Raw genomic sequence first — 54,702 nt, forward strand, 5'->3', positions numbered from 1 at the left:
CACTGAAGTCACCAAAGAAGAGTTAGAGTCTCAATTTGGTACTACGGTTGCGGAGCTCGTGGATGGCGTTTCTAAGCTTGATAAGCTCAAGTTTCGCGATCGCAAGGAAGCTCAGGCTGAAAACTTCCGCAAGATGGTGCTTGCCATGGTGCAAGACATTCGCGTTATTCTCATCAAACTCGCTGACCGCACACACAATATGCGCACTTTGGGCGCACTTCGCCCAGACAAAAAGCGCCGCATCGCTCGTGAAACTCTAGAAATCTACTCACCTCTGGCACACCGCCTTGGTATCCACAACATCAAAACTGAACTCGAAGAACTTGGTTTTGAAGCCCTCTACCCTAATCGCTATCGCGTACTAAAAGAGGTAGTAAAATCGGCTCGTGGTAACCGTAAAGAGATGATTCAGCGCATCCACGATGAGATTGAAGGTCGCCTCGAAGAGGTAGGTCTGAACGCGCGTGTATTTGGTCGAGAGAAAAACCTGTTCTCCATCTACAACAAGATGAAGACCAAAGAACAACGATTCCATACCATTATGGACATCTACGCTTTCCGTGTTGTCGTTGAAGATGCAGATACCTGCTACCGAGTGCTAGGTCAGGTACACAGTCTTTACAAGCCACGTCCAGGGCGTATGAAAGACTACATCGCTGTACCAAAGGCTAATGGCTACCAATCCATTCACACATCAATGGTTGGCCCTCATGGGGTACCCGTAGAAGTGCAGATCCGTACTGACGATATGGACCAGATGGCGGATAAAGGAGTCGCTGCGCACTGGTCTTACAAAGGCAATGGTGAACGTACTGGCACAACCGCACAGGTCAAAGCACAACGATGGATGCAAAGCCTATTAGAACTCCAGCAAAGTGCGGGTAACTCTTTCGAATTTATCGAAAATGTAAAATCAGACCTTTTCCCTGACGAGATTTACGTCTTTACACCGAAAGGCCGTATTGTCGAACTTCCTGCCGGCGCAACTGCGGTAGACTTTGCTTATGCTGTACACACTGATGTGGGTAATACTTGTGTTGGTGCACGTGTCGATCGCAATCCATACCCGCTTAGTAAATCGCTGAAAAACGGTCAAACGATTGAAATCATTAGCGCTCCAGGTGCTCGTCCGAATGCTGCATGGCTAAACTATGTGGTAACTTCTCGCGCAAGAACTAAGATCCGTCAGGCTCTAAAAACCATGCGCCGTGAAGAGTCGATTACGCTTGGTCGTCGTTTACTAAACCACGCTCTTGGTGAACGCTCTCTATCGGATGTAAGCGAAGAGAACATCGCTCATGTTCTCGGTGACCTAAAAATCGCAACAATTGAAGATTTACTTGCTGATATTGGTCTGGGTGAACTGATGAGTATCGTTATTGCCCGTCGACTGTTAGGCGATGCCGATGAACTTACTGAAGTTGATAATGGTAATAATGGCAACAAGAAAAAGCTGCCAATCCGTGGCGCTGAAGGCATCTTGCTCACCTTTGCCAACTGTTGTCACCCTATCCCAGATGATCATATTATTGCTCACGTATCACCTGGTCGCGGCCTCGTGGTTCACCGTGAAATGTGTCCTAACGTACGTGGATATCAAAAAGAGCCAGACAAGTACATGGCTGTTGAGTGGTCGAAAGATTACGATAAAGAGTTCATTACGGAAGTGACGGTAGACGTACAAAATCGTCAAGGCGCATTGGCAGAGCTGACCAACGTTATCTCTAAGACCGGCTCAAACATTCATGGTCTGTCGACCGAAGAACGAGATGGTCGCTTGTATACAGTCACGGTATTGCTCACGACCAAAGATCGCGTCCATCTTGCAGGAATTATGCGTAAGATAAAAGCGATGCCGCAGACGCTTAAAGTTCGTCGACGTAAGAACTAAGACTCCGATTTGATTATCCACTGCCCTTGAAATCACCGTTTCAAGGGCTTTTGTTTTGTATAAGATTATGAATTTAGAACGCTACAACCGCATCCAACAAGTACTTAAAGCTCGTCAGTCTGACCTGACTCTGTGCCTTGAAGAAGTCCATAAGCCCAATAACGTCTCAGCGATTATTCGAACCGCAGATGCGACGGGCATTCATAAGATACATGCTGTCTGGCCAAACAAAATGCGAACACTTAGCCATACTTCAGCAGGTGCACGTAACTGGGTAGATGTCGAAACCCATGATTCAATCGAGCAAGCAATCAGCAAGCTTAAATCTCAAGGAATGCAGGTTCTGGTGACCAATCTGTCCGAATCAGCGGTCGACTTCCGTGACATTGATTACACCAAGCCAACCGCTATCATTCTGGGCAGTGAGAAAGTAGGTGCTTCTGAGCAAGCTAAGAAAATGGCCGACCAAGACATCATCATCCCTATGGTTGGTATGGTTCAGTCACTCAACGTATCTGTCGCTAGTGCCGTGATTCTCTATGAAGCACAACGCCAACGCCAAGCAGCGGGTATGTATGGCAATGAAATCAGTTCCGTTCCTGAAGAAACCATCAACCGCCTGCTGTTTGAACGCGGCCACCCTGTGCTCGCGAAAGTAGCCAAACGAAAGAAATTGCCTTACCCACCTCTTGATGACCAAGGGCAAATTGTCGCAGATGACGAGTGGTGGAAGGAAATGCAGAAGAAGTAGCGAGTAGCGAGTAGCGAGTAGCGAGTAGCGAGTAGCGAGTAGCGAGAAAACCTTGGGAGGGTTGACATTGCATGTCAGCCCTTTTCCTTTAAATTCATATAATTAGACTAAAGGATTAGCCAGCGCTGCCTGCAATTTTCGACTCACTCACCACAAGCTCCTTTCGAAGGACGAAGTCCGATCTCGATTCTCGGAGCGAAGCGTTCTAGATTCTCTCAGGGCGCAGCCCGATCTTCGCCCTTCATTTTTTCCTGTACAAAAACACAGTCCAATGGTTAACTATTAATGCTGATAGCCTTACTAACCGATTGAATAACTTAGCGAGCTTAGTTATGTCCCAACTCTTATCTGCCATTCCCCTGACTTCACTGACTGGTGTCGGTGCCAAAGTCGCAGAAAAGCTTGCTAAAATAGGGCTCAACTCCGTCCAAGATCTGCTTTTTCATTTACCTTTGCGTTATGAAGATCGCACCCGGATCTATCCCATCGTTAAATTGCATGCAGGCCTATGGGCAGCAGTGCAAGGAACCGTGATGAGTGTTGATACACTGTTTGGGAAACGGAAAATGTTAACGGTCAAAATAAGTGATGGAAACGGCACAATCACCCTGCGCTTCTTTAATTTCACTGCGGCGATGAAGAACAACTTTAGCCAAGGCAAGATGGTTCACGCCTATGGAGAAATTAAGCGTGGAGGTTACGGTCTAGAGATTGTTCACCCAGACTACAAATTCTATGCACCCAATCAAACGGCTGAAGTTGAGCAGACTCTGACCCCTGTCTACCCGACTACAGATGGCCTTAGACAAATCACACTACGTAACCTAGCGGATCAGGCGTTAGAGCTACTCGATAAAAGCGCCGTTCAAGAGCTGCTTCCTAGCGGACTCTATGACCATCAAACAACGCTAGCTCAAGCACTTCACACCATTCATCGACCACCTCCAAGTATCGATCTGGAGCAATTTGACCAAGGTAAACACCCTGCACAAATTCGCCTCATTATGGAAGAGTTATTGGCACAGAATCTCTCTATGCTATCTGTGCGTAGTAAAGGACAGCAGGATGCGGCACTACCTTTACCTGCCAGCAATAAGTTCAAACAGCAATTGCTTGATCAACTGCCTTTTTCACCCACCAATGCTCAAACACGTGTCGTACAAGAAATAGAACAGGACTTAGAAAAAGCACACCCAATGATGCGCTTGGTACAGGGAGATGTCGGGTCAGGTAAAACTTTAGTTGCTGCCCTTGCCGCATTACGCGCACTTGAGCACGGTTATCAGGTTGCGCTAATGGCACCAACCGAACTGCTCGCGGAGCAACACGCGCTCAATTTTGCCAACTGGCTGGAACCGATGGGCATAAAAGTCGGCTGGCTAGCAGGAAAACTAAAAGGCAAAGCCAAAGAAACTGAACTGGCTAAGATCGCCAGTGGAGAAGCACAAATGGTCGTGGGTACCCACGCTCTGTTTCAAGAACATGTGGCATTTGATCACTTAGCGCTTGTGATTATTGATGAGCAACACCGTTTTGGTGTTCACCAGAGGCTTGAACTGCGTGAAAAAGGCGCCAAGCAAGGCGCCTATCCGCATCAGTTGATTATGACGGCTACACCTATTCCACGTACTTTAGCCATGACCGCTTATGCGGATCTAGAAACATCAGTTATCGATGAACTGCCTCCAGGTAGAACGCCGATTCAGACCGTAGCGATACCCGATACGAAACGCGATGACATCGTTAATCGTGTACGAAACGCCTGCCTCAATGAAGGCAAACAAGCATACTGGGTCTGTACCCTGATTGATGAATCTGAGGTCCTTGAAGCACAAGCGGCCGCGGACACCGCGGAAGAGCTACAACGAAAGCTACCTGACGTAAAAATTGGCTTGGTACATGGACGAATGAAACCGGCAGAAAAACAAGCTGTGATGCAGGATTTTAAAGACAATAAGCTCCATCTGTTAGTGGCAACCACAGTCATTGAAGTTGGTGTAGATGTGCCAAACTCAAGCTTGATGATTATCGAAAACCCAGAACGCCTAGGTTTGGCCCAACTTCACCAGTTGAGAGGCCGTGTTGGACGTGGTAGCGTCGCAAGCCACTGTGTTCTGCTCTATCACTCACCACTATCGAAAACCGCTCAAAAACGCTTAGGTGTGCTTAGAGAAAGCAACGATGGGTTTGTGATTGCACAAAAAGATCTGGAAATACGCGGTCCAGGCGAGTTACTCGGGACCAAACAGACAGGAATGGCGAATTTCAAAATTGCCGATTTGGTACGAGATCAACGCTTAATCCCCGAAGTTCAGCGTATCGCACGCCATATTCATGACAACTATCCCGACAATGCCGCCGCAATCATAGAACGCTGGTTAGGAGAGAGGGATGTGTATTCGAAGGCGTAAGAGAAGAGCTAAGAGCTACGAGCTACGGGCTACGAGCTACGGGCTACGAGCTACGAGCTACGAGCTACGAGCTACGAGAAGCTATCGTAGAGAGTAATCATATCAAGCTCTCCTTCTCGAAGCTCGCGGCTAGAAGCTTGAAACTAGCCTTTAACTTGCAAAATCTCATCCCACGGTAGGCTCTCATCACCTAGCACGATAAAATTCGGGTTCTCTAATGTATCTCGTTCGTTGTATGACAAGGGTTCAAGGAGCGTACTTAAAATTCTTCCCCCCGCTTCCTCAACAATACACTGAGTGGCCGCTGTATCCCATTCACCCGTCGGACCTAGACGCAAATAACAATCCACAGCCCCTTCAGCAACTAAACATGCTTTAAGCGCAGCTGAGCCAAGAGGAATCAAATCATAGTTCCAACTACTGCTCATTCGATTGGTAATACGGTTAATATCCTGACGGCGACTAATCGCGATCGCAATTGGACTTGCCTTCCCGTCATGTTGATGAGCCTTAATACGCACACTTTCGCTAAGCTCCGGGATCTTCCACGCGCCTTTGCCTTGATAGGCGTAATAAGTGACACCTGAGACAGGGCCATAAACCACTCCCATTACGGGCTTATGGTTCTCCACCAGCGCAATAATGGTCGCAAAGTCTCCACTACGGGCAATAAACTCTTGTGTACCATCGAGTGGATCCACTAACCAATAGCAATTCCACTGTGAACGCTTCTCCAGACTAATATCTGCCGCCTCTTCTGATAACACTGGGATATCAGGGGTAAGATCAGACAGTTTCTCTACAATCAGCTTATGTGCGGCGATATCTGCGCTGGTAACAGGCGTCTCGTCACTCTTGGTGTACTCTTCGTACTCTTTTTTCTCATAAATATCGAGAATCAATTGCCCTGCTGAACGAGCAATCTCTATCACTGCAGGTAAATGATGCGAATAGTCTTCAGTTATTGGCATAAAAAATCCTTAGCGCTCTACGTATCTGCTTCCCTGTTGTCTAAATTGAGGGGGCGTTGATTATGGTTTTAGTCTTTGTAGAGCCAGCAACAACGCAGTAATACTCCGCGCTTCACTAAAATCGAGGTGCGTTAGCAACTCTTCAGCTTGTGCTAAAGGCCAACGAACCACTTCTAACGGTTCAGGTTCATCACCTTCCAATTGCTCTGAGTATAGATCCTCTGCAATGAATAGGGTCATTTTGCTGGAGAAATAGGATGGGGCAAGCACCACCTCTTTTAAAGGAGTAAGTTTGTGAGCACCAAAACCTATTTCTTCTTTCAATTCACGCACAGCCGCTTGTTGCGGTGATTCGCCAGCATCAATCAGTCCTTTCGGAAAGCCAAGCTCATAACGCTCAGTACCTGCGGCATACTCACGAACAAGTAAAATATCCCCTTGCGCCGTCACAGGTACCATCATCACAGCATTGCGACCACTAGGTTTCATTCGTTCATAAGTGCGCGTTTCACCGTTACTAAAGCGGAGATCTAACGCTTCAATTGCGAATAATCGTGATTGCGCGACCGTATTCTTGGCCAGAATTTCTGGTGGAGTCCTTTTAGCCACAAGCTTGCTCCTATGCAAAAATTGAAGTTCTTAATATATGAGAAATTAGTCCGCTTTGAAAACAAAAAAAAGGGTCAGCTCAACGGCCAACCCTATGTATTTCATTCGGTTTAAATAACGTAATTAGTAGTAAGAATGCTCACCACGATCGTGTTCCGTTGCATCACGTACGGCAGACAATTCACCTTCAAACTGTTGTAGCAGTTCTTTCTCGATGCCTTCTTTAAGTGTTACGTCAACCATTGAACAACCATTACACCCACCGCCAAACGCAACAATTGCAATGCCATCTTCGGTGATCTCAACAAGATTTACGTGACCGCCGTGGCCAGCAAGCTGTGGGTTCACTTGTGTCTGAATGACATACTCGACACGCTCAACGAGCGGTGCATCATCAGAGACTTTGCGCATTTTAGCATTAGGCGCTTTAAGAGTAAGTTGTGAGCCCATTTTGTCGGTGACAAAATCGATCTCTGCATCTTCTAGAAATGGAAGACTTAACTCATCGACATAAGCAGAGAAAGCGTCAAAAGCTAGCTCAGTATCCGTAGCTTCAACGGCTTCAGGTGGGCAGTAAGAAACACCACACTCTGCATTCTGGGTTCCAGGGTTAACAACGAATACACGAATATTAGTGCCGTCAGGTTGCTGTTCCAATAGGTTAGCAAAGTGTTTTTGGGCAGTTTCAGTAATAGTAATTGTATTTGACACGACGAATACCTGAGTAATTTTGTAGGCTATTAGTTGACCATTCTACTCCTGAAAGCTGAGAGATCTAGCGTTTTAGTTAAATTCAGCTAACTTGCGGGTTCAGGAGTCCGACAGATGCAGTAAATATCAACGGTTTTTACTCCGGCTTCAAGCAGTAGTTTGCATAAATGATACACCGTACTACCTGTGGTGAGAACATCATCAACAATTGCCACATGTTGCGTGAGGGCTTGTTGACCTTGCAAAGCAAACGCATTGAGTAAGTTCTCTTTTCGTTCAACTCTACTTAATCCTGCTTGCGGTGGTGTTGCTCTTAATCGCCTAAAAAGAGGTTGATAAGATACGTTGAGTTTGCGGGCTATCGCCTGCGCCAGCAAATCACTTTGGTTGTAGCCGCGCACCCAATAACGTCGCCAGTGCATCGGCACACTGGTCACTAGTTGTGCTGGTTGTTCAATTCTTGCCGCCAGCATAGAAGACAATTGACCACTCAACCAAAATTGCCCTCGGTACTTATAGCGATAAACGTAATTGGATAGGGGAAACTGGTAATCTCCGACGCAATAGACTCGTTGCCAAATGGGTGGATGCTTGAGGCACTCACCACAAGCTAACGCCTCGGTAACCATAGGCAAACCACAACGCAGACAACGTGGTAAAGGCTCAAAATATTGGCTGCAATGTCGGCAGACACCTTTAATCTCTGTCGTCGAGTCCACTTCCAGCGAGCATATACCACAATACACAGGTAACAGGTCCGCGATGTATTTTCCTACCCTTTGCGCTAACATACCCCAACTCCAAACAACGATGACATTCTAATTGTGGCGATAGAGTAAGGATTTTAGGGATGGAAAAAGTGGCAGAGACTGAGAGCAAAACCGAAGCTTTATATTGGCACAGTTGTGGCGAAGGAGCGGATATCGTCCTCATTCATGGCTGGGGAATGAATGGCGCAGTTTGGCAACAAACCGTGACTGAACTCAGCAAGCATTATCGCGTGCACGTCGTTGACCTACCAGGGTTTGGCCATAGCCACCAATCCAGCTTCATCAACATGGACGATCTTGCCCAGCAAGTGCTTGCTAGCGCGCCACAACAAGCGACTTGGATCGGCTGGTCACTAGGTGGCCTCCTGGCAACACATATTGCGCTAAACCACCCCCTACGAGTCACCAAACTGATCACTGTCGCAAGCTCACCGAAATTTGCCGCTGAGCGTCCTTGGCGAGGTATTCAACCAAACGTTCTGAGCGCCTTTACTGAACAGTTGGTCGAGGATTTTCAACTTACTATTGAGCGATTTATGGCATTGCAGGCAATGGGCAGTCCATCTGCAAGACAAGACGTAAAGCAGCTTAAAAAAGCCGTGTTATCGCGCCCTACTCCCAACCCAGATGCGCTGCTGGCTGGGCTCAAGCTCTTAGCGGACATTGACTACCGAGCGGAACTAGAACGACTGACCATTCCCGTACTTCGCCTATATGGGCGGCTAGATGGATTAGTTCCAATCAAAGTCGCCAGTGACGTGGAACGCTTAATGCCACACAGCGACCAATATGTCTTTTCTGACTCCTCTCACGCCCCTTTTATGACCGAGTTGGGCAACTTCTGCCAGCAAGTGCTGCTTTTTGTTTCTCAAGACACCCAAAAATAGGGTTTGTGCAACAAATTGTAAACGTCGCTAAACATCTGACAAAATTGGTCGATAAATAGACTAACCGAACGGAGTAACAACTCTCTAGGTTGGGCGTGAGGAGATAAAATATGCTCGTATCACCTACGAACGTAAGTGTTCCACTCATCGCCCCATCGGTTAATGTGCAAACGGAACAAGCGGCACGCGACAACAAAGTTCGCGAACCTGTTGCTCCTACGATTGCATTGACCAAGAGCAACGCAGAACGAAAGGTAACAGCGGACGATAAACGGCGAAAGCAATCATCATGGGATCCTTCTGAGCACCCAAGCTATGAGGCGGAACAAAGTGGTGAAGCAATTTCGCTCTATCAGGAAGAGCCCAAGGACACACTCGAAAGGCTATTTCAGTTGCTGGCGCTAGACAGTTACAGCGAACATCAAGGTAAAGGCTACGCCATGCGTTTTCGCTTGCCGAAACGCATAATCGATGCGGCGATAACAGAAGGGAAAATGGCTAAACGTAGAACCGTAATTAAATTCCATTACGGCGATTCGGTTGCTCCCAATACACCTTCTGATGTAATTGCGGTGTTGTAGTACTCAATCGAGGTTTACTTCGATTAAGTAATGCCGAAAAAATCCCCGCCAGTATCTCTACTGCGGGGATTTGCTTTTTCTCTTACTTGCGGTGACTCAATTAGCGTTTGGCTTTGGCAAAGGCTGCGGCAAACGCACCACCCATCGCATTGTTCTGTGACTCATCACGGCGACTTTGGCTACCCTGTGTCTGGCGCTGCTGCCCACGCGGCGACGCAGAACGCTGAGCTCGATTGTCTTGTCCCGGCTCATCATTGAGACGCATAGAAAGCGCGATTCGTTTGCGTTGTACATCGACTTCCATGACCTTCACTTTAACAATATCACCGGCCTTGACCACTTCACGCGGGTCAGAGACAAAACGGTCAGTTAAAGCAGAAATATGAACCAAACCATCTTGATGAACACCGATATCGACAAAGGCACCAAAGTTAGCCACGTTGGAAACCACGCCTTCCAAAACCATTCCAATCTCTAAGTCGGATACCTCATTAACGCCATCAGCAAAGGTCGCCGTCTTAAACTCTGGACGAGGGTCACGACCTGGCTTATCAAGCTCTTTAATGATGTCAGTAACCGTTGGCACACCAAAGTTTTCATCGGTGTAATCCACCGCATGCAGACCACGTAGGAACTGAGTGTCACCAATCAGAGCTTTGATATCTTTTTGGTTTTTCTCTGCAATGGCTTTAACGACTGGATACGCTTCTGGGTGAACCGAAGAGGCATCAAGCGGGTTCTTACCATCCATAATACGCAAGAAACCAGCACACTGTTCAAAGGCTTTAGGCCCTAAACGTGCCACTTTTTTAAGGGTCGAGCGCGCTTCAAAACGGCCATTCGCATCACGATAATCAACGATGTTTTGTGCAATAGTGCTTGATAGACCCGCAACTCGAGTAAGAAGTGCCGGCGATGCCGTATTGACATCAACACCCACCGCGTTCACACAGTCTTCAACTACCGCATCAAGTCGTTTAGCCAGCATCGACTGACTCACATCATGCTGATACTGACCAACACCTATAGATTTAGGATCGATTTTCACTAACTCAGCAAGCGGGTCTTGCAGACGACGGGCGATAGACACCGCGCCCCGCAATGAAACATCAAGATTAGGGAATTCATTCGCCGCCAACTCAGATGCAGAGTAAACCGAAGCGCCCGCTTCGCTGACCATGACCTTCTGGACTTTAAGATTGCCACGCTTAATAAGATCAGCCACGAAACTGTCCGTTTCACGTGAAGCAGTACCATTGCCAATCGCAATCAAGTCAACATTGTATTTACGTACCAAAGCAGCAACAATTTGCGCCGATTTATCGTACTGTTTTTGCGGAGGATGAGGATAAATCGTTTCTGTCGCCAAGACTTTACCAGTCGAGTCTACAACCGCAATTTTGGAGCCAGTACGTAAGCCAGGGTCAAGGCCCAATGTCGCACGAGGACCAGCCGGAGCCGCCATTAACAAGTCTTTGAGATTAGTAGCAAACACTTCGATGGCTTCAATCTCTGCGCGCTCTTTCATCGCGCCCATTAACTCGGTTTCCATATGCATAGACACCTTGATGCGCCATGCCCAACTGATCACCTGTTTACGCCAAGCATCAGCTGGAGCGCTACTTAATGAAATACCATAGTGGTCACTAATAATCGTCTCACAATACGATTGACGGACACCTTCATCTTGCGCCGGGTCTGCGTTCATCGCCAAGGTTAAGAAGCCTTCGTTGCGGCCGCGCAACATCGCCAATGCACGATGCGAAGGGACTTTGTTTAGGGCTTCATTGTGCTCAAAGTAGTCTTTAAACTTCTCACCTTCTTGCTCTTTTCCTGCGACAACACGAGATACCAACTCAGCATTGCGGTTAAGGTGGTGACGAATTTTTTCTAGCAAGTTCGCATCTTCTGCAATGCGTTCCATCACGATCGCACGAGCGCCATCCAACGCAGCTTTAGTATCCTCAATGCCGTTCTCGGCAGAGATGTAACCCGCCGCCTCAACTTCGGGATCGGTTTGCGGCTCATTCCACAGTTTATCGGCTAGCGGCTCAAGTCCCGCTTCAATCGCAATCTGTCCCTTAGTGCGACGTTTTGGTTTGTACGGCAGGTAAAGATCTTCTAGGCGAGTTTTACTATCTGCCTGATGTATTTCAGCTTCTAGCTCAGGCGTCATTTTTCCCTGTTCCTGAATCGACTTCAGGATAGTTTGGCGACGTTCGTCTAGCTCACGCAAATAGGATAAGCGACTATCTAGATTTCGCAGCTGAGTATCATCTAAACCACCCGTCACCTCTTTACGATAACGCGCGATAAACGGAACGGTATTACCATCATCAATCAGGTTAACAGCCGCAGTGACTTGCTCAGGGCGAACATTGAGTTCCTGAGCAATCAAATTACAGATAGCTTGGCTCATCCGTTGAATCTCTTTTCTAAGTTAAACGTCTAATATATTGGGGTAACAAAGGTAAAAACCAACACTTTTTGCTACCGCTAGCAAGGTTACGCAATAGTTAGAACGATAGGTTGGCAATTGTGTGAAAGTTATGTCAGAACTATTGCTATCATTCGAACTAAAATTTGAAAATTGGAACTAACTTCGTTCAAGTCTTTGAACGAACAATGAATATATGGAACCACTATGAAAAAAATCTTGCTGGCCTTTTCTGTATTATCCGTTTTCTTTTCGTCACTCTCTATCGCGGATAGTAGCTCTCTCAATTCCGCGCTGAGTGCAACCACACAGCATCCTCTTTACACTCTTGAGGATAAATTGGTGCTGGGTCGAGTAGAAAGTGTCTACCTTAGTGATGTAGAGCCGCTAAAAACGATAGCCTTTGCGGGCAAGATTGATACGGGTGCGGATACCACCTCAATGCATGCCACCAATATTCATGTGTCCAGTCGCCATCCAGATTTTAGTCAATTGCGCGATCAAGAGTTAATGAAAGCACTCATTGCTCATCCAGCAATTGATAACGTTCACTATGATAAGTGGCATGCAGGGCTGTTTGCCCCTTATCAAGTCAGCGTGTCTTTCACCATCACTCACCCATACACTGGTGAGGCTATAGAAATTACTAGACCGATTACTCGTGTCAGCGTGATTCGAAACCGAACTCAGAAGCAGCCAATCTTGCGACCAACGGTCACCCTACCTCTAACCATTGCAGATAAAACGGTAATGACGGAGGTAAACTTAACCGACCGAAGCCAATTTTCCTCTCCGATTCTGATTGGCAAAACCTTCCTTAGCAACAACGCATGGGTTCTTGCTGGATATGACTATCTACAACAGCAAAAACAGGCCCAGCTTCTCGGTCGGGCAGAAACGGTCACCATCGCAGGTATCCAACAAAAGATTAGCTACTCACTCCATAGTAACTACAGCGTTTTGCATGCCAAAGACGTCAACGTAGACTCGAAGACTCAACGGGTGACTTTCACAATTGAAAACCGCCAAGGCGAGAAAAAAGCGCTGACGCTACCTGTCATTAGGCAATTCAGTGTCGGTGGCAAACCGCGTCCAATGGTGTTTGTACCAATAGATACTCCCAATCAACCGACTCAATACTGGCTGGTCTATTTGAGTGACCGAAGTCAATATGGATCTCAACTGCGATTAGGCAAAGAGACGTTGAATCGACACTTTATGGTTGATACCAAACAAAAATCCTTACTGTCTGGCAGCCCTAAGTTCTTCAACCATCGCTCTAAGGCAATGCAAGTTTCAGGCAGCGAATCTATCGATTTAGATGGTGTTATCTTAGAAGCTCAACCATCTTTGACGGTCAAAACACCGCTACTCAAAGTCAGCAGTTTCGAGATGTTCGATAAGAATGGCAAAGACTGGGTGACCTACTATCTGACCAACCATGAAGGGGAAGCCAAGCAGTTTTCAAAGCCTATCAACAAAAAACTCAAGGTCGGCGACTCTATTCGCCCGGTGGTATTCGGTACCTTCATGCTCTACGGAGAACCGGTGGAACTTCCTTATGCGATAGACGTGTTAGATGAAAATGAGTCAGAAGATTACTTTGTCATCGGCCAGAAAATGTCAAAAGATGGTGTCCTCATCAATACGCGCAGTGAACACCTACTTGATGTTTATCCACTGTTTAAAGCCGGGCATATTGAGGAGGCTTTAGTCGAAGGTATGAGTATCCCTGTGAAGTTAGACACTGGAGCCGACGTCAGCTCCATCAATGCGCAAAACATCAAGTTGTTTAAACGCAATGGTCAGCAAATGGTGAGCTTTACCTATGAAAACGATCAGGGTGTCAAACAGGATTTCACTCGTAAAGTGGTCGATAACATGACGATTACAGCCAAAAAGGGCGAAGAGGCGACAACACGGCCTGTTGTCGAAATGCATGTATCGCTTGGCCATCTTGAGAAAAACATTCGCGTCAATTTACAGGATCGGAGTCGTTTCCATTACAGCATGATTTTGGGTAAGAACTTCCTCAAGTATGGGGCCGTAGTTGCCAGCGAAAGTAACTATCTCATCAGCCCATCACCTGAATAACAATAACAACGACAAAGTCCCACCATATGTGGGACTTTGTTTATAAAGAAGAGCAACACTGGTTACCTGCATCACATCTGAACGCTTATTTTTCTGTCGTAACTGCCAGCCTCTAGATCGACCTTGAACGTATTATGCTTACTGGACTACAGTCGCCATCACCTTGCCACTGTATCATTACCTAAATATAGCTTTTATATATTTGATAAATGGTAAAAACTACAACTCCAATAGTACATATCACCATAGTCCATCGATGAGAATAATAGGAACTCATAACAGAATCATGCTCTTCTGAGTCTACATTATTTATTGTCCCATACCTCATCATCCCTTTCCCTTTGCAATAAAGACGGAGACCTAATCCAGAACAAAGAAAAGTAATCATCCAACCGACAGCAATATTTAATACATGCTCACGAAAAAACAGTACGCCTAAAATAAAACAAAAATAAATATTCCATCAGAGATGTTTATGTACAGCCATGTTCGTTTTTTAATGATCACGACTAAGAACCTCGCCAGCAAAGTAACTAATGATATTTCCGCTTTATAGACTTCACTTTACAGCGTTTCTGGATCCATCAGTGAATGAACTAGAAGAATATGTTGGGGTAGCTTTATGATGGGGCAGCAGAAAATGCTTTGACCTAAAATATAACTTCATAAGATCTTTAACTCAATGGCAATAATACTAATCAAAAAATGTTTTGGTACAACTGATAAAGAGTAAATATAACAGCTACTATTGTAGAACCTATCATTGTGTCACGATGTGCACGGTATGACTCCATAATAGTATCTGTATCGTTTTCATCTACGTTGTTTATTGTACCGTACCTCATCATTCCTTTGCCTTTGCAATAAAGGCGAAGTCCTAACCCAGAACAGAGAAAAGTAGCAAGCCAAATACCCATTACCCCAAAAACGCTATCCCAAAAAAACAGTACGCCCAAAATAAAACAAAAAATAAATATTCCATCAGAGATATTCATGTATCGCCAAACTTTTTTTTTATTTATCATCACTTAAAATATTCCCTGAAAAGTAGCTAACTACACTTTCTGATGTATCTTGAACTCGCTTGGGCAGATTGAGTAACCTCAAACGATATGCTGCTCCTATCCCCACAGCATAAGCCCAAAGCGGATCAAAATCTAAACTAGCAGCAGAATAAACAACATCAGCTTGAATAACTCTTTGCAAAGGGGCTAAGTAAGGATTCGCAATCAGAGCGACACCGATCACCTGCATCACATCCGAACGCTTATCTTGCGTGGCGGCCTCAATATAATCTTGAAAAGCCTCATCTTCCATATCGATATTGGCATTTCTCATTAAACATTCAGGTGTGGCACAACTCGCTTTAAACCGAACATTGAACGATTCATTATTCACGACTAGATTACGTTGATAACTGCTATCTTGATAGAGCTCCGCTGCTTTTTCTGTTCGGCGTGATAACCGATTTTCTTCGAGTTTTCTGAGCGCACCGCCCCCCTCAATGAAACCGTTTTTAATCTGATGGATAAGATCATACCCAACATCATAAGTAATTTTCTCTTGGTTATAACCTTTCAAAATGACATCAAACGCTTCACTGAACTCTTTTACCGCTTGACTGTACACAGAATTTTCCAGCTCCAAGGTTGGAAGAAAAGCTAAAAGTGATGTCGTCGCTTTATAAACTTCACTTTCCAGCGATTTTTTGGATTCATCAGTGGATGAATTAGAAGAGTATTCTGGGGTAGTTTCATGATGGGGAGCAGAAGAACTTGCATTAGTCATAGATGATATAATGTGGTCAGGGCTCAGTGCCGTCCCGTCGCCAAAAGTTAAAGATTGCCCCTGTATGAGGCTGACCTGTACCATCCCATTATCAAGACCAATGAAACTAAAGCGTCCCTCGGGAGTGAGGATCCTGTTGCTCCCCAAAGGGCAATCACACTCAACAATAAAATCGCCTAAAGCCACATATTGCTCTTCAGCTTTGATCTCATGTAGCGTTGTACGGCAAATTTTACCCCATCCTTTTTTGCACTTTTTGCACGTAGCCTTACCACCGACTAAAGCCACTGGCTTTTTATCACAAAAAACCGTAGATGCCCCTTCCACAATCTCACCTCCTGTTGTGGTGGGATCACCTAATACCGCTAATGACAACTTTTTCGCCATACAATGAATACCCCTTCATTTGCAGTGGTTATATATTGTGCATCATAAGCAATGGGTTTTCTATCGACAAACCGAAAGACGGAACTCTGAACGAAAGACTCATAAAACCAGATAAGAAAACGAATCCTATGCCTTATCCAAAATCATATATATGCAGGTTTGCAGAGAGATTGAACTGGGGTACTGATAGCAAAAACAATACACATCTCTCACTGCGGAGATCCTCCCTACCCTAGAGAATTCCGCTTACCTCAAGTAAACGGCATTACACCATATGAGGAACTGCTATGTGAATCATTCTGTATCCTAGTCAGCTGAGCAGCGAATTTGATTAATAAACCACTCTGTATAGCTTTGATTTATCCATCGCGTCGATTAAGCTCTCAGAATCGGAGCAAAGCGTACTGGATGACATCATTTCTAGTGCGTTTTTGCGCCGACATCAGTTGGTGCCGGAAAAATTGCAGTATAGTCTCGAGTGATACTCAGAAGTCTTTTTTCCCTGTAGCGACTTTGGATGCAATCAAAAAGACACTACAGAACTTATAGATAACTTGGATTGTAGAAGTGAAAACAAAGCTAATCACCAGAGAAGGTTATAACAAACTCAAAGCAGAACACGATCATTTATGGAATGAAAAGCGCCCAGAAATTACCAAAATCGTTACATGGGCAGCCAGCCTTGGCGATCGCTCTGAAAATGCCGATTACACCTTCAATAAGCGCTTACTTCGTCAAATAGACCGTCGCGTGCGCTTCCTTCGCAAATTTCTACCTGAAGTGACCATTGTTGACTACTCTCCTCAACAAGAAGGAAAGGTATTCTTCGGAGCTTGGGTCGAGATTGAGAATGAAGCCGGAGATGTTAAGACATTCAGAATTGTTGGTCCTGAAGAAATCTATGGAGATGCAAAAGACTACATCTCTATTGATTCACCAATGGCGAGAGCATTGTTGAAAAAGGAAGTGGATGACGAAGTAACGGTTCGTACACCGGAAGGTGACAAAGAATGGTTTATTAACTCAATTAGCTACAACAAACCCTAGTTTTCCTCATAACTACTCAACTTACGGATAAGCTCCTGCCTCTCCTCTTCACTTAGTTTGGCAATCAAGCAAGCTAACTTGGCAGAGCTTTCTTCCTCACAAAAGAAATAGTTCAAAGGGACACCTAATTCATCTGCAATGAGCTTAAGAGTTTGTATATCTGGGGTGTGCTTTCCCTTCTCATACTGGTTCATCCTAGGACTCGCTGAGCTTTCTTCCATACCGATACTCACCCCCAAGGCTTTTTGGGAGAGTTTAGCTTCTTGACGCGCTTCTTTGAGGCGCAATGGGATTGGGCTTTGGAATGACACTTACGGCTCATATCTTGACTCTCGAATTAACTAAGATTTTCTTAGTTTTGCTGATTTCTGTATACTAAGCAATCCTTAGTTTTATATGTAGCATTCAAATGAAAAGTCACAAAAAAATTAACTATCTTATGTATAAACTTTTGATTCAGGAGAATCGCGACGGTTTTGAAGTACTAGAAGCCAGAGATGCATTGATGGGTGCATTTGCAGTGTCAACAGATGAAAACGAAGCCCGCAAACAAATTTACCGTCAGTTGAGGTTCTTCGAAAGAAAAGGATGGCTTAAAACTAATGGCAGTGGCCGAAGTAAAAAGTACTTCCAAACAAGCAAGTTCAAAGAGATGTCAGTAAGCCCTAGATTAAAGGCTCCACTGTTGTACTTAGATAATGCTCCTACTATCGAAAACAATTATTGCACACTTGAAACAGAGCTAAAGCAGAATCAAAAAGAGCTTGAAATTCTAATCGCAGAAGAAAATGAATATCTAACGCTTCAAAGCCGTTTCCCTGAACTAAAGGTTCGCTTATCAGTATTGGTTCAAGGGTCAAAGAAACGCCACGTGTCGCTTTTAGGGAGAATAAATGCTTTAAAAGGAGTCCTTGAGTCAATATCAAAAGGCTCATACGGAAAGTCCTTGAGCTAGAATTATATGAATATCATCAATAATTTCTAGTTGAAAACACATGTTTTGTTGTTTAACTACAATGATTTAAATGCGAGAATATGCTCATTGGTTAACATGAACATTTAAGTTATATGGACTCTAAAATAGCAATAATCAGTGACTTACACTGCGGTAGAGGTAGTATTGCCAAGGACTTTAGTATTGGCGAAACTGCGAATGCGGTAATTCCTGATTTTTTTGAGGATTTTGAAGCTTTTGTCACTCGAGAATCAATAGGCGCGGATTATTTGCTGGTGAGTGGAGATATAACACATGAAGCTGACGAGGAAGAGTTTGAACTTGCAGAAAAAAGGATACTCGAATGTGCTAGAGTACTAGGAGTTCCTCTTGAAAAAGTTCTTGTCATTCCAGGCAATCATGATGGCAACTGGGAGCATGAAAGCAAGGCCATTCAACAACAGCAAGACGAACTAACGACTCTCAGACGAAAATATAAGAATTTTCGTTCCCTTTCATTAAGCATCAAGCAGCAGGGCAATGCTACATTTGGAAATTTAACTGAGCCACCTTGGTTCTCAATTCACGAATTAGACCCATTTACTGTAGTCGCAATTAATTCTGCTGCACATGACTCTTCGGAATCAGACGTACATCACGGCTCTGTATGCGCCAAAACCATAGAAGCACTTGGTTCTTGGCTGGAGAGTAACAAAGATAGCTTGAAACACAAATGTATCGTATTTCTGTTACATCATCATCCAGTACAATACCCTGACTATCCATACGAAACAGCCGACTTAAGTATCCTTAACAATTCAGCACAATTGATGAACTTGGCAACAAACTACGATATAGGGTTCATAGTGCATGGTCATAAGCACATCCCCCAAATAAAACTTCACATAGATGAAGTTATGCATCCTGTTAACATCATCTGTGCTGGTAGTTTCTCTTCCAGATTAGATGACCGATGGTTGCAAGGTCAGGGCAATTTTTTTCATATCATTGATGTATCTTTAGAAGATGTAAAACTTCCTAAAGGCAGGCTCATCAGTTGGGCTAGGTACGCTGGACATGGCTGGATTAACTGGCAACAAAAAAAGCTATCTGGTGTAAATCATATAGAAAACTTCGGGAACAGCTTAGGCTTTAAAGAGCTAAAGGAAAGCCTGAGCAATATTCTAAAGAACCTCTTTTCTAGAAAAGATCATGTGAAGTGGGACGAAGTAATCCAAGCAGAGCGTAGCTTTGGTTTTTGTCATTCAAGGCTGATTGAAAAAGTGGTTCAGAGTTTAGAAAAAGAACTAGGGTTCGAAACATACCCAATTAACGATTCAACGTCGTTTGTGTTTATCAAGGTAGGAGTCTGAGCATGTCTGAAAGAAGCAGCATCTTTGAACATTCAAATGCACGATACCTGAACTCCACTCAACTAGCTGATGAATTCATTTGGACCTATTCATTTGATCGTTTGTTATCAAATAAAAATAACATCGTTCTCGGTTCCAGAGGTTCTGGTAAGACAGCTCTAGTGAAGATGTTATCTCATGAATACTTATCTAAATACAATGGTGACAAAGCCAGAGATATCATTAAAAATAACTTGTTGATAGGGACATATGTACCATTAAAAATTGAATGGGTCAAAACACTAGATAAAGACAACGATTATTTCATCTGGAGTTTAAACTTATCTTCATGCAGTAGATTAATTTCAACAATAAAAAGCCTTACAAAAGCTAATATTCCAGATGAAATTGAACGAGTACTTTGTGAGAGAAGTCTATCAAAAAAAATATCTGAAAAGTGGTTCTCAAAGCCTTTAACTCAGCTTACACATATAGAGCAAGAACTAGAAGATATTGAGTTCAAAAAACACTTGGCAATTAATAAGTCCAAACTCGGGATTACTCTCAGCGATGAAGAGTTATCGAATGGAATTGCATTCTCACTACCTTTGTTTGAACCCTTCATTCAAGCAGTTAAGATCATAAATCGAGAATTAAGCATCTCCGATGATTCAAGTTGGGTGTTGTGTATCGATGAGGCTGAATTTTTAACTGAAGAACAACATATTATTTTGAACTCTCAAATGCGCTCATACAAAGAGCTAGTATTTAAGATTACAACAATGCCATATAAGCACCACTCTCTAAATACTGATAGCAGCGCTCCATTAGCTATTGGGCACGATTTTGAGTATCTGTATGTTGATAATCTGGGGCTAGAAAGCTTCTCTAGTGAACAAAAAAAACGAGAACTTTTCAGCTTCGCTGAGTCTTTGCTTCAAAGCCGACTTCGAAGCGCTGGCTACTCTAAAGAGATATCATTAAAAGATATATTTGGGGAATCCGACTTACTTGACAACCCCAAAGAAACTATTGGCTACGACAATTTCATAGCTCTTGCAAGAGAGAACTTTGATGACGTTACTAAAAATAGATTGAACAATTATTTAGAAAAAGGAAATCAGTCTCTTTTGAATTCCTCAATAATAAATAAGACAAGCGGATTATTATTATTAAGAGAAGCGCATAAAGTATTTACTGGAAATTCCTCTCCTAGAATATATTCTGGCTCATCTCTTGTAGCAAAATGCTCTGATGGAAACCCAAGAAGGCTACTGAGGCTATATAACTTTCTTTTAGCGGATAAGCTAAAGAGCAAAGCAAGCCAGGAGCAACTTAAAGTATCACCGAATGAACAAGGAAGAAGGCTTAGAGACTACTCATCAATAGAGCTCGAAAATCTAAACATCGAAAAAAATGGGACTCAAGCTTTTGATATCATAAGTTCAATCGGACGGTATATCAAAGAACAAACACATAATCATAAAATTGCAACGGAAAATATAAGTTCAGTTACATTTGACTATATGGATGATGATGTTTGGGAGCATATAAAAAGTGCTGTTGATTTGGGACTGCTTTATCCAGATCTAACAAAACGAGAGGATGGAAATAAAATGCCTGTAAAATCTGGTGTTTTCTGCTTGGCTTTCTGCCTATCCCCTCACTTTTTCATAATGCCGAGAAAAGGAAAAACTGTTAGTTTATCTAAAATTCTCAAACAGCCAAAATACAAAGGCTTAGTTAACAAGATTGCTCATGCTAAGCAGCTCAATCAGCAAATGAGCTTATTTAGTTCTAATGGTGATGAAAATGAATAACCTCTATGTAGAAGATATTTCAAATGGCGAACTGGCAAGCACAATATATGACATTGCTTTTTTTTCTGCGGGTTATGAAGAGCGATGCTTAGAAGTACCATCAACTGTCCATAACCAACAAGCGAAGAATGTTGTAATACTCGAGTACAACGAACATAAAGAGGACAACACTAGAAAAGATGTAGATCTTTTTTACAGAACATATTGGAGAGAAGCCAAACGAGTAGAAAAATCTCACTCTGATGCATCTGAAATCTACCACGAGATTCTTCGTGCAGTAGCTATCAAACCCAAAGGTGAGGTATTCAGGGTATTAGTAGACTATACATCCATGTCAAGAGTCTGGTACTCATCGATCATTAGCATACTTTTGCAGCATATAGATATAGCTATATGTATAGATTTTACTTACACCAATGGATACTACCAAGATGTAAACCTCAACGTTGAATTGGGAAGCCTAAAAGTAATTCCTGGATGCGAAGGGTCAGCGCTAACAAAAAAAAATACAGCTGCAATTTTTATGCTAGGGTTTGATCGCAATGGTCCGCATAGGCTGTATAACATAATTAATCCAAGCAAGTCTTACGGAGTCTTAGCATCACCAGCAGCATCTCATGAATATGTGGGAAAATGTATCGATGAGAACAGGCTATTTATTGAACATCAACTAGGTGGTGAAAAGAATGTACTCCACTTGCCTATCAACAGTTTATCTATCTGCTATGAGCAACTACTTCAAGTAGTGAATCCTCTGTTAGATGACTACAATGTAACCATTGTACCTTTTGGTCCAAAACCACATATTTTAGCTTCAGTTCTCTGTGGAATGACCAACAAAAATGTAACATGTATGTACTCCGAATACATTCGTAGAAATACTTCAAGAGTTGAATCTCGCGGAGAAGTCACTATTTCTAGGGTACATAAACTAGCTTGAAATAAGTAACACCACATAGAGCATTGGTTCTATGTGGTTACTTTTTCACCCATTGCCAATCACCACTTTTAACTTCATTCGTTGTTTTAGAGTTACCAATCCACTTACCTTCCATTTTTTTTCCCGATTTAACAATCAGATGAAAAGAACCTGAATACCCTAGAGAATCGTTAAGGTCATGCCACTCACCGACAAGCTGGTCACGATCTAGCTTCCCAAATAACACATATGTATCATCTCCAGAGTGGAACTCACTGTAACAATAGCTCCCTAGTTGTCTCATTATCGCCGCGCTCTGACGCGAGCTATCTGTGTCGAATGTTGTACTACTTTTAACGAACCAGCTTTGTTGCCATTCCCCTTTTATTTCTGGAGGATTGGAACGAAACAAAGTTCGAACTGGGAGAAAGTGCAGGAACTTAACTGCATAAATAGCCAACTTGAGGTCTAAAAGAAACTTGAGTAAGAGAGCAAATAAAAAGCCGATAGAAGTATTAAGTATCAAGTTTGGGTCGAATTGAAAGCTCATCAGTACACCAAATAGTATGTATAATTAAATTTAACCACACCATATCAGACATTTAGCCATTAATAGTATTAATTTAATTCAACTAAACAAAAGTCTGCGTTCTCACTACGGTCACCAAGACTCGCAGCCCAAGTCACTTTTTTAGTCACCTCAGGGCGCTCTTCCCTCCACAAAAAATCAAGCTCGCGCTTGAGTCGGTCGTAGCCTTCTCGCGTTATTAGGTTTGTTTTCATATTTTTGACGATATTAAATTGAAGTTACGATATACATTAGCTAAAAAGGAAATAAACGTTAACAATTCTTTGCGCCACTAGAGCGTGAACAGTGTTACATTTTAAGCTGCGCAGTGGGTAAGTCTTTCTCTACCCTGTTTTAGTGCGTGCTTATCAAATAGGTGGAACCATTACATGCAAGAAAATCACAAGATCTTAGTTGTTGATGATGATGCACGTCTTCGTGCACTACTAGAGCGTTACTTGTCTGAGCAAGGATTCCAAGTTCGTAGTGTTGCCAATAGCGAGCAAATGGACCGCCTGCTAACTCGTGAAAACTTCCACTTGATGGTTCTCGACCTAATGCTGCCTGGTGAAGATGGCTTATCCATCTGCCGTCGCCTGCGTAATGCGAATAATACGCTACCCATTCTAATGCTGACAGCGAAAGGTGATGAGATCGATCGTATTGTCGGCCTCGAAGTGGGTGCAGATGACTATCTACCAAAACCTTTTAACCCACGAGAACTACTCGCGCGTATCAAGGCGGTTCTTCGTCGACAAACCATTGAGTTACCGGGCGCACCAAGCAGCGAAGAGTCGATCGTTGAGTTTGGTGAATTTCGTCTCAACTTAGGAACTCGTGAAATGTTCCGTGGCGAAGAATCGATGCCCCTAACATCAGGTGAATTCGCTGTACTGAAAGCACTTGTGACGAACGCACGTGAACCAATGTCTCGCGATAAATTGATGAACATGGCTAGAGGTCGTGAATACTCAGCAATGGAACGTTCGATAGACGTACAGATCTCACGTTTGCGCCGTATGCTCGAGGTCGACCCAAGTAAACCTCGTTACATCCAAACCGTTTGGGGATTGGGCTACGTCTTTGTCCCTGACGGTAAAGAAGCCTAACAGTTTCTAGATTTACTAGAGTGCGAGACCCGGTCTCGCACTCTTCGTTTCTACTCCACTAAGGTTGGCGTTATGCGCATTCGCAGCTCATTTACACAATCCATCTTTATCTTTCTTACTCTACTAATCGCAAGTCAGGTCTATTCTTACTACGCCGTGTTCAACTACGCGTTAATGCCTAGCCTGCAACAGTTCAATAAAATCCTCGGCCATGAAATAAACCTAATGCTTGATGACTCGGCAAGCCTCGAGGATGAACTAGCGATGGATGCACCTCTACGCAGACGAGTTTTGGAGCAGCTTGGTGTCACCATCCATGCTGAAGATAGCCCGATTGCTGACGAGTACTACCATGCAGTGTCGATCGACTTGATGAGTGAGGAGATGAGCAATGAACTTGGCTCACCCACAGATGTGCGAATGATGTTGGGTAACGACAGCTATGTGTTATGGATGAAGATCGATTCTCTGCCAGGGTCGCTGTTACGTATTCCCCTCTCCGAACTACAGGAAGAAGACTTCACACCGCTGTTTCGTAACAGCTTGATCATGGCGCTACTTATCGTAGCCGGTGGTTGGTTATTTATTCGTTTACAAAATCGACCACTTATTGCTTTAGAAAAGGCAGCGAAAGTCGTAGGACGAGGGGAGATTCCACCACCACTTCCGGAAAAAGGCGCTTCAGAAATTCGCTCCGTAACACGCGCATTTAATCAGATGTCAAAAGGCATTCAGGCTCTAGAAGAAGATCGCGCTCTATTGATGGCGGGTATCAGCCATGATCTAAGAACCCCTCTAACCCGCATCCGATTAGCGACCGAAATGATGTCACCAGAAGATAGCTATCTTGCAGAAGGCATAATTAGCGACACCGAAGAGTGTAATGAAATCATCAGCCAGTTCATGGACTATCTAAAGCCCGTGAACAAGCAGTCATTTGTCTCTGTCGATTTGAATGAAATTGCTAACGATGTCGCCTCATCAGAAGGTGGGTATGAAGTACAAATTGAAACCGCTTTGGTTCAACCACTTAAAGAGACGCTCGGCAGCCCTATCGCGATTAAACGTGCCGTTAGTAACCTCGTTGTGAATGCGATTCGATATGGAAATGGATGGATAAAGGTCAGCACCGGCATCACCGCAGACAACAAACTGGTTTGGGTCTGTGTTGAAGATAACGGCCCTGGCATTGAACAGAACCAGATTAGCAAACTGTTTGAACCTTTTACTCGCGGTGATACCGCTCGAGGAAGCGAAGGTACTGGACTTGGACTTGCGATAGTCAAACGAATTGTTAGCCAACATAACGGTTCGGTTATCGTTAATAATCGCAGTGGTGGCGGTTTAAGAGTACAAATCAGTTTTCCCGCCAGCAAATAATCAAAAGGGCAGCGTGAATCACGCTGCCCTTATACATTGTTGCTCGATACCTAGCATTTACCATTGCCCTTGATTGTTGAAATGGTATTTACCATCACTATCCGCAGGCTCTGGCAGCCACTTGAGCTGTTGTTGTAACGCTTGAGGGAACTCCGCTAACGGCTTAAACCAAGCACTCAGCTTGTAGCTACTCGCCCCAACCTCAGCACTGAAACCACTTTCAACCTCTTGGCTCTGCTGCTCTCCTTGCACATCAATACGACTCTGCTGACAACTAAATTGTACAATGACCGGCCCGAGATAGAGATCTGCCAGTGGCGTACTCACCACTTGAGTATTCCACACTAAGCTTCCTTGAGCGCTATCGCAATATGGTTGGGCGTAGCGATAGGAGCGAAGATTGACCTCAACCTGACCTTCGAGATCCAACGGTACAGGTAAGCGCGGGATAAACTTAATCATTTCTTCGACGGAAATAGCGGCAATAAGATTTTGCGCATAAAAGCCACTGAAGTCGTAACCAATCACACCTCGACCTTGAAGTGAGAGGTCACTGCCTCTGCCAAAACGAATTTGCGCCTCTAGAGAACCCGCGAGCATCTTAACCAGATTAAACTGCCAGTTGAGTGCCCCATAATTTGTGCCCTGCCATTGAACTTGCTGGGCACTTCCCTGCCATACCGTCCCTTCGATATCAGCTACGCGCAATGCACTGGGTAAAGGCGCATATTGAAGAATGAACTGTGCAGGCATGTGAAACATCGCACTTACGACAAACACGCTACTGATGAATAGACCCGATAGAATGGTTTTCTTCACTCTGTTAACCCCTACCTAACTGCAATCGATTCACTTCGACCACGCCATCTTGAGCGCCTTTATCTACATCCAGAAATACGACCTCAATCCCGTATGTCTCTTGTAAGTAGGCAATCCAGCTAACAAACTGATTGAATGGCATTGGCGCAATCCAAACTTGAAATTGCTCTCCACGAGGCTGGACACGAATAAGCTCAACATTAAAACGTTTAACGCTTGATGAAATGGCCTGGTTAATTGGCATACTCGACACCGTCAGACCGCCCTGTGCTTTTAGCTTGCTGATCTCATCACCCTTGCTTTTAACCCAAGCCAAAAGCTGTTTCTCACTTTGGATACGCATCTGTGCATCATCAGCCCTTTGAGCGATGGGTTGTACGATCCCCCAGTAGACACTTCCAAGGACAGCAAAAAAAACACACACAACCACTAAGCGTTGCTCTCGCTGAGAGATACTTAGCCACCACGTTTGTAAGGACGTCAGTAAATTATTCACTCAATACACCTCACAATGGTTTCAAAATAAATGAGCCATTGACTAGGCTCCCAGAGCGGTTAAGTTGCCCTTGCTCAACCTCGAATCGAGTGGCTAACAACTCTGCAGCTTTCTCAAAGGTTTGAAAGTCTTTACTTTGAGCTTGCACTCTTACCTCATTTCTATTGCTGTCGTACTTAAAGCTCACCAGATCCAAAGAGGGCACTTGGCTCAATATTGGCGGTAAGGTGGCAAGGATGCTTAATATGGAATTATCGCGGCCAGACCCTGACATCAATCGTGCTTGCTGTTCCAATTCACGCTTTAAGTAACTGACTGTCGGTATTTTATTTTTGCCTGGCACCAACTGGCGGAAAATACGCTCACTTTCCGCTCGATACGCTGTGGCTTGCGCTTCATAACGCTGTATCTTCTGTACATTGTCGACCACGATGACAGCGAGCAGCAATACTGCAGCTACAGCTACCTTCTGCCATGTTTTCCAGTAACGACCAAATGAAGACTTAGGCTTAAATCGCCCAGTGAGCAAAGTCAGTTTGCTGGCAACGGCTTGTTCAGCAAGTAACTGCATCACCAACTGAGGCTGAGTCTCTTGCCAATCTTGCTCTTCATCCAATTCCAATTCAGGCAAAGCGGAATAGGCCGTTAACGGCAAACACTCATCCTCACGTTTCACCCAGTCAGACTGCGCCACTAGAGCCAACCACTCGCTGTCAATTGATATCCCTGAATACGTCGATTTCTTCAGTAGCCATTGTCCATCAAGTTCAACAGCGGAAATCCCCTTTGACTCGGGCAAAGCTAATACGTCTGGCAGCACTTTTTGAATCTGACAACCAATCGCTGTCAAACGTTGCAGAATATGTGTTAACCATTCGCTATCAACCGCACACACCTGAGCACGTCCGTTACCTTTATGAAAAATGGTAAAGTGGAGCTGATCAACATCTTGTGCCAGCTCATCTTCCATTACGTACGGCAGCATCGCTTCAAGCTGACGACTGGCACCCGCGGGGATCGCGATATCGTTTAGCACTAAGCTCGAAGCAGAGAGCAAAACGATCGTACGTCGGTTTTCCCCATACGGCGCGATGTCCGCAATAGCATCTTGGTTCGCAAGCTCGCCACTCGCAATCACTTCCTGCTGTGTCACCGACCATACTAACCATTGAACAGCTAAGGTCGGATTATTGCTCAGTCGAACGATCAGAAACTCGTTCACCGATACCTCCGAAGCGACGGCGAATAACCGTCGCAGTTTCTTGATTATTACTAAAGAGCAAGCTTCTAACTCTTACTCGGGAGTCATCAACGACGATCTCCACATCCATTTCAAAATAAGCACTTGTGACGGCAAGGTAACCCTTAGCCTGTTGCAGCACCTTTTCATCAATACCAGAAAAGGCCCCTTCACTAAGCATTTCATCAACCGTCGTCCAGCCATCAAAAGGGCGACTATCAAGGAGTTTTTTTGCCTCACTGGTCGCCAAATGTGGATAGAACAGTGCAGACAGCAACTCTGCTTGATCAGGTTGCAGTGTATTCACATTGAGGCGAAAGTCAGACGTAGGTATTGCACACACATAAGGCAATACCTTGTGCACCACCTCACCAGAAGCCTGATTCACCGCTCTCAGCTCAGAGCTATCTGACAACATACTATTGGCAGTAAGGTAAGCCGGAGAGATAGATTCATAGTAACTGTCTTCGACACCTGCAGAGGAATTGCTGACATCATTACTATCCAAATATTCCCACAACGATTGAGAAATTATCTCTGCCTGATAGCTTTCCACCTCTAGTTCCTCGAGCAAACGCTGAAAGACTTCCACTAAATACGGCGAACGGCTGGAACTAGGCTGGTCAGTGACGGCAGCTAAAGCATTGAGGTTAAAGCAGGCCTGTTTATCAACTAAGCGCCCTTTCAGAGTTCCGTAATCCAATGGATAGGTTTGTTCCTCCAGTGCCCATGGCTGAGAAAGATTGATGGTATCTGAGTCTCTAAAGCTCTGTTTCAACCCTGCTTCAGCCAACGCTTCCGCGCCCACGCTATACCAATAAGCTTGTTGGTAGTTGAGCTGATTGCTCGCGCGCCTAAACTGACCAAACAAACGGTCAGCCATACTCGCAGCGATACTGACCATCACCGCCAAGAGCAACAAAACAATAATCAGAGCCACACCACGCTGCTTACGACCCATCCGCGTTTTGCTCCTCGTCGACCTCTAAAGCACCACCAGCAGTTAGATAGATACGTTCTATTGCTCCGTAATCCTCAAATACCAACTTCACTAGCACAGCTTTCGGCAAGGTATAATTCGTTTCCCAGCGTTCTAACCACTGGTTGCCATCGTAAAAACGTAAATCAAAGGAGTCGACCTTATCAATCAAGGGCATCACTATCCCTTCTTGGCCAACTGGAGTGTCAACGTATCGCCACCACACCCGCTGTAACTCGCCTTCTTTTAATCGATACCCCACTTTGCTCACCTCCCCTCGCGGGAATTGCTGTTGGGGGTTATGCCAGCCAGAGCGCACAAACATTACGCCTTTAGCATCAGAATCAAGTAGGTAATCTTGCCAATGAATCAGCTCTAGAGATGGCTCCTCACCATTGGTGCGCGATTGACGCAGCGCCATTTGGCGAAAATCGTTGTCCATAAAAACTAACGTTCTCTGTAGCGTTTTTAGCCGTTCACTACGTTCAAGTGACAGTTCATTACTGCGCTGAACTTGATTGAGCACCTGATAGGCTCCAATACTCAAACTGGCAAAAATCGCGATAGCGACAAGAACTTCAATTAAGGTGAAACCATGCGAGGAAGACTGACTACTTCGGTACATAGCTTCTTACCGTCACAACGGGTGTTCCTTTCGCACTTGCTGCCACTTTCACGTCAAATGCTTGCAGAAGATCACCCGCTGTAGAAACAGGCTCTACCGACCAAAACCATTCACGTTCAGCTAACATTTCAGTTCCTTTTTGCTTGCTTGGTTTTCGTCCTGATAGCATCACTTTCGCCATCTGATTGTCTGCCACCATGCTCGCAAAAGTTTTCTCTTCCAAGAAGTTGAGCGTATTAATATGCTGGCTAACAGAACGAATCGTCGCTATCGCTGCGGTCGCAAAAATCGCTAATGCCACCAATACTTCCAGCAAGGTAAAACCACGTTTACTCGCCTTCATCACGTTCTCCTGGAGCCAGCAACAGTATCTGTCCACTCTCTTTAACCACTATGTGCCATGCATCACGTTCAGCATCTTTCTGCTGCGGATAAATAGCAACTGATACAGGTGTTATTTCTCCACTCGACATAATGAAGACTTGAGGAGGTGGGCGTTTTTTCTCGTCATCTTGTTCAGCAAACATCTCCTCGTCGAACAGGCTACCTGGCTCAAAAAGTCGCTCTTTATCGCTCCAGACATCCCCCCCAAGTTGCAGCATCAATGCCAATCCCGAGTCCAACTCGGTTTTCTCTGGAATATGTTGTTCATCCAGTTTCTGCCACCCCTTGGAGGTTAAATGCATAAATTGATAAGTCGACTTTTCCTCATTGATATTTAAGCCGAAATCACGCCCACTTAGCATCGCCTCTTCATTGAGCAGTTGAATGCGATAAAACAGCGCTTGGGCTTGCTTCTTTGCAACATCTTCGGCACTGACGGTCAGTGTTGAAATAACGGCTACGGATGCCAGAGATATCAGCACCAATACCAACAATATCTCTAGCAGAGTAAAGCCTGCGTGACGACGCATAGTTAACCTAACTTGGATGTCTTACTGAAAATCTTGAATATTCCAGTTACCAATATCCGAGTTAGCGCCTTCACCGCCCTCTTGACCATCTGCACCTAAGGTAAAGATATCAATACTGCCGTGGTCGCCTGGGCTTAAATATTGATAGTCGTTGCCCCATGGGTCTGATGGTAGACGTTTGATATAGCCACCATCACGATAATTGCGTGGTTCAGGATTTGATGGCTTCGTTACCAGCGCTTCAAGACCTTGATCCGTTGATGGGTAAACACTGTTATCCAACTTGTACATATCAAGCGCATTCTCTAACGCAACAATGTCAGTGATTGCTTTTTGCTGATCCGCTTTCTCTTTGTTACCTAATAAGTTAGGAACAACAAAGCTCGCTAAAATCCCTAGAATGACGACAACGACCATGACCTCTAATAGAGTAAAGCCTTTCTGAACGTTCATTTTCTTATTCATTTTTTTCTCCACGACAAGCAGCTTCGATAAGCTCAAAGCTATTATGAACTCATTAAATTATTCATTTCTAAAATTGGCATTAACGTCGCCATAACGATAAATAAAACCAACCCAGCCATAAGAGCGATCAGTGCTGGAGTAAAGATCCCTAACGCAATATTCACCGTTGATTCAAAATTTGCATCTTGGTTATCCGCAGCACGTGTCAGCATCGCCTCTAATTCACCACTTTGTTCACCACTGGCTATCATGTGGAGCATCATTGGAGGGAAGAGTTTGGTCTGCTCCAAAGCTCGACGCAAACTTGAACCTTCACGAACATTATCCGTAGCAATTAAGACCTGCTGTTTGACGTAATGGTTCGACATAACATCCACCGCGACCCGCATACCTTCTAAGATAGGGATTGCGCTCGAGGTACATATCGATAATGTACGAGCAAACCGAGAAGTATTCAGCCCACGAGCAATTTTCCCAACCAGTGGCATCGCGATAATTTTTCGGTCCCATTTGAGACGTACATTCGGCTTGCTCAAAGCGTATTTAAACAGATAAGTCATCACAATAACGGCCACAAGAAGTTGTAGCCCCCAGCTCTGAATAAACTCACTTGAAGCGAGCAAAAACTGGGTAGATTGAGGTAACTCCTGACCCATCTGTACAAATTGACCAACGATTTTCGGTACGACTGCTGCGAGTAGGAAAGCGACGATACCGATCGCAAACACCACCAGCACCACAGGGTATATCAATGCCTGCTGTAATTTGGAGCGCATCTTCTGACGATTTTCCGCATAATCTGCCAATCGTTCTAAAACCGAATCCAAATGACCTGACTTTTCTCCAGCAGAAACCATTGAGCGAAACAGATCATCAAATACATGAGAATAATCCGCCAAACTGTCCGCTAAGGTATAACCTTCTGTCACTTTGGAACGCACTGCCAACAACATGGTGCGAATACGAGGTTTTTCTGACTGTTCGGAAACGGCTTTTAAACACTCTTCTAATGGCATACCGGACTGAACAAGTGTCGCCAGTTGACGGGTCACTAGAGCGAGATCAGGTGTACTTAAACCTCGCTTAAACTGAAATAAAGACGGCTGTTCGCTCTTCTTTTTCGCTTGCTGGCGAGTTTCACTCACTTCGACTGGAATCAAACCCTGTTCTTTAAGCCGAGCTCGAACCTGCCGACCATTGTCGCCTTCAATCACGCCTTTTTTGGTTTTGCCTTTAGCGTCGAGAGCCTTATATTCAAATGCCGCCATTAGCTTTCCTTAGTCACTCGCACTACTTCCTCAAGTGACGTAATGCCTTGACGGACTTTACTCAAACCATCACTCCGAATACTTGGAGTATGCTGACGGATATGCTTCTCTATCTCTTGCTCACCCGCTTCACTGTGAATGAGTGCCTGGACATTTTCATCCACGACCAAAAGCTCATAAATACCAGTACGCCCACGATAACCTTTAAAGTTACACGCTTCACAGCCACAAGCTCGATATAAGGTCAGCTCTGCTTCAGGCTCGATAGCAAACAATTTTTTTGTTTCGGCATCGGGTTGATATGGTTCCTTACAGCTAGGGCATAAGGTTCTAACCAAACGTTGTGCAAGAACCCCAAGAAGTGAAGAGGAGATTAAAAATGGCTCAATGCCCATGTCTCTCAAACGAGTAATGGCACCAATTGCCGTATTGGTATGGAGCGTCGACATCACTAAGTGACCAGTCAAAGACGCTTGAACTGCAATCTGCGCGGTCTCAAGGTCACGGATTTCACCCACCATCACCACGTCAGGGTCCTGACGAAGAATCGCACGCAAGCCTCGGGCGAACGTCATATCAACCTTTGGATTGACTTGAGTCTGACCGATACCATCAATATCAAACTCAATCGGATCTTCGACGGTAAGAATGTTTCGCTCGTTGCTGTTAATCTCCGTCAACCCTGCATACAAGGTTGTTGATTTACCCGAACCAGTCGGACCAGTAACCAATAAAATACCGTGTGGTCGCTGAATCATGCCGCGAAATGCATCATGATTTGACGGGGTCATCCCTAAGCTATGCAAGTCTAACCGTGTGGCATTTTTGTCGAGTAGACGCATAACCACTCGCTCACCATGCGAAGAAGGCATCGTTGAAACACGCACATCAACCGCTCGACCACCGATTCTCAGAGAAATGCGGCCGTCTTGTGGTACTCGCTTCTCAGCAATATCAAGTCTAGCCATCACTTTTACGCGTGAGACTAGCAACGGCGCTAGTTTACGACTAGGTGAAAGTACCTCGCGGAGCACACCGTCAACACGAAAACGGATAGAAAGACTCTTTTCAAATGTCTCGATGTGGATATCTGAAGCACCTTCCTTGATCGCTTCACCTAGCATGGCATTAATCAACTTGATAATCGGCGCATCATCTTCAGACTCAAGCAAGTCTTCATCTTGTGGCAAATCTTCAGCCAAGGAGAAAAAGTCATCACTATCAGCGCCAATATCTTCCATTAGCTGACGAGCTTCAGAAGAATCTCGTTGATAGGCTTCCGTTAGTTTGCTTTCAAACACCTCGATACTGATCGACTGCAATGAAAAAGTCTGGGCACAAAAACGCTTCACTTCTAACAAAGCTTGGACTGAAATAGGTTCAACGTAATAGAGCACCATTCCCGCTTCAGTCGGTTCAAGCACTAGCTTGAACCGATTGGCAAAACTAAATGGTAGACGCTTTGAGTATGGCGTGACTTGTACGTCCATTACTGTTTATCCATTTGGTCTAAAAACGCTTGTATTTCAGCTGGGTGTCGGATTTCTTCACCAAATTTAGGGAGCACAGGGATATTGTCATTGCTCATTAGTTTTAGGCCTTGATCAGCCTTGTAAAGCTGTTCTGCACGAATGAAATTGTATTTACGTTGAGTAATGCCATCCGCAGTCACACCATCACGAATAATGGTTGGCTTGATAAACACCATGAGGTTTTTCTTCTCAACCTGTGTGCTGGTTGACTTAAACAGATGCCCCAAATACGGAATATCACCCAATAGCGGCACTTTGGATTCACTTTCTAGCGCTCGCTCATCGATCAGGCCACCTAATACGATCATTGAACCGTCTTCAACCATCACAGAAGTGTTTAGCTGACGCTTAGCAAAACGTACGTCGACAGCACCATTAGCCCCAAGTACATTGGACACTTCTTGTTCGATATTGAGCTGGACTGAATTACCTTCATTAATCTGAGGCACCACTTTCAGTTTGATACCCACTTCTTTACGATCGACCGTTTGGAACGGATTGTCATTGTTAGAGCCCGCAGTCGACCCCGTAATAACAGGTACTTCTTCACCAACGATGAAAGACGCCTCACCATTGTCCATAACGGTAATACTTGGTGAAGATAGAATATTAGAGTTTGAGTCCGTTGAAACCGCGCTAATTAGAGCGGTCCAATCGCCCATAACAACACTCAACGCAGCCCCGTTAACGCCAGACAGGGCAGAAGCTAATGTGCTGTAGCTACCTTTTTCAGTCGACTGGCGAGACTCCCACTTGTTCGTCGTCGAGTTCCAGTAACTCTCAGTTGTCGTAGTATCTTTAGCCTCTTCGAGTCCGACCATCACTTGCCCAATCGGTACACCCGTATTTCCGTATTGAATTACCGCACCGCTCTCTAGGGAACCCCACTGTACTCCTAGATTGACCCCATCTCCTTCGGCCATTTCTACGATCAAGGCTTCAATCAGTACTTGTGCGCGACGGATATCAAGCTGGGCAATGACATCTTGGATAGCAATCATAATATCTGGCGGAGCAGTAAGGACCAGAGCATTCGTCTCTGGGTGAGCGGCGATCATCACCTCACCACGCTGAGTACCGCTCCCTTTAGTGCCCGTCGACTTCTCCGCTTGTAAGTTATCAGACACACCTTTTAGGACATCGACTAAATCTTCCGCTTTGGCATACTTAAGATAAACGACGCGGTTGTTACCTTTGGATGCCATTTCAACATCTAGCTGTTGGATAAGCTTTCTCAGACGTTGACGAACTTGGGGATCACCGGAAATTAAAATCGAGTTAGTGCGGTCATCAGCGACGAAATTTGGCTGCAAAAATGCTGGAGTATTTTTGGCTTCCGTCGTTTTATTCAAAGCTTCAACGATTCGCACCATTTCTGCCGCAGACGCGTTCGATAGCTCTACCACCTCGATCTCTTTGTCACCCGCTTGGTCTACACGCTTAATGATGTCTGCCAAGCGATTCACAACCGCTGCGCGTCCAGTAATTAAGATAATGTTCGCTGGATCGTAGTGAACAACGTTACCCGCACCCGCATTGTCGTTCAATTGACGCAACAACGGCGAAAGCTCACGCACCGACACGTTTCGCACAGCAACAACACGAGTAACAACCTCATCACCATTGATATGGCCATCTCCTACAACAGGGACGGCTGACGTTTTCGCATCTTTTGCTTTAATCACTTTCAGAATGCCATTGTCCATTTCAACAACAGCAAAACCGTAGACTTCGAGTACATTGAGGAAAAAGCTGTAATATTGCTCTTCGGTCAACATATCGTAACTACGTACATCAATCTTACCGCGCACAGAAGGATCGACGATGATCGTCTTCTCTAAGTTACGTCCAACTATATTGATAAACTCACTGATGTCTGTGCCTTTAAAGCTGGCACTAAAATCATCAGCTACCGACATTGTTGGTGATACTAGTAAGCTTCCCGCTAAAAGCCATGCGCTTTTTTTAAGCCAATGGTTCACTCTTCACTCCTCGAGAGGACGTCACGACGTCCATCTTATAATTCAATGTATATCTCAAATAACTGGCCATCGCGTTCAACAGTCAAAGTCACTTCATTCACCTGCGACAAGTTTTGCCAAACTTCACCCATTGACGCTGAGTCTTTTAAATCAAGTCCGTTGATCGCCGTAGCAATATCACCTGCTTGTAATCCAATAGTTTCAAAGAGAGCTTTATCTTTACCTGGGGACAATCGATACCCGACCACCTCTTCATCTCGCTTTACTTGCGACATTCGTACGTATTCAAAGAGTACTTTTGCGTCGTTACGAATCTCTTCGCGTATCTGATCCAAGGTATCTTGAGATGCATTCGATACTATTTGTTTGCTACTGCTTTCTATTACCTGAGGGGCTGGCTTAGTGAACTTCAATCCCTCAAGCATGATGGTTTCGTTTCGACCTGAATTATCAATAATCACACGGTCTTGCTGCACCTGAATCAGTTTTGCTCGCGTCCCTTCAATCATTTCATTCAAACCGTAGGTTGCTTGCGTACCTTTATTCGCGATAACCGCCAAGCTCTTCTCTGGAACAGAACTGGTTACAACACCAACCAATACCAAATTAAGACGACTCTTAGGTGCAGCTTGAACCTTGGGTTGCTCAATCACTGGCGCATTGCTCTGATATTGGCCAAATAGATGGCTATTTTGCAGGCTAGATAGGTCTATTTGTGACGAACTGGTCGTTTCTTGTCTCGCCACGTTAGAAGGCTGCCATTTGGATACGCTCGGTATGCTCCATGGTTGCCAAATCATTTGTCCTGCTATCCATGCTGTGACTGCTAGCAATATGAACATGACCGCAAAGCTTACTCTTTGCTGTACTTGCTGTTGCTTAAATGTCTCACCTAACTTCATTAGCGTATTCATGCTGTTGTGCTTCACTCAAGTTCCTTCTTTGCTGGGTTAGGTGAATTTACCGTAATTTATCAGATAAATAGCGTTGAATTGTATCAAAACAAGCAACATCCAAACATAACAAACTCTTATATTGTCACGACAGACTATGCCAATTTTTATGATCTTGCTTGAAAAAACCTACACTCGTCACCATTGTTAGTGCATGTAACAGGGCATCAATAATATTCACCTTAGAGGGTAAAAATCACCATGGGTTCCCAAACCGAAGCGGTAAGGCTCGACAAATGGCTATGGGCTGCGCGCTTTTATAAAACTCGCTCCATCGCTCGAAATATGGTCGATGGTGGCAAAGTCCATTATAATGGGCAACGCAGTAAACCTAGCAAAGCTGTTGAACTCGGGGCGATCATCACTTTAAGGCAGGGCCAAGAAGAGAAAACCGTGGTTATTGAGCAAATCTCAGATCAACGCCGTGGAGCTCCCGAAGCTCAACTGCTCTATTCCGAGACCGCTGAGAGTATTAGTAAGCGCGAAGAAAACGCGACACGTCGCAGACTTCATGCTCACAATCCAAGCCCAGAGCGTCGTCCAGATAAAAAACAGCGCCGCGACATCATTAAATTTAAGCACCAATAAGCTCAACCAGATTTACGAGGAAACGCCACATGGCAAGCAATGTTTTAAACCGCTACTTATTTGAAGACCTTTCTGTTCGTGGCGAGTTGGTACAATTGGATGAAGCTTACCAACGTATTATTTCTAGCAAGGAATACCCAGCACCCATTCAGAAGTTGCTAGGCGAGCTATTGGTTTCAACAACACTTTTGACAGCAACTCTGAAGTTTGAAGGCTCAATTACAATGCAACTTCAGGGTGACGGTCCTGTGTCGCTTGCCGTCATCAATGGCGATCACGATCAGAAGATTCGTGGTGTTGCACGTTTTGAAGGCGACATCGCTGACGATGCAACGATTCATGACCTGATGGGTAAAGGTCACTTAGTGATCACTATTGATCCTAAGAAAGGTGAGCGCTACCAAGGTATTGTTGGTCTTGAAGGCGAAAACTTATCTGAGATTCTAGAAACGTACTTTGCCAACTCTGAGCAGCTAAAAACTCGCCTATGGCTACGTACTGGTGAATATGAAGGCAAGGCGCATGCGGCAGGTATGCTAATCCAAGTTATGCCAGATGGTACTGGTACGCCGGATGATTTCGAGCACCTAGAGCAACTCACCAACACAGTTAAAGATGAAGAGCTATTTCGCTTAGAAGCAAATGAGCTTCTATACCGTCTCTACAACCAAGAGAAAGTCCGCGTGTTCGAACCTCAGCCAGTTGAGTTCTTCTGTGGTTGTTCTCGTGAACGTAGCGGCGCAGCAATTCTTACTATTGAGCGTACGGAAATAAATGACATTTTGGCAGAGATTGGTTCAATTTCTTTACATTGTGATTACTGCGGCACGAACTATTCGTTCGACGAAGCAGAAGTATCAGAGCTGTTTAATCAAGCAAATTCTGGTAACAAAACGCTGCATTAATTCTTACGACTTATCAAGTCTGTAATTTACCCTTCAAAAGGCCAGCACTCGCTGGCCTTTTTGTGATCAAAACCTCGCTATACCTAGCCTTCGCCGTAATAAATTAACCTATTAATTTTAGACAATTAATAATGACTTTGCTCTAGCGCAAAGCTTTGCGCACACGATAAACTAGCTCTACCAATATGTGATGTGTCGCTTAAAACCCCAATAAGATTACGGATATTTTTTGAGCTATATCCCTGTTTTATCTGAGGCCCATTGCTAGCATGGTGAGCAGACAAAAATTAAAAAATTATTACAAAATCCCTACAAATATTCCGATAAGGAGCACCTATGACCGTTATGGAACATACAAAGGCTGCAACAATTGATCTTACCAAACACGGGCTTCAAAACGTAAAGGAGGTTATTCGTAACCCTAGCTATGAAGTGTTGTTCGAAGAAGAAACTCGCGCTGATCTGGAAGGCTATGAAAAAGGCGTAGTCACCGAATTAGGTGCAGTCGCTGTTGATACTGGTATTTTTACCGGCCGCTCACCAAAAGATAAATACATCGTCAAAGATTCGACCACTGAAGAACATATGTGGTGGACTTCAGATTCAGTAAAAAATGATAACAAACCAATCGACCAGGCTGTTTGGAATGATTTAAAAGAGCTTGTGACTAGCCAGCTTTCTGGTAAACGAGTATTCGTTATCGATGGTTACTGTGGTGCTAACCCAGACACACGTTTAAGTATTCGCGTTATTACAGAAGTGGCGTGGCAAGCGCACTTTGTGAAAAACATGTTCATTCGTCCAAGCGAAGAAGAGCTCGCAACTTTTGAGCCAGACTTCGTTGTCATGAACGGTGCAAAATGTACCAACCAGAAGTGGCAAGAACACGGCCTCAACTCTGAAAACTTCACAGTATTCAACCTCACAGAGCGCATGCAGCTTATCGGCGGTACTTGGTACGGCGGCGAGATGAAGAAAGGCATGTTTGCGATGATGAACTACTTCCTTCCGCTACAAGACATTGCGTCGATGCACTGTAGCGCCAACATGGGCAAAGACGGTGATGTTGCGATCTTCTTTGGTCTATCTGGCACAGGTAAAACAACCCTATCCACCGATCCGAAGCGTGCACTGATCGGTGATGACGAACACGGATGGGATGACGATGGTGTCTTCAACTTTGAAGGCGGTTGTTACGCAAAAACCATCAAGCTATCTAAAGAAGCAGAGCCAGATATCTACAATGCAATCCGTCGTGACGCTCTTCTAGAAAACGTAACAGTGCGCTCGGATGGCTCAATCGACTTTGATGACGGTTCAAAAACTGAAAACACTCGCGTTTCTTACCCAATTGAACATATCGAAAACATCGTTAAGCCAGTTTCAAAAGGCGGCCACGCAAACAAAGTTATCTTCCTATCTGCGGATGCGTTTGGTGTTCTTCCTCCGGTATCAAAACTGACTCCAGAGCAGACTAAGTACCACTTCCTATCAGGCTTTACCGCTAAGCTAGCAGGTACAGAGCGAGGCATCACTGAACCAACACCAACATTCTCTGCTTGTTTCGGTGCAGCATTCCTAACGCTACACCCAACCAAATATGCAGAAGTTCTCGTGAAACGTATGGAAGCGGCAGGCGCTGAAGCTTACCTAGTGAACACTGGCTGGAACGGTACTGGCAAACGTATTTCGATTCAGGATACTCGTGGCATCATTGACGCGATTCTAGACGGTTCAATTGAACACGCTGAGACGAAGCACATCCCAATCTTCAACCTTGAAGTACCAACAGCGCTTCACGATGTTGACCCTGGCATCCTAGATCCTCGTGATACCTACACAGATCCACTGCAATGGGAAAGCAAAGCAAAAGATCTGGCTACTCGCTTTATCAATAACTTTGATAAGTACACTGATAATGATGAAGGTAAGGCTCTTGTCGCCGCTGGTCCTCAGCTCGATTAGTGACCTATTTACTATTTGTCTATCTAAGCCCCTCATTTGAGGGGCTTTTTGTTGCCTGAAACCAAAATTTGTTCCAAGCTAGTATCACTAATCATTAAGGGAAGTGATTCATCGTGAAAAAAGCACTGTTGCTGCTGAGTATCCTGCTTGTCAGTATTGCCACTCTGTCTATTTTGACGCTTTATATCGTGATGCAATCACAATACGCTCCTAAAGCGGTCAACTTACTAATCAGCAAGCTTACTCCCTACTCAATAACCACTTCTGGCGTGCAATATACGGCCCCCTTTCAACTCAAACTCAGTGATGTTGAAATTCAATCTTCTCAACGTGTCATCATGCTGCCAGCAGTGACGCTTTGGCTTAGCCAAATACCGTGGCAACAGAACAAACTTTCCTTCGACTCGATCCTAATAGAAGGTGCCACAATTAATCTTGAGGCAATGCATGCAGAACTCATTGGCGATGTCTACGTCCACCAGCTCGCGTTGAAACATGTCGACATTAGCGCACCAAGATGGTCAGCTCGCGGCGTCAATCTGCAAATCGAACAGCCTCGTTGGGTTACCAACAGCCAATCCTTACCTTACGGTGATATCCAACTTTCGGCTGAACAGCTCTATATGCAAGGCGAGGCGCTGAATAACTTGCTGATCGATATGCGTTATCAGGAAGAAGATAGTACGATTTTTGGTGGCTCATTTAACTGGCGGGGCGCTGTTTTTTCTGGGCAAGCAGAGCAGTATTCCCAAGGTTGGTCGTTAGTTAATGTCACCATCGACAAACTCTCTTTGCCAGAAAGCGAGCAAGTTGAGCAACTGGTCACGACCTTAAATAACCTTAGCTTGCCGATCAATCACATTAATAGCCTCGATATACTCAGTAGTTCATTTAACTATGGGCACTGGCGCTTCGAACAGCTTGACGCGTCGCTAGAAAACCTCTCACTCAATGATTCACTGTGGCAGCATCAAAGTGGATATGTCTCTTTTGATGCCGAAAGTATCAGTAATCAACAAGTACAACTCTTCTCCCCTAGAACGAGATTGGCATTTGCACCACAACAAGTCACGATTGAAGAGTTTGACGCAGATTTTCAACAAGGCAGAGTTCAGTTACAGGGGACGATCAGCCCTAAACAAGTATCTTTGAAGCAACTCAAGATCGTAGGTATAAAGTGGCTGGAGCAAACCGAACTGGCCATCCCAGCCTTTACTGAAATGGTGGTCAACCTCAATAAGTTAACCATCGAAACCCTGAAGGTTGAGAACAGCCAATTTATTCAGGTAGAACAACGCCCATACTGGCAAGTTTCTGGGCTAAACGTGACCGGTTCGCAACTAACATTAATCGACGAAAACAAAGCAGGACTGCTGTCAGGAGACTTAGACATCAGCGCTAACGCGGCAAGCATCGACAAACTGATCGCCACTCAGGCACACGTGAAAGCGCACGCAGAAAACAATCTAGTCACCCTTGAGCGTGCGTTTATTCCTTTAGAGCAAGGCTATATCGAAGCGTCAGGGATTTGGGACAGAGGCTCTGTTAGCGCTCCTTGGTCACTCTCGGTACATGCCGATGGACTTCCATTAGACCACTATCTTCTGCAGCAACGAATGCCGTTCTCGCTATCAGGATTGGCAGAAGCAGAAGTCGAACTTAAAGGGTTATCTGGTGACTACTCGATGCTATCTCATAGCCTATCGGGGCATATTCTCACTCAACTACATCACACTCAGCTAGATGCGGTCAGCCTTGATGGTGAAAAAAACTACCAACAAACATTAGAGCTCAGCGAGATCACGCTTCGCGCTGACAGAGGACGCATAGTGATTGCGGGAGGAAATGACAACGCTCAAATAGCGGGTGAAGTCGATCTCACCAAACCTGAATTTGCTACTTTGTTACTAAAAGCTGAACAGAAATGCCAAGAGCTTTGGTCTGATGTTCTAGGTAAAGCGAATGTGATTAAACAAACCTGTAGCGACAAGGAGCCTCCGCTGCCGAAGGCCATCGATAGTCATGATTTTGATTTGGAAGCAGGGCCCAGCACAGCTTTGTAGTTCGGTAGCAGCATGTAGGTACCCACAAAGTCCACCGCAGCTTTGTCTCCACTGTAGATGGTCACGTGAATCACAATACGTGCTTTGCGACCAGAAGCCAGTCGGTCTAAGTCACCACTAATGCCATCAAGGGACGTAGATGCAACGGGGTTCTGCGTGACTGGATGACGATAACGAATTTGGCTGTCAGCCAATACAATATCCCCAGTGAGGTTCCGCTCTTTCATTAGCAACCAGGTGAGACCCCAGCCCGTTAAGGTGGCGAGAGTAAAAGCCGAACCAGCAAACATCGTATTGTGAGGGTTTAAGTTCGGATTTAGCTGCGCACTACACTCAAACTGATAGCCCGTGTATTGGTTGATTTTGATACCCATTTTGTCACTAATAGGAATCTGATTCTCCCAGCGCTCTTGCAACTCTGTACACCATTCTGGCTTACGCAATACATTAGCCATCGGATCGAGTTGCTTCACCATTTGTTGGTGACGAACAGGTCCACGCTCATCGGTCAACTCACCACGTCGTTCAAATCCATTCTTCTCATAAAACGAAATGGCATCTTCTCGGGCATTACAAACCAGTCGTTTGGCACCTTCCTGGCGTGCTAACGACTCTAGAGCAACGAGGACTAATGAACCCATCCCCTTACTGCGTCGATTACCTTTTACCGCCATATAGCGAATCTGACCTTCGCTATCTGGGGTTATGTAAAGACGGCCAATCGCCATAGGTAAGCCACGTCCATTAACTATCATGCGGTGATGACTCATAGGATCGTATTCATCACGCTCTGAGCCAATCGGCATGCGCCAAGGCTCTCTTAGCATCTGCCAACGAAAGTGATAATACTTATTGAGTTGGTTCTCTGTTTTTGGCGTGATCAGCTTAAACATAAAAATCCTTTTTTATGGAGACAGATAGTGTCTCCCCACTATTTCTTATAATTATACTTGTAACCAGAAGGTGACTGGGCCGTCATTGACCAAAGACACCTTCATATCAGAAGCAAAACGTCCGCGTTCCGTAGGAAGAACCTCTGCGCAGCGATCAGCAAAGTACTCATATAAGCGCTCAGCTTCCGTAGGATGAGCACCTCTAGAAAATCCCGCTCGAGTGCCCTTTTTTGTGTCAGCCGGAAGAGTGAACTGAGAGACCACCAAAACTTTACCTTCAACTTGTTGGACGTTGAGGTTCATTTTGTCTTCATCATCACCAAAAACACGATAAGTCGTCACACGCTCCATTAGTCGCTTCGCCTTTGCTTCATCATCGTCTTTTTCTACCCCTAGCAGCACAAGTAGACCTTTGTCTATCTCTCCAACCACTTCACCATTTACGCGTACGGCTGCTTCACTCACTCTTTGGATCAGGGCTATCACTGTGCTTTCCTTCTGACGGTTTAACTTGAATTTTTGTTGAGTGTACCACTTCTTTGGGCTCGCTCCACTGCTCTCTTTCTCCCAGAGCAGCGGTCACTTCGGCACCAACGAGTACAATAAGCCAGCACAGATACACCCAAACAAACAGAATAGGAATAGCCGCTAACGCCCCATAGATCAGCTGGTACGAGGGAAACTGAGTGATATAGGCCGCGAAGCCTTTTTTACTTGCTTCAAACAGCAGTGCCGCGACAATTGCCCCCACCATAGCATGGGAAATGCGAACTTTTTTATTCGGTACCAAAAGGTACAAACCAACAAACGCGAAGAAAGATAACAGAAACGGCAACCAACGCAGCAGTAGATCATAAATCCCTGAGATGGCTTCACTTTCGATAATTTTCAAAGACGTAACATAAGACGTCGCGGCTATACTGGCACCAACCAGAATTGGACCAAGAGTCAAAACCATCCAATACATCGAAAATGAAAATACAGCGCGGCGCTTTTGTTTAACTCGCCAAATGTAGTTAAGGTTCTTATCGATATTTGAAATCAACATCAACGCGGCAACAAAAAGAAAAACACCACCCACTGCACTCATCTTGCCAGTGTTGGCGACAAACTCCAGCAACGCCCCCTTTACTGCATCTCCAGCCGCAGGCACAAAGTGGGTAATAACAAAGTCTTGCATCGCGTCACCGGCATTTTCAAATATCGCAAAAGACGAAAGAACAGAAAGCAATACGGTCAACATTGGTACGATAGATAACAAGGTAATGTAAGCAAGATATCCCGCATTCACATTGACTCTATCATGTCCCATACGGGTCAGCAGATAGCGTACAAACAACACCGCTTGCTTAATCAATGGCTCGATTTTCAACTTGTATCTCCCAACTAACTCAGTCATCCTAACGTTCTAATTCTAAAGGAAAGGAACCCATCATGCCGTACTTACTGGCGATTGTATTGTCGATTTTTACCTTAACAGGATGTCAATCAGCCTATTACTCTGCAATGGAACAAGTAGGCTACCACAAACGCGACATCATGGTGGATCGTGTCGAAGATGCAAAAGAATCACAACAAGATGCCCAACAAGAATTTACCAGTGCTTTGGAAGCTCTCTCGGCTTTAACTCACTTTGATGGTGGTGAACTGGAAACGGTGTACAACCAAATCAATGACAAGTATCAAGATAGCGAGAAAGCGGCACAAGAAGTGAGTGATAGAATTGCGGCCATTGAAGATGTTTCTGATGCCTTATTTGCAGAGTGGCAAAGCGAGCTCGAACTCTACACTAGCAGCAAGCTCCGTCGCGCCAGTGAGCAAAAATTAAAAGAGACTCAACGCTCATACAACACAATGCTGTCGGCGATGAAACGAGCTGAAGATAAGATGACACCAGTGCTTAATACACTGCGTGACAACACTCTCTACTTAAAACATAACCTCAACGCGAGTGCCATTGGCGCACTGCAAGGTGAGTTCACAAGCTTAGAGCAAGATATTCAATACGCAATTAAACAAATGAACGCAGCCATTGCTGAATCAGATAAGTTCCTACAGAAACTAAGCCAAAAATAACGGATAAAAAAAAGCCCCGAGCATCGCTCAGGGCTTATTCAATTTAATCCGTTACAGATTACTTAGCTGCACGAGAAGCACGCTTACGATCGCTTTCCGTTAGGAATTTCTTACGTACACGGATGCTTTCAGGAGTGACTTCTACTAGTTCATCGTCATCGATAAATTCTAGAGCTTGCTCTAGTGTCATGATGATTGGCGGAGTAAGCACCTGTGCGTCATCCGTACCAGATGCACGAACGTTAGTTAGCTGCTTACCTTTCAGTGCGTTTACCGTCAGATCGTTATCACGGCTGTGAATACCGATAACCATGCCTTCGTACACTTCTACACCGTGACCAATGAATAAGCGACCACGCTCTTGAAGGTTAAATAGTGCGTTAGTTAGCGCTTTACCCGCTGCGTTAGCAATCAACACACCGTTGATACGTTGACCGATATTACCGCCTTTGTGTGGGCCGTAGTGATCAAACGTATGGTAAAGAAGACCAGAACCTGAAGTTAGAGTCATAAATTCTGTTTGGAAACCAATTAGACCACGAGATGGCATAACGAAATCCATACGGATACGACCTTTACCATCAGGAGACATGTCTTTCAGCTCACCTTTACGTAGGCCGATGTTTTCCATGATACCGCCCTGATGCTCTTCCATCACGTCGATAGTTACCGTTTCAAACGGTTCCATTAGCTGACCGTTTTCTTCTTTAATGATAACTTCTGGACGAGATACTGCTAGCTCGAAACCTTCACGACGCATGTTTTCGATCAGGATAGATAGGTGAAGCTCACCACGACCTGATACGCGGAATTTGTCTGGATCGTCTGTTTGTTCAACACGCAGTGCAACGTTGTGGACAAGTTCTTTTTCTAGGCGCTCAAGAATGTTACGTGAAGTAACGAACTTACCTTCTTTACCTGCAAACGGAGACGTGTTTACTTGGAACGTCATTGTTACTGTTGGTTCATCAACAGACAGTGCCGGCAGTGCTTCAACTTGGTTTTGAGCACAGATAGTGTCAGAGATTTTCAGCTCGCCAAGACCTGTGATTGCGATGATATCGCCCGCATGAGCTTGCTCAACTTCGTGACGCTCAAGGCCTAGGTAGCCCATTACTGTACCGACTTTACCGTTACGAGTTTTACCGTCTGCACCAATAACCGTTACTTGTTGGTTAGGTTTAACGCTACCACGTGTTACACGTGCAACACCGATAACACCAACGTAAGAGCTGTAGTCTAGCTGAGAAACTTGCATCTGTAGTGGACCTTCAAGGTCAACTTCTGGTGCCGCTACTTCTTCAACGATAGTTTGGAATAGTGGTTCCATGTTCTCGCCAGTTTCACCCTCTTCTAGAGCTGCCCAACCGTTAAGTGCTGATGCGTAAACCACTTTAAAGTCTAGCTGATCATCAGTAGCACCTAGGTTGTCGAATAGGTCGAACACTTGGTCCATAACCCAATCAGGACGAGCGCCAGGACGGTCAATCTTGTTGATAACAACGATAGGCTTAAGACCGTGAGCAAATGCTTTTTGTGTTACGAAACGCGTTTGAGGCATTGGGCCGTCAACTGCGTCAACGATAAGTAGCACTGAGTCTACCATCGACATAATACGTTCTACTTCACCACCGAAGTCCGCGTGTCCCGGAGTGTCTACGATGTTGATACGGTAGTCATTCCAGTTAATCGCTGTGTTCTTAGCAAGAATGGTAATACCACGCTCTTTTTCGATGTCGTTCGAGTCCATGACTCGCTCTTCAGCTTCACCGCGAGACTCTAAAGTACCTGATTGCTGTAGTAGTTTATCAACCAGTGTTGTTTTACCGTGGTCAACGTGCGCGATGATCGCGATATTTCTTAATTTATCAATCTGTGGAGTAGCCATGGATTTGATTCGCTCGATAGAAGAAGCCCGCTAGCAAAAACTCAGTTTTGGATAGCGCACTTACTTGATTAAAAAAACGGCCATAATGTACCAGATTCTAGCGAAAAACCCAGAAATATGTGATCTGATTCGCTGCATTTCAACAGATATTTTTCTAGCCACCACTAAATCACCAAACGTAACACCAAATCCTGATTGACATCGAAGGGAAAACTGGGCTGAATGGAACACGATTTTGTTTGTTATTGGTGCAACAAACCCAAAGAGCACCAAAATAGTGCAACAACAGATCATTTTGGTGCAAATTATTGCACCAAGTTAAACATCAACAAGCCAAACCATTGAAATTAATGGAATAATTTTTTTGGCACGGTTTTGGCTTTAATTAAATCGGCATCGATTAATACGATTGAAAAGAAATTAATCAATGCTGGATTTCAAACGAATCGAGCTAAACCGCTTTAATAACACTGGAGGTTATCCAAGATGTCAGTAGAAAACGTTCTATCGCTGATCCAAGAAAACGAAGTTAAGTTTGTTGACCTACGCTTTACAGATACAAAGGGTAAAGAGCAACATATTTCAATCCCTGCTCACCAAATCGACGCAGACTTCTTCGAAGAAGGTAAGATGTTCGATGGTTCTTCTGTTGCTGGCTGGAAAGGCATCAACGAATCAGACATGGTAATGATGCCTGACGCATCATCAGCGGTTCTTGACCCGTTCACAGAAGATGCAACGCTAAACATCCGTTGTGACATCCTTGAACCTGCAACGATGCAAGGTTATGACCGCGACCCACGCTCTATCGCGAAACGCGCAGAAGACTACATGCGTTCTACTGGTATCGCTGATACTGTACTCGTTGGTCCAGAGCCTGAGTTCTTCCTATTTGATGATGTAAAATTCTCAACAGATATGTCTGGCTCTTTCTTCAAAATCGACGATGTTGAAGCAGCTTGGAATACTGGTTCAGACATCGAAGGTGGTAACAAAGGTCACCGTCCAGGCGTTAAAGGTGGTTACTTCCCAGTTGCTCCTGTTGACTCTTCACAAGACATCCGTTCAGCAATGTGTCTAATCATGGAAGAGATGGGCCTAGTTGTAGAAGCTCACCACCATGAAGTTGCAACGGCTGGTCAGAACGAAATCGCTACTCGCTTTAACACGCTAACAACGAAAGCGGACGAAATCCAAATCTACAAGTACGTTGTACACAACGTTGCACACGCATTCGGCAAAACAGCGACATTCATGCCTAAGCCACTTGTAGGTGATAACGGTTCTGGTATGCACGTTCACCAATCTCTAGCGAAAGACGGCGTTAACCTATTCGCTGGCGACAAGTACGGCGGCCTATCTGAAATGGCTATCTACTACATCGGTGGTATCATCAAGCACGCTCGCGCGCTAAATGCTCTAACAAACCCATCGACTAACTCGTACAAGCGTTTGGTTCCTCACTACGAAGCTCCCGTTATGCTAGCTTACTCTGCTCGTAACCGCAGCGCTTCTATCCGTATCCCAGTGGTACCAAGCCCTAAAGCGCGTCGTATCGAAGTTCGCTTCCCAGATCCAGCAGCAAACCCATACCTAGCATTTGCGGCAATGCTGATGGCTGGTCTTGATGGTATTAAGAACAAGATTCACCCAGGTGAAGCAATGGATAAAGACCTTTACGATCTACCAGCTGAAGAAGCTGCAGAGATTCCAAAGGTTGCAGAGTCACTAAAACAAGCACTTGAGTGTCTTGACGAAGACCGTGAGTTCTTGACTGCGGGTGGTGTATTCTCTGATGACTTTATCGACTCTTACATTGCACTAAAAACTGCTGATGTTGAACGTGTGAACACAGCTGTTCACCCACTAGAGTTCGAACTGTACTACTCTGTATAATCGACATTAGTGCGCAACACACGGTTGCAATGAACATTATTAAGGCTCGTCTTTTAGGCGAGCCTTTTTATTTTCCGGTGTCGAGAATCAGACATTACTTACACCTTCAACTCTTTTGTAATTCAACATCTTATAGACGGCAAGCTTATTGCATTAACAACTCTAGAAACCGTGCATTAGCAGTAGCCATGATGAATAACTGAACAAAATCGACACTAAAGTACCTGTATGCAATAGGTTTTAGCTTCAGTTCTTACAGTGAATGCGCCATACTTGAATTTTCTTTCGCACCAATTTGGTGCGCTGCACTATTCAAGTTCAAGGATGAGGGAGAGAGCAGTGGACAGCGAACTCAATAACATTATTTTAAACCACCAAGTGACCGCGATTCTAATTATGAATGAGTCACTTCAGGTGAAGTACGCCAATCCAGCGGCTGAACAACTGTTTTCTCAAAGTGCTAAGCGAATAGTCAATCATCCACTATCACATTTAATCCAGCATGCCTCACTGGATCTTGCACTGCTGTCACAACCACTACAAAGTGGACAAAGCATTACTGACAGCGATGTTACCTTTGTTGTCGATGGCAAACCATTGATGCTTGAAGTGACTGTAAGCCCAATATCTTGGAATAAAAAAATAATGCTGCTGGTTGAAATGAGGAAAATAGGCCAGCAACGTCGCTTGTCCCAAGAGCTGAATCAACATGCTCAGCAACAAGCCGCAAAGCTACTAGTTAGAGGCCTTGCGCATGAGATTAAAAACCCTCTCGGTGGCTTACGTGGTGCTGCTCAGCTACTAGAACGCACTCTCCCAGATCCTAGCCTAGCTGAATATACCCAAATCATTATCGAACAGGCCGATCGTTTACGCGCCTTAGTGGATCGACTACTGGGCCCACAAAGACCAGGGAAAAAGCGCCCAGAAAACCTCCACCTTATCCTTGAAAAAGTCCGTCAGTTGGTTGATCTCGAAGCCAACCAGAGTGTCACTATCGAACGCGACTACGACCCCAGCCTGCCGGAAATTCTTATGGATGCGGATCAGATTGAGCAGGCACTGCTGAATATTGTGAGTAATGCTGGACAAATTTTGAATGGGCAACAAAACGGCGAAATTATTATTCGCACCAGAACAGTGCATCAGGCCAATATTCACGGTCAACGCTGCAAGCTAGCGGCACGAATCGAAATTACAGACAACGGTCCAGGTATTCCTGCCGACCTACAAGACACTCTTTTCTACCCTATGGTCAGCGGAAGAGAAGGGGGGACAGGGTTAGGCCTGTCGATAGCACAAAATTTAATAGACCAACACCAAGGCAAAATTGACGTTGAGAGTTGGCCTGGAAGAACCACATTTACGATTTATTTACCCATTTAAACAATGGAAAGTAATCTTGCTGCAAGGAAATCAATATGAGTAAAGGATACGTTTGGGTTGTTGATGATGACAGCTCTATCCGTTGGGTGATGGAGAAGACTCTCTCATCTGCCAACATAAAGTGTGAAACCTTTGCAGATGCTGAAAGCGTTTTAATGGCACTTGAACGAGAAACGCCTGACGTACTCGTTTCAGATATTCGTATGCCAGGCATTGATGGGATTGAGCTACTTAAACAAGTACATGAATGTTCACCTGAACTTCCTGTCATTATCATGACTGCCCACTCAGATCTTGATGCAGCGGTCAATGCCTACCAAAAAGGGGCGTTTGAATATCTCCCTAAGCCTTTCGATGTTGATGAAACTCTGACTTTAGTTGAGCGAGCTATCACACATAGCCACGAGCAGAGACAAGAGCAAGCATCACTGGCTGGCGAAGGTTACACGCCTCCAGAGATCATTGGTGAAGCGCCAGCAATGCAGGAAGTATTCCGTGCAATTGGTCGACTGTCTCGTTCTTCGATCTCTGTACTCATCAACGGTGAATCAGGTACAGGTAAAGAACTGGTCGCTCATGCGCTTCATCGCCATAGCCCTCGAGCCAGCAAACCCTTTATTGCTCTTAATATGGCGGCGATACCAAAAGACTTGATTGAATCAGAGCTGTTTGGTCATGAAAAAGGCGCCTTTACCGGAGCCAACAGCGTTCGCCAAGGACGCTTTGAACAAGCCAATGGTGGAACTCTATTTTTGGATGAGATCGGTGATATGCCGCTCGATATTCAAACACGACTACTACGAGTCTTAGCGGATGGTCAGTTCTATCGCGTTGGTGGACACTCCCCCATCAAAGTGGATGTTCGTATCGTCGCAGCAACACACCAGAACCTTGAAAAACTCGTTTCAAAAGGCAATTTCCGCGAAGATTTGTTTCATCGCCTCAACGTCATTCGAATTCATATCCCTGCACTGAGAGAGCGCAAACAGGATATAGAAAAACTCACTTTACACTTCCTAGCATTAGCGGCTGAAGAACTCAGTGTTGATGTCAAAACACTGCATCCCAGCACGGTAGAAACGCTTAATCGGTTGGATTGGCCAGGTAACGTTCGTCAGTTAGAAAACATCTGTCGCTGGTTAACTGTTATGGCGAGTGGCTCAGAAATTCTACCCGGAGATCTACCCACTGAATTGCTTGAGGACAAAAGGCACAACAATGTCAGTTCAGCAGGTTCATGGCAGCAACAATTGGCAAGCTGGGCAAGAAACTCGCTTGCTCAAGGAGATACCGAGCTACTTTCTTACGCACTTCCTGAATTTGAGCGTATACTTTTGGAAGCAGCGTTAGAACATACTAACGGTCATAAACAAGACGCAGCGAAAGTTTTAGGCTGGGGACGAAACACCCTGACCCGAAAGCTCAAAGAGCTTTACTGACATCAAGTCGCTTAACAACCGACTCAGATAATGAAGGTTACTACGGACAGATTGCAGTCTATTATTTGTATGGTAATCACCGTTTTTCCCTCTGTCACTCGCCTTGTATTACGATCAGTGCATAAGGGGTCGGATGAAAGTGACTACAAAGATCACCCTCAGAACAGCTGTTGTACTGCCGTTTGTATTGATATTTATCTTTACAATCGGAGTGATCATAGCAGTACAGAAGAACAGCTATGAAGAGATGGTCGTCGATATCAGCAGTAAACAACTATCCGCTCTAACTGAGAACGTCAGACTTGAGCTTAATAGTTTTCTCAATGAACCCTTTCAGGCAAGTCTTGCTCTCAGCCACTCTATTGGGTTCAATGAACTTTATCGTTCAGGAGACACATCTAATATTGAGCAGTATTTGCTAACCTCCTTTCGCGATCTCTACAATACCTTCCCTCAACTCGATGTTATCGGCTTCGGCGGAGAAAGTGCTGAGTACGTAGGTTTCCGCAAAGAGCCCGATAAAAGCTACACCTTAATGGTTCAGGATAATCGTACCCAATATAAGTTGGTCATTTATCGTGGAGAAGTCATTAACGAAAATGTTCGCTCGGTGATCGATAACTATGATCCAAGAGTCCGACCATGGTATGCCCCCGTAGCCAAAACGCGTCTGCCCATGTGGTCATCCATCTATGCCAATGCAGATGAAAGGCAAGAGATCACCTTATCCGCTCTAACCCCCGTATTTTATGGCGATCAATTCCAAGGGGTGGTAGTAACTGATGTCAAAATCGACACGTTTAATACCTTCCTAAAAGAACAGCAAAAGCACACCAACGCACTGATCTATATTGTCGATGACAAGAAGCGTCTCATTGCTCACTCAACAAATGGTAATGTCGTCTCTTGGGGTACATCTTTAACTCCAAAAGGAGAGCGACTATTCGCAACAGAAAGTACAAATCCAATAATCAAAGCCAATGCCGAGTATTCGGCATCACAAGGGTTATACCAACTGAACCAGACTCAACGTTTTACAATCGATATCAGTGGTGATCGCTATTTCAACCATTTCACCCCTTACATTGATGAGCATGGTTTGAAATGGTATATCGGTGTCGCTATTTCCGAGTCACATCTGCTCGGTAAACTGCCAGAAAGTCAGCGAAATAGTTGGGTTATTGGATTAATAGCGAGCTTTATCGGCATCGTTGTTGGTTTGCTCGCCTTTAACCAGATAATGACACCCATCACATCAACAGCAGCAGCAGCCAAACGTCTTGCGAAAGGTGACTGGGATAGCCATATGCCACAGCCAGGCAATATCTATGAAACCTCTATGCTGGTGTTCGCATTTAACGAAATGGCCAACAACTTAAAAGCCTCATTCAGAGCATTACGAACTCAATTACTTTATGACTCGTTAACTAACCTCTATAGTCGAGAAGGCTTGATTGATACGTGTGATTCTCTCGGTAAGTTGGACGGTATTTTGTTACTGGTGGGAATCAATAAATTCAGAGATATCAACGACAGTTTAGGCCATAGTCTAGGCGATCAGATTCTCAGTGTTATATCTCGCCGACTCAAATCCCTTTTCACCAATCAACACTATCTAGCCAGAATCGGTGGTGATGAGTTCGCTATCTACATACCCGATCGACAAACCTGCGCTAATTCTAAAATCCTTGCAGATCAAATCATTGCAATGTTCGCATCGCCATTTCTGATTGAACAAGAGAGTGTGCTAATCAGCATCTCAGTCGGCGTTGTTGAAGACGGACCGGATGCCAACATGACGGTGTGGCTAAGAAACGGGAGCATCGCGCTAAGTAATGCAAAACATGATGCGACAAGCATCAGCTATTACCGTCCTGAAATGGCGGATATCTCTCGAAATAGAACCATGATGTTAGCAAAGATAAAAGATGCCATTGAGCACAAAGAGTTTTTACCTTTCTATCAACCACTCATTGATTTGAACAGTGGCAAAGTCGTGGGTGCAGAAGCCCTAGCAAGATGGCTCTCCCCTACGCAAGGCTTACTACCACCTATGGATTTTATTCCATTAGCGGAAGAAAGCGGGTTAATGGGTGCAATAGGAGAGCATATTCTAACTCAAGCGTGCAATGATACTGTTCAGGGTCTCAAAGAGGGCAAGTGGGACGAGGCATTCAATATGCATGTTAACCTCTCAGTTAATCAGCTTTCCCAACCTACGTTTATCCAAGTCCTACAAAGAATACTGGCACAGTCAAACCTCAAAGCCAGTAACCTTACCTTAGAGATTACTGAATCACGCATCGTAGACAACGATCCAGTAACAATACAAAACTTGCAGGCTATCCGAGATCTAGGGGTAAAAATTGCGATCGATGACTTCGGAACAGGATACAGCTCCCTTGCTTATCTGCATAAACTACCGTTTGACTGCATTAAGATAGACCGTGCCTTTGTTCGTAGCCTAGATCCTCAAAATCTCGATACGTCGATTGTTGCAGCGATCGTTAACATGACTCGAGGAATGAGAGTCAGCATAGTAGCCGAAGGCATTGAAACATATGAGCAAGAGCGCCTAATTACCAAGCTAGGTTGCTCACTTGGTCAAGGTTTCCTCTACAGCCGACCAGTCCCTTATGACGAGTGGCCAACCAACTTGGTCACAAAGAAATAGTGATTCGGACTCTAAACCCTACCCGATGAAGCAAGTACTTGAGCAAATGGCTCTCGATAGAGAAACGGAAAGTATCTATCAGCAGTATTGCTGATAGTGAGAAATGATTTTATTGTTGGGTAAAACGAAAAAGCCCGCTGCGTATGCAGCGGGCTTTTCAATGTGGCGGAGAGATAGGGATTTGAACCCTAGATACGCTATTAACGTATGCCGGTTTTCAAGACCGGTGCTTTCAACCA

At 44.8% G+C, this 54,702-nt stretch carries 47 protein-coding genes and 1 pseudogene (1 of these 48 only partly in view); 22 read left to right on the forward strand and 26 right to left on the reverse strand.

Annotated elements, in window-relative coordinates; all coding sequences use genetic code 11:
- The 3 genes from spoT to recG all read left to right on the forward strand — a co-directional run.
- Window positions 1–1,891 carry the 3' portion of a bifunctional GTP diphosphokinase/guanosine-3',5'-bis pyrophosphate 3'-pyrophosphohydrolase gene (gene spoT / locus ACQEXR_RS05425; RefSeq protein ID WP_427019899.1) on the forward strand. The gene continues 230 nt to the left of window position 1, outside the view, so the window shows 1,891 of its 2,121 coding nt (coding positions 231–2,121); the start codon falls outside the window, past its left edge; the stop codon is at window positions 1,889–1,891.
- Window positions 1,892–1,958: 67 nt separating this feature from the next.
- Window positions 1,959–2,642, forward strand: a complete 684-nt coding sequence (gene trmH / locus ACQEXR_RS05430; protein ID WP_427019900.1) for a tRNA (guanosine(18)-2'-O)-methyltransferase TrmH — start codon at window positions 1,959–1,961, stop codon at window positions 2,640–2,642.
- 332 nt (window positions 2,643–2,974) lie between these two features.
- Window positions 2,975–5,053, forward strand: coding sequence for an ATP-dependent DNA helicase RecG (gene recG, locus ACQEXR_RS05435; protein WP_331427697.1), 2,079 nt, complete (start codon window positions 2,975–2,977; stop codon window positions 5,051–5,053).
- A 143-nt stretch (window positions 5,054–5,196) separates the two neighbouring features.
- On the opposite strand, the gene cysQ is transcribed toward recG, so the two are convergent.
- From cysQ to ACQEXR_RS05455, 4 genes are all read right to left on the reverse strand, one after another.
- Window positions 5,197–6,024 (reverse strand): 3'(2'),5'-bisphosphate nucleotidase CysQ, encoded by an 828-nt coding sequence (cysQ, locus tag ACQEXR_RS05440; protein ID WP_427019901.1) that lies wholly within the window; start codon window positions 6,022–6,024, stop codon window positions 5,197–5,199.
- A gap of 60 nt (window positions 6,025–6,084) precedes the next feature.
- The gene (gene nudE, locus ACQEXR_RS05445) at window positions 6,085–6,633 is read right to left on the reverse strand and encodes an ADP compounds hydrolase NudE (RefSeq protein ID WP_138972924.1); all 549 of its coding nucleotides are present in this window, start codon (window positions 6,631–6,633) and stop codon (window positions 6,085–6,087) included.
- Between the two features lie 123 nt (window positions 6,634–6,756).
- A complete protein-coding gene (gene nfuA / locus ACQEXR_RS05450; RefSeq protein WP_138972923.1) occupies window positions 6,757–7,344 on the reverse strand; it encodes a Fe-S biogenesis protein NfuA in 588 nt (195 codons plus the stop codon).
- An 86-nt stretch (window positions 7,345–7,430) separates the two neighbouring features.
- Window positions 7,431–8,135 carry a ComF family protein gene (locus ACQEXR_RS05455; RefSeq protein WP_427019902.1) on the reverse strand — a complete coding sequence of 235 codons (705 nt, stop codon included), beginning with the start codon at window positions 8,133–8,135 and terminating at the stop codon, window positions 7,431–7,433.
- 59 nt (window positions 8,136–8,194) lie between these two features.
- Between ACQEXR_RS05455 and bioH the strand changes: the two genes are divergently transcribed.
- Together bioH and ACQEXR_RS05465 are read left to right on the forward strand one after the other, a co-directional pair.
- Window positions 8,195–9,001, forward strand: a complete 807-nt coding sequence (gene bioH / locus ACQEXR_RS05460) for a pimeloyl-ACP methyl ester esterase BioH (protein WP_426953031.1) — start codon at window positions 8,195–8,197, stop codon at window positions 8,999–9,001.
- A gap of 110 nt (window positions 9,002–9,111) precedes the next feature.
- Entirely contained in the window at window positions 9,112–9,582 is a 471-nt protein-coding gene (locus ACQEXR_RS05465; protein WP_427019903.1) for an ATP-dependent Lon protease, read from the forward strand.
- Between the two features lie 100 nt (window positions 9,583–9,682).
- Here the strand turns inward: ACQEXR_RS05465 and ACQEXR_RS05470 are convergent, their stop codons facing one another.
- Window positions 9,683–12,001 carry a Tex family protein gene (locus ACQEXR_RS05470; protein ID WP_427019904.1) on the reverse strand — a complete coding sequence of 773 codons (2,319 nt, stop codon included), beginning with the start codon at window positions 11,999–12,001 and terminating at the stop codon, window positions 9,683–9,685.
- Window positions 12,002–12,226: 225 nt separating this feature from the next.
- On the opposite strand from ACQEXR_RS05470, the gene ACQEXR_RS05475 reads away from it, so the two are divergent.
- Window positions 12,227–14,113: an ATP-dependent zinc protease family protein gene (locus ACQEXR_RS05475; RefSeq protein WP_427019905.1), complete on the forward strand. Its 1,887-nt coding sequence runs from the start codon at window positions 12,227–12,229 to the stop codon at window positions 14,111–14,113.
- A 698-nt stretch (window positions 14,114–14,811) separates the two neighbouring features.
- On the opposite strand, the gene ACQEXR_RS05480 is transcribed toward ACQEXR_RS05475, so the two are convergent.
- Window positions 14,812–15,141: a hypothetical protein gene (locus ACQEXR_RS05480; RefSeq protein WP_427019906.1), complete on the reverse strand. Its 330-nt coding sequence runs from the start codon at window positions 15,139–15,141 to the stop codon at window positions 14,812–14,814.
- Window positions 15,128–16,288, reverse strand: a complete 1,161-nt coding sequence (locus ACQEXR_RS05485) for a PAAR domain-containing protein (protein ID WP_427019907.1) — start codon at window positions 16,286–16,288, stop codon at window positions 15,128–15,130. The genes ACQEXR_RS05480 and ACQEXR_RS05485 overlap by 14 nt, the downstream gene beginning before the upstream one ends.
- Before the next feature lie 567 nt (window positions 16,289–16,855).
- On the opposite strand from ACQEXR_RS05485, the gene greB reads away from it, so the two are divergent.
- A complete protein-coding gene (gene greB, locus ACQEXR_RS05490; protein WP_021704644.1) occupies window positions 16,856–17,335 on the forward strand; it encodes a transcription elongation factor GreB in 480 nt (159 codons plus the stop codon).
- On the opposite strand, the gene ACQEXR_RS05495 is transcribed toward greB, so the two are convergent.
- Window positions 17,332–17,646, reverse strand: a complete 315-nt coding sequence (locus ACQEXR_RS05495) for a helix-turn-helix domain-containing protein (protein WP_427019908.1) — start codon at window positions 17,644–17,646, stop codon at window positions 17,332–17,334. The genes greB and ACQEXR_RS05495 overlap by 4 nt on opposite strands.
- A 98-nt stretch (window positions 17,647–17,744) precedes the next feature.
- Here ACQEXR_RS05495 and ACQEXR_RS05500 point away from each other — a divergent pair, with 98 nt between their 5' ends.
- The 4 genes from ACQEXR_RS05500 (at window position 17,745) to ACQEXR_RS05515 (ending at window position 22,381) form a co-directional block, all read left to right on the forward strand.
- Window positions 17,745–18,290 carry a hypothetical protein gene (locus ACQEXR_RS05500; RefSeq protein ID WP_427019909.1) on the forward strand — a complete coding sequence of 182 codons (546 nt, stop codon included), beginning with the start codon at window positions 17,745–17,747 and terminating at the stop codon, window positions 18,288–18,290.
- 113 nt (window positions 18,291–18,403) lie between these two features.
- Entirely contained in the window at window positions 18,404–19,642 is a 1,239-nt protein-coding gene (locus tag ACQEXR_RS05505; RefSeq protein ID WP_427019910.1) for a metallophosphoesterase family protein, read from the forward strand.
- Between the two features lie 2 nt (window positions 19,643–19,644).
- Window positions 19,645–21,441, forward strand: a complete 1,797-nt coding sequence (locus tag ACQEXR_RS05510; protein WP_427019911.1) for a hypothetical protein — start codon at window positions 19,645–19,647, stop codon at window positions 21,439–21,441.
- Entirely contained in the window at window positions 21,434–22,381 is a 948-nt protein-coding gene (locus ACQEXR_RS05515; RefSeq protein ID WP_427019912.1) for a hypothetical protein, read from the forward strand. The genes ACQEXR_RS05510 and ACQEXR_RS05515 overlap by 8 nt, the downstream gene beginning before the upstream one ends.
- 37 nt (window positions 22,382–22,418) lie before the next feature.
- Here ACQEXR_RS05515 and ACQEXR_RS05520 read toward each other — a convergent pair whose 3' ends face one another.
- Together ACQEXR_RS05520 and ACQEXR_RS05525 are read right to left on the reverse strand one after the other, a co-directional pair.
- Window positions 22,419–22,910: a hypothetical protein gene (locus ACQEXR_RS05520; RefSeq protein WP_427019913.1), complete on the reverse strand. Its 492-nt coding sequence runs from the start codon at window positions 22,908–22,910 to the stop codon at window positions 22,419–22,421.
- 89 nt (window positions 22,911–22,999) lie between these two features.
- Window positions 23,000–23,143 (reverse strand): annotated as a pseudogene (locus ACQEXR_RS05525) (transcription elongation factor GreB); the annotation flags it as partial.
- Between the two features lie 174 nt (window positions 23,144–23,317).
- On the opposite strand from ACQEXR_RS05525, the gene ompR reads away from it, so the two are divergent.
- Both ompR and envZ read left to right on the forward strand, forming a co-directional pair.
- Window positions 23,318–24,037: a two-component system response regulator OmpR gene (gene ompR / locus ACQEXR_RS05530; RefSeq protein WP_138972917.1), complete on the forward strand. Its 720-nt coding sequence runs from the start codon at window positions 23,318–23,320 to the stop codon at window positions 24,035–24,037.
- A 72-nt stretch (window positions 24,038–24,109) separates the two neighbouring features.
- The gene (gene envZ, locus ACQEXR_RS05535; RefSeq protein ID WP_138972916.1) at window positions 24,110–25,417 is read left to right on the forward strand and encodes a two-component system sensor histidine kinase EnvZ; all 1,308 of its coding nucleotides are present in this window, start codon (window positions 24,110–24,112) and stop codon (window positions 25,415–25,417) included.
- A gap of 57 nt (window positions 25,418–25,474) precedes the next feature.
- On the opposite strand, the gene ACQEXR_RS05540 is transcribed toward envZ, so the two are convergent.
- From ACQEXR_RS05540 to gspC, 12 genes are read right to left on the reverse strand one after another with little or no spacing between them, the layout of a single operon-like run.
- Window positions 25,475–26,236: a type II secretion system protein N gene (locus ACQEXR_RS05540; RefSeq protein WP_138972915.1), complete on the reverse strand. Its 762-nt coding sequence runs from the start codon at window positions 26,234–26,236 to the stop codon at window positions 25,475–25,477.
- Window positions 26,237–26,240: 4 nt separating this feature from the next.
- The gene (locus tag ACQEXR_RS05545; protein ID WP_426953027.1) at window positions 26,241–26,732 is read right to left on the reverse strand and encodes a type II secretion system protein M; all 492 of its coding nucleotides are present in this window, start codon (window positions 26,730–26,732) and stop codon (window positions 26,241–26,243) included.
- Window positions 26,733–26,742: 10 nt separating this feature from the next.
- Window positions 26,743–27,954: a type II secretion system protein GspL gene (gene gspL / locus ACQEXR_RS05550; RefSeq protein WP_426953026.1), complete on the reverse strand. Its 1,212-nt coding sequence runs from the start codon at window positions 27,952–27,954 to the stop codon at window positions 26,743–26,745.
- Window positions 27,920–28,933: a type II secretion system minor pseudopilin GspK gene (gene gspK / locus ACQEXR_RS05555; protein ID WP_426953025.1), complete on the reverse strand. Its 1,014-nt coding sequence runs from the start codon at window positions 28,931–28,933 to the stop codon at window positions 27,920–27,922. Before gspK ends, gspL begins: the two co-directional genes overlap by 35 nt.
- Entirely contained in the window at window positions 28,923–29,576 is a 654-nt protein-coding gene (gene gspJ, locus ACQEXR_RS05560; RefSeq protein WP_426953024.1) for a type II secretion system minor pseudopilin GspJ, read from the reverse strand. The genes gspK and gspJ overlap by 11 nt, the downstream gene beginning before the upstream one ends.
- Window positions 29,563–29,919, reverse strand: a complete 357-nt coding sequence (gene gspI, locus ACQEXR_RS05565) for a type II secretion system minor pseudopilin GspI (RefSeq protein ID WP_138972910.1) — start codon at window positions 29,917–29,919, stop codon at window positions 29,563–29,565. Before gspI ends, gspJ begins: the two co-directional genes overlap by 14 nt.
- Entirely contained in the window at window positions 29,906–30,490 is a 585-nt protein-coding gene (gene gspH, locus ACQEXR_RS05570) for a type II secretion system minor pseudopilin GspH (RefSeq protein ID WP_426953023.1), read from the reverse strand. Before gspH ends, gspI begins: the two co-directional genes overlap by 14 nt.
- A 21-nt stretch (window positions 30,491–30,511) precedes the next feature.
- On the reverse strand, window positions 30,512–30,955 hold the full coding sequence (gene gspG / locus ACQEXR_RS05575; RefSeq protein ID WP_138972908.1) for a type II secretion system major pseudopilin GspG: 444 nt from the start codon (window positions 30,953–30,955) through the stop codon (window positions 30,512–30,514).
- A 41-nt stretch (window positions 30,956–30,996) separates the two neighbouring features.
- Entirely contained in the window at window positions 30,997–32,223 is a 1,227-nt protein-coding gene (gene gspF, locus ACQEXR_RS05580; RefSeq protein WP_138972907.1) for a type II secretion system inner membrane protein GspF, read from the reverse strand.
- Complete coding sequence (gene gspE, locus ACQEXR_RS05585; RefSeq protein ID WP_426953022.1) at window positions 32,223–33,713, reverse strand: type II secretion system ATPase GspE; 1,491 nt, start codon at window positions 33,711–33,713, stop codon at window positions 32,223–32,225. The genes gspF and gspE overlap by 1 nt, the downstream gene beginning before the upstream one ends.
- The gene (gene gspD, locus ACQEXR_RS05590; protein ID WP_426953021.1) at window positions 33,713–35,737 is read right to left on the reverse strand and encodes a type II secretion system secretin GspD; all 2,025 of its coding nucleotides are present in this window, start codon (window positions 35,735–35,737) and stop codon (window positions 33,713–33,715) included. The genes gspE and gspD overlap by 1 nt, the downstream gene beginning before the upstream one ends.
- Window positions 35,738–35,772: 35 nt before the next feature.
- Window positions 35,773–36,666 carry a type II secretion system protein GspC gene (gene gspC / locus ACQEXR_RS05595; protein ID WP_426953020.1) on the reverse strand — a complete coding sequence of 298 codons (894 nt, stop codon included), beginning with the start codon at window positions 36,664–36,666 and terminating at the stop codon, window positions 35,773–35,775.
- A 225-nt stretch (window positions 36,667–36,891) separates the two neighbouring features.
- Here gspC and hslR point away from each other — a divergent pair, with 225 nt between their 5' ends.
- The 4 genes from hslR (at window position 36,892) to ACQEXR_RS05615 (ending at window position 42,211) form a co-directional block, all read left to right on the forward strand.
- Complete coding sequence (hslR, locus tag ACQEXR_RS05600) at window positions 36,892–37,278, forward strand: ribosome-associated heat shock protein Hsp15 (protein ID WP_138972904.1); 387 nt, start codon at window positions 36,892–36,894, stop codon at window positions 37,276–37,278.
- A gap of 29 nt (window positions 37,279–37,307) precedes the next feature.
- Complete coding sequence (gene hslO, locus ACQEXR_RS05605) at window positions 37,308–38,183, forward strand: Hsp33 family molecular chaperone HslO (protein WP_427019914.1); 876 nt, start codon at window positions 37,308–37,310, stop codon at window positions 38,181–38,183.
- Window positions 38,184–38,519: 336 nt separating this feature from the next.
- Window positions 38,520–40,148, forward strand: a complete 1,629-nt coding sequence (pckA, locus tag ACQEXR_RS05610; RefSeq protein WP_426953018.1) for a phosphoenolpyruvate carboxykinase (ATP) — start codon at window positions 38,520–38,522, stop codon at window positions 40,146–40,148.
- 113 nt (window positions 40,149–40,261) lie between these two features.
- A complete protein-coding gene (locus ACQEXR_RS05615; protein ID WP_427019915.1) occupies window positions 40,262–42,211 on the forward strand; it encodes an AsmA family protein in 1,950 nt (649 codons plus the stop codon).
- On the opposite strand, the gene ACQEXR_RS05620 is transcribed toward ACQEXR_RS05615, so the two are convergent.
- From ACQEXR_RS05620 to ACQEXR_RS05630, 3 genes are read right to left on the reverse strand one after another with little or no spacing between them, the layout of a single operon-like run.
- Complete coding sequence (locus ACQEXR_RS05620) at window positions 42,169–43,104, reverse strand: YiiD C-terminal domain-containing protein (RefSeq protein WP_426953016.1); 936 nt, start codon at window positions 43,102–43,104, stop codon at window positions 42,169–42,171. The genes ACQEXR_RS05615 and ACQEXR_RS05620 overlap by 43 nt on opposite strands.
- Before the next feature lie 51 nt (window positions 43,105–43,155).
- On the reverse strand, window positions 43,156–43,590 hold the full coding sequence (gene dtd / locus ACQEXR_RS05625; protein ID WP_427019916.1) for a D-aminoacyl-tRNA deacylase: 435 nt from the start codon (window positions 43,588–43,590) through the stop codon (window positions 43,156–43,158).
- Entirely contained in the window at window positions 43,562–44,476 is a 915-nt protein-coding gene (locus ACQEXR_RS05630) for a virulence factor BrkB family protein (RefSeq protein WP_138972898.1), read from the reverse strand. Before ACQEXR_RS05630 ends, dtd begins: the two co-directional genes overlap by 29 nt.
- A gap of 62 nt (window positions 44,477–44,538) precedes the next feature.
- Here ACQEXR_RS05630 and ACQEXR_RS05635 point away from each other — a divergent pair, with 62 nt between their 5' ends.
- On the forward strand, window positions 44,539–45,180 hold the full coding sequence (locus ACQEXR_RS05635) for a DUF2959 domain-containing protein (protein WP_331427710.1): 642 nt from the start codon (window positions 44,539–44,541) through the stop codon (window positions 45,178–45,180).
- Between the two features lie 58 nt (window positions 45,181–45,238).
- Here the strand turns inward: ACQEXR_RS05635 and typA are convergent, their stop codons facing one another.
- The gene (typA, locus tag ACQEXR_RS05640) at window positions 45,239–47,068 is read right to left on the reverse strand and encodes a translational GTPase TypA (protein WP_269376950.1); all 1,830 of its coding nucleotides are present in this window, start codon (window positions 47,066–47,068) and stop codon (window positions 45,239–45,241) included.
- A gap of 486 nt (window positions 47,069–47,554) precedes the next feature.
- On the opposite strand from typA, the gene glnA reads away from it, so the two are divergent.
- The 4 genes from glnA to ACQEXR_RS05660 all read left to right on the forward strand — a co-directional run bounded on the left by glnA (window position 47,555) and on the right by ACQEXR_RS05660 (window position 54,463).
- Window positions 47,555–48,964, forward strand: a complete 1,410-nt coding sequence (gene glnA / locus ACQEXR_RS05645; protein WP_331416653.1) for a glutamate--ammonia ligase — start codon at window positions 47,555–47,557, stop codon at window positions 48,962–48,964.
- A 324-nt stretch (window positions 48,965–49,288) separates the two neighbouring features.
- Window positions 49,289–50,350: a nitrogen regulation protein NR(II) gene (gene glnL / locus ACQEXR_RS05650; RefSeq protein ID WP_427019917.1), complete on the forward strand. Its 1,062-nt coding sequence runs from the start codon at window positions 49,289–49,291 to the stop codon at window positions 50,348–50,350.
- Between the two features lie 35 nt (window positions 50,351–50,385).
- Complete coding sequence (gene glnG, locus ACQEXR_RS05655; RefSeq protein WP_331427712.1) at window positions 50,386–51,789, forward strand: nitrogen regulation protein NR(I); 1,404 nt, start codon at window positions 50,386–50,388, stop codon at window positions 51,787–51,789.
- Between the two features lie 133 nt (window positions 51,790–51,922).
- The gene (locus ACQEXR_RS05660) at window positions 51,923–54,463 is read left to right on the forward strand and encodes an EAL domain-containing protein (protein WP_427019918.1); all 2,541 of its coding nucleotides are present in this window, start codon (window positions 51,923–51,925) and stop codon (window positions 54,461–54,463) included.
- Window positions 54,464–54,702: the final 239 nt, after the last annotated feature.

The sequence above is a fragment of the Vibrio sp. TRT 2004 genome, assembly GCF_050113735.1.
GTDB lineage: Bacteria > Pseudomonadota > Gammaproteobacteria > Enterobacterales > Vibrionaceae > Vibrio.

Bases quoted from the DNA above. Each gene is read 5' to 3' on its own strand.
- bioH (WP_426953031.1), top strand. From the start codon at position 8,195: ATGGAAAAAGTGGCAGAGACTGAGAGCAAAACCGAAGCTTTATATTGG.
- ACQEXR_RS05510 (WP_427019911.1), top strand. From the start codon at position 19,645: ATGTCTGAAAGAAGCAGCATCTTTGAACATTCAAATGCACGATACCTG.
- ACQEXR_RS05465 (WP_427019903.1), top strand. From the start codon at position 9,112: ATGCTCGTATCACCTACGAACGTAAGTGTTCCACTCATCGCCCCATCG.
- ACQEXR_RS05475 (WP_427019905.1), top strand. From the start codon at position 12,227: ATGAAAAAAATCTTGCTGGCCTTTTCTGTATTATCCGTTTTCTTTTCG.
- gspK (WP_426953025.1), bottom strand. From the start codon at position 28,933: ATGGGTCGTAAGCAGCGTGGTGTGGCTCTGATTATTGTTTTGTTGCTC.
- gspI (WP_138972910.1), bottom strand. From the start codon at position 29,919: ATGAAGGCGAGTAAACGTGGTTTTACCTTGCTGGAAGTATTGGTGGCA.
- gspF (WP_138972907.1), bottom strand. From the start codon at position 32,223: ATGGCGGCATTTGAATATAAGGCTCTCGACGCTAAAGGCAAAACCAAA.
- recG (WP_331427697.1), top strand. From the start codon at position 2,975: ATGTCCCAACTCTTATCTGCCATTCCCCTGACTTCACTGACTGGTGTC.
- cysQ (WP_427019901.1), bottom strand. From the start codon at position 6,024: ATGCCAATAACTGAAGACTATTCGCATCATTTACCTGCAGTGATAGAG.
- gspG (WP_138972908.1), bottom strand. From the start codon at position 30,955: ATGAATAAGAAAATGAACGTTCAGAAAGGCTTTACTCTATTAGAGGTC.
- pckA (WP_426953018.1), top strand. From the start codon at position 38,520: ATGACCGTTATGGAACATACAAAGGCTGCAACAATTGATCTTACCAAA.
- ACQEXR_RS05515 (WP_427019912.1), top strand. From the start codon at position 21,434: ATGAATAACCTCTATGTAGAAGATATTTCAAATGGCGAACTGGCAAGC.
- hslO (WP_427019914.1), top strand. From the start codon at position 37,308: ATGGCAAGCAATGTTTTAAACCGCTACTTATTTGAAGACCTTTCTGTT.
- ACQEXR_RS05470 (WP_427019904.1), bottom strand. From the start codon at position 12,001: ATGAGCCAAGCTATCTGTAATTTGATTGCTCAGGAACTCAATGTTCGC.
- ACQEXR_RS05505 (WP_427019910.1), top strand. From the start codon at position 18,404: ATGGACTCTAAAATAGCAATAATCAGTGACTTACACTGCGGTAGAGGT.
- glnA (WP_331416653.1), top strand. From the start codon at position 47,555: ATGTCAGTAGAAAACGTTCTATCGCTGATCCAAGAAAACGAAGTTAAG.
- gspJ (WP_426953024.1), bottom strand. From the start codon at position 29,576: ATGTACCGAAGTAGTCAGTCTTCCTCGCATGGTTTCACCTTAATTGAA.
- ACQEXR_RS05520 (WP_427019913.1), bottom strand. From the start codon at position 22,910: ATGAGCTTTCAATTCGACCCAAACTTGATACTTAATACTTCTATCGGC.
- ACQEXR_RS05485 (WP_427019907.1), bottom strand. From the start codon at position 16,288: ATGGCGAAAAAGTTGTCATTAGCGGTATTAGGTGATCCCACCACAACA.
- ACQEXR_RS05620 (WP_426953016.1), bottom strand. From the start codon at position 43,104: ATGTTTAAGCTGATCACGCCAAAAACAGAGAACCAACTCAATAAGTAT.
- glnL (WP_427019917.1), top strand. From the start codon at position 49,289: ATGAGGGAGAGAGCAGTGGACAGCGAACTCAATAACATTATTTTAAAC.
- typA (WP_269376950.1), bottom strand. From the start codon at position 47,068: ATGGCTACTCCACAGATTGATAAATTAAGAAATATCGCGATCATCGCG.
- hslR (WP_138972904.1), top strand. From the start codon at position 36,892: ATGGGTTCCCAAACCGAAGCGGTAAGGCTCGACAAATGGCTATGGGCT.
- ACQEXR_RS05455 (WP_427019902.1), bottom strand. From the start codon at position 8,135: ATGTTAGCGCAAAGGGTAGGAAAATACATCGCGGACCTGTTACCTGTG.
- envZ (WP_138972916.1), top strand. From the start codon at position 24,110: ATGCGCATTCGCAGCTCATTTACACAATCCATCTTTATCTTTCTTACT.
- ACQEXR_RS05500 (WP_427019909.1), top strand. From the start codon at position 17,745: ATGAAAAGTCACAAAAAAATTAACTATCTTATGTATAAACTTTTGATT.
- gspH (WP_426953023.1), bottom strand. From the start codon at position 30,490: ATGCGTCGTCACGCAGGCTTTACTCTGCTAGAGATATTGTTGGTATTG.
- gspE (WP_426953022.1), bottom strand. From the start codon at position 33,713: ATGGACGTACAAGTCACGCCATACTCAAAGCGTCTACCATTTAGTTTT.
- trmH (WP_427019900.1), top strand. From the start codon at position 1,959: ATGAATTTAGAACGCTACAACCGCATCCAACAAGTACTTAAAGCTCGT.
- ACQEXR_RS05635 (WP_331427710.1), top strand. From the start codon at position 44,539: ATGCCGTACTTACTGGCGATTGTATTGTCGATTTTTACCTTAACAGGA.
- ACQEXR_RS05660 (WP_427019918.1), top strand. From the start codon at position 51,923: ATGAAAGTGACTACAAAGATCACCCTCAGAACAGCTGTTGTACTGCCG.
- glnG (WP_331427712.1), top strand. From the start codon at position 50,386: ATGAGTAAAGGATACGTTTGGGTTGTTGATGATGACAGCTCTATCCGT.
- ompR (WP_138972917.1), top strand. From the start codon at position 23,318: ATGCAAGAAAATCACAAGATCTTAGTTGTTGATGATGATGCACGTCTT.